Raw genomic sequence first — 56,723 nt, forward strand, 5'->3', positions numbered from 1 at the left:
AGAAGGTCAGGTGCACGCCTTCGGTACCGAGCAGGGCTTCGTACTGGGTCGTCAGGCAGGCATCGGTGCTGGTGAGAATGCGCTTGAAATCGTCGATCGACAGCGACTCGAGCTCGACCCGGATCGGGAAACGCCCCTGCAGTTCCGGAATCAGGTCCGACGGTTTTGCCAGGTGAAACGCGCCCGAGGCAATGAACAGGATGTGGTCGGTCTTGATCATGCCGTACTTGGTGTTGACCGTCGTGCCCTCGACCAGCGGCAGCAGGTCGCGCTGCACGCCCGCACGCGAAACGTCGGCGCCGCCGTGTTCGGAGCGCGTGGCGATCTTGTCGATTTCATCCAGGAAGACGATGCCGTTGTTCTCGACATTGTGGATCGCCTTCTGCTTCATCTCGTCTTCGTTGATCAGGCGTGCCGCTTCTTCCTCGGCCAGCACTTTCATCGCCTCCTTGATCTTCATCTTGCGCGATTTCTTGCGCGTGCCGCCGACACCGGCGAACATCGACTTGATCTGCTCCGTCATTTCTTCCATGCCGGGCGGGGCCATGATTTCCATTTGCGGCGCGGCATCGAGCACCTCGATCTCGACTTCGCGGTCGTCGAGCGAGCCTTCGCGCAGGCGCTTGCGGAAAGTCTGGCGCGTGCTGTCGCCCTCCTTGGCTTCGGCGGCGGCGCTCACATTGAAACCGAAGTCGCGCGCCGGCGGCACCAGGATGTCGATGATGCGGTCTTCGGCCGCGTCTTCGGCGCGCTGGCGCACCTTCTTCATTTCGCTGGCGCGGGTCTGCTTGATGCCGATGTCGATCAGGTCGCGGATGATGGTGTCGACGTCGCGGCCGACATAGCCCACTTCGGTGAACTTGGTCGCTTCGATCTTGATGAAGGGTGCATCCGCCAGCTTGGCCAGGCGGCGCGCGATCTCGGTCTTGCCGACGCCGGTCGGGCCGATCATGAGGATGTTCTTCGGGGTGATCTCGTGGCGCAGCGGCTCGTCGACCTGCTGGCGGCGCCAGCGGTTGCGCAGGGCGATGGCGACGGCGCGCTTGGCCTTGCCCTGGCCGACGACGTGCTTGTCCAGTTCCGAGACGATTTCAAGTGGAGTCATGTTCATGGTATGCGCGCCGGTCAGTCCAGCGATTCGATGATGTGGGACAGATTCGTGTAGATGCACAGTTCGCCGGCGATGGTCAGCGCTTTTTTCACGACCTCGGCCGGCGGCAAATCGGTGTTTTCCTGCAGGGCCTTGGCCGCGGACTGGGCGTAGATGCCGCCGGAACCGATCGCGCCGATGCCGTCTTCGGGCTCGAGCACGTCGCCGTTGCCGGTGATGATCAGGGTCGTTTCCCGGTCGGCCACCAGCAGCATGGCTTCGAGTTTGCGCAGCATGCGGTCGGTGCGCCAGTCCTTGGCCAGTTCGACCGAAGAACGCAGCAGGTTGCCCTGGTGCTTTTCCAGTTTCGCCTCAAAGCGGTCGAGCAAGGTAAACGCGTCGGCAGTGGCGCCGGCAAAGCCGCACAGGACCTTGCCCTGATACAGCTTGCGCACCTTGCGTGCCGAACCCTTCATGACGACGTTGCCCAGGGTGACCTGGCCATCGCCGCCCAATGCGACCTGGGAGCCGCGACGCACGCTCACAATGGTGGTGCCGTGAAATTGTTCCATATCTGCCTCATGATTAACTAGCCCTCCGCAAGTGGGGGTGTTGCACAAAATTGCAAGACAGGATGAGATGCGTGCCGTGAGGCCTAGTATTTGTGTGCGTACAGGCGCGCGCAGTCGTGATAATTCAGCAGGCGCAGCAAGGCCGCCACCAGGTGGTTCAGTTCGCGCAGCTCGATGGGACGCTCGTCCTGGGCCAGGCGGCGCAAATGCGAATGCAGGTCGCCGGCTTCCTTGAAACCAATGCGCACCAGGCGCGCGCAGTCGAGCACGATTGGCCCGGCCGGGTCGATCGCCGCATAGGATGCCAGGGCCGCGAGCAAGTTCCCCATGTCGCCGTCTACCACGGCAGGCAACATGAAACGCTGGTCCGCCGCCATGCCCGCGCTGGCGGCACTGCCACCACTGCCCTGCGGCAAGGCTTCGTACGAAGGCGGCGACACCTCGAAGGTCACGCAATAGTCCATCGCCGTTTCTTCGAAATCCTTTTCGCGCCCGAGCAGTTGCAGCAGTTCGAGCAGGAGCAGCCAGGGCGCCTCGCCGGTGCTGCGCTCGCCAATGGCCAGCATCGGGCGCAACACTGCCAGCAAGGCATCGGCGCCGGCCAGTACGACTTCGCGCCGCGCCGTGCGCAAGTGTTGCAGGGCGTCCAGCAGGGCGGCGCAGCCATCCAGCGTGGCACTCGTGACGCCCGCGACATCGATGCGTGCCGGCGAACCGGTGCCCGACTGCAGCGCTTGCAAGCGCAGGGCGGCCCCGGCGTCAAGGACCCCAGCCAGGCGCGCGGCCGGGGCGACGCCGGCATAGGCTGATTGCAGTGTGTCCGCCGGCAAGCGGTTGATGTAGGCGGGCGGCGAGGTTTCGAAGTGGCTTGCGTAGTCGATCGCGATGCTGTCGAAGTCGCGCTCGCGTCCTTCGGCCTGGTACAGGTCGAACAGCATCCACCAGGGTTGGCGTTCGCTGCGGCCGAGCTCGCGCAGGCTGTCCTGCAGCATCTGCTCGGCCAGCGCGCCCTGGCCGTTGGCGTACAGGATGGCGCTTTCCTCGACCACCGGGGCGGCCGCCGGCGCGGCGGCGGCATCGGGCTGGTCGGCCAGGGTGGCCAGTTCGGTGTCGCCAGGCTCGCCCGGTACCACGGCGGTGGCGGCGGGCGCACGCCGGGTGCTGCCCCAGCGCGCTTCGGCGTCGTCGAAGAAGTCGGTGGTCATGGCCAGTTCGATGGCATCGATCTTGGCCGCGGTGGCGCGCGCGATTTCGCGCTGGCGTTCGCGGTCGGCCTCGAGCGACAGGCGCGCCGGCTCCTCGGCGCGTGGGGGCGCTACCGGCGCCGTGGCCGGTTCAGGTTTTTTCTTGAGGAAGGAAAATATGCCCACGTCATCCTGTCGATCGTCTGGCGCAGCGGCGTCCGAAGCGCTCATCCGTGACGGTAGCATGGACGCGCGCGCGGCGCCCTGCGCACACGTGCGCCCGCGCAAAGCCTGTGCGGGCAAGCGCTAGTGTATCCCATGGGAAAGTTTTTGATCGCACGAATGGCGCGGAAGCCCATGTAAAAATGAAAAAAGCATGCGGCAGGCGCATGCTTTTTTCGGGGAGGCGGACCGGAAAATCAGTCGCCGTACAGCTTTTGCTTCAGTTCGCGGCGCTGCTGGGCTTCCAGCGACAGCGTGGCGGTCGGACGGGCGATCAGGCGCGGGATGCCGATCGGCTCGCCCGTTTCTTCGCACCAGCCGTAGTCGCCGCCGTCGATGGCGGCCAGCGATTGCTGCACTTTCTTGAGCAGCTTGCGCTCGCGGTCGCGGGTACGCAGTTCGAGGGCGTGTTCTTCCTCGATGGTGGCGCGGTCGGCCGGATCGGGAACCAGCACGGTTTCGCGCAGGTGCTCGGTGGTCTCGCCGGCGTTTTTCAGCAGCTCTTTCTCGAGCTGCTGCAGGCGGTCGCGGAAGAACGCGAGCTGGGCCGGGTTCATGTAGTCCTCTTCGCCCATCGCCCGAATTTCATCTTCCGTCAAGAGTCGGTCTTCGGCCTGAGCGGCATTCGGTTTCGTTGTTTTAGTCATGACTTCACTTACCTTCGATACGACAGAGGTTTTCATTTTATCAGCTAGCTCAGCCGTAGCACCCTGAACTCAAGGGTACACGCCCTTGCTGCTGCCATGACGGCCTGGTCGATCCGCCGTCTTCGCTGCCCGGCTTCGGCAGCGGTTAAACATCAGTACGTGATGCGTCCATGGGAACGGCAACCGGTACTGCTAAACCGGGATAGTTTATACCAAACATTGTTCCAATCCGCGGATAAATACGTCTTTTGGTAAATTTTTACCAATAAACACCATTTTGCTGGCGCGGGCTTCGTCCGGCTCCCACTTTGCTCCCAGGTCACTGCCCATGATTTGATGCACGCCCTGAAAAACGACCTTGCGCTCGGCGCCCGCCATCGCCAGCACGCCCTTGTAGCGCAGCATGCTCGGCCCGAAGACTTGCACCATGCTTCCCAGGAACTGGTCGAGCCGTTCCGGGTCGAAAGGACGCTCGCTCTTGAACACGAAGGCGGCGATGTCGTCGCTGTGGTGCGCATGATGGTGGTCGTGGCCGTGATTGCAGGCCTCGGTATGCACGTGCCCCTCATGCTCGTGGTGCGCGTGATCGTGCTCTTCGGCGCGCAGGAAGTCCGGGTCGAGTTCGAGCTTGTCGTTCAAGTTGAAACCACGCAGGTCGAGTACTTCGGCAATCGGCGCGCGGCCGAAGTCGGAGGTCGAGATCGGGGCCCGCGGGTTGATGCGTGTCAAGCGCATCTTCAGGGCTTCCAGGGCGTCGGGCGCGACCAGGTCCAGCTTCGAGAGCAAAATCTTGTCGGCAAAACCGACTTGGCGCTGGGCTTCCTCGTGGCGATCGAGCTGGTCCATCGCATGGTGCGCATCGACCACCGTCACCACGGCATCCAACATATAGTGAGCGCCTACTTCTTCGTCGACGAAGAAAGTCTGGGCCACCGGGCCCGGGTTGGCGAGACCGGTCGTTTCGATGACGACGCGGTCGAAGGCGATCTCGCCGGCTGCGCGTTTTTGCGCCAGGCTCGTCAGCGCCACGACCAGGTCGCCGCGGATGGTGCAGCAGATGCAGCCGTTGTTCATTTCGACGATCTGTTCGCCGCTGTCCTGGACCAGGATTTCGTTGTCGATGTTTTCTTCACCGAATTCATTCTCGATGACGGCAATGCGCAGGCCGTGCTCCTCGCGCAGGATGCGGTTGAGCAGGGTGGTCTTGCCGGCGCCAAGGAAGCCGGTGAGGATGGTGGTCGGAATGGGTGACATGGTTGTTCGCGGGTCGGGCCGGCTAGGGAAGGCAAGGAAGCCGAAGATTATGCCGTAATTTGCAATCTGCCACATCAACTGCACTGGTCTTTGCGCCAGCTCAGGCGAACACTTGTCTACTTCGCTTTCGCTCGCGGATGAGCTCGGTCATAAACCGCGGCAAGGTGCTGGAAATCGAGCGCGGTATATACCTGGGTCGAAGTGATGCTGGCGTGGCCGAGTAATTCCTGCACGGCGCGCAGGTCGCCGGACGATTGAAGCAGGTGCGAGGCGAACGAGTGGCGCAGCACGTGCGGGTGCACGTGCACCGGGGAGCCGGCCTGCAGCGCATGCGTTTTCAGGCGCTGCTGCACCACGCGCGGGGTGATGCGGCTGCCGCGGCTGGACAGGAACAGGGCGGGGCTGCCGTCCGCGGCCGGTGGGCGCACCGCCAGCCAGGCGGCCAGGGCCTCGCGCGCGGGGCCGCCCACCGGCACCCGGCGCATTTTGTTGCCCTTGCCGGTAACCACGACGTCGCCGGCCGCGGCATCGAACCAGCCGAGCGAGGTGGCGCCGTTGGCATTCGTATAAGCAAGGTCGAGTCCGGCCAGTTCCGAGACCCGCAGCCCGCTCGAGTACAGCAGCTCGAACATGGCGCGGTTGCAGAGTTCGGCCGGCTCGGGATGGCCATGGCGGTTCGCTTCGAGCAGCTGGACGGCGGCATCGACGGCGAGCGCCTTGGGCAGTGTTTTGGGACGGCGCGGCGCACGGACGCCTTCGACCGGATTCGCCGGCAGCGCCATCTGGCGCGACAGCCATTGATAAAAGCCGCGCCAGCCCGACAGTTTACGGGCAATCGAGCGCGGTTCCTGGCCGCCGGCGTGCAGGCGCGCGGCAAAACGGCGCATGTCGGCGTGGGTCAGGAGGGGCCAGTCTTCGTGCCCGGCCAGCTGGCGCAGCTCGGCCAGGTCGCGCCGGTAGGCGGCGATCGTGTGCTCGGACAACTGGCGCTGGGTGGCCAGTTCGCGCAGGTAACGCCCGGTCCAGTCCTCGCGCGCCGTGTCCATGGAATGGCCGCCGAAGTAATCAGGCGCGCAGCGGCGCCAGCGCGGCGCTGGCCGACTGGCCCAGCTGCACCAGGAAATCGGTGGCCAGCATCGGGCTGAAACGCTCGGCGTCGGGCGAACCCATCACCAGCAAGCCGAAGGTGACGCCATCGGCCGTCAGCGGCAACAGGACGGTCGAGCGCACTTCATCGGCTTGCTCGAGCCAGCGGACAGCCTCGAAATCCTTGTTCGGGCCGCAGTAGGGCGCGCGCAGGCTGGACGCGAACAGGCGCGCATCCTCGGCGACGTCGCCGGCGAACCAGGCCTGTGCATGGTCGGGGTGCACGTTCCACAAGCGCAGCGTTGCCTGCGGCACGCCGAAATGTGCCAGCAAGCCGTCGACCAGGTCGCGCGCCATGGTCGCGCCGCCGGTCGACTTCAGCAGCGCCAGGTGCCAGGCGTGGAAGCGCTGCAGGATCACGGTATTCTCGCCCGCCGTGCGCATCAGCTCGGCCATGCGCAGTTCGAGCGCGTTGTACTTGGCGCGCATGACTTCCATCTGGCGCTCCTGCAGCGACACGGCCTTTCCGGTCAGCGGGCTCGACAGTTTGACTTCGCCCAGCAGGCCGGCATGTTCTTCGAAAAAGCGCGGGTGCTCGGCCAGGTAGTTGGCGACAGTGGCGGAGTCCAGGGTGACAGTCATCGTTAGTCTTGCAAGAATTGGGGGGTGCGCAATTCTACCCCAGTGGGGGGAGGGGCGTAGCGACAAAAAGGGTGCATACGGGCACCCTTCCTGGGCGCGACAGGCGCCCTCATGGCTGAGCGGGCTGCCGTCAGAAGCGGTGACGGATGCCGATCTGGAAAGCGCGGCCGTTGTCCCCCGGCTGTTCCGTGAAGCCGCCTGGCGAACCTGCGGTGCCCGGCGTGTACTGGCCATCGTTCTGGTTGTTGATGAAGCCGGCGACGGTGTACAGGTCGGTACGCTTCGACAGGAAATAGTCGTAGCCGATGGCGAACAGGTCGGCATCGCTGTTCGATGGCAGTTGGTCGTTCTGGTGCGCATACGACGCCATCAGGCGGCCATTGCCGATCTTGTAGTGCAGGCCAAGCTGGTAGCTGTTCGCATCCTGCTTGGTGTTTTCGATGATGTTGGTCTCGAAGACAGTGCGCAATGCCGGGCGCAGAGGGACTGGCAGATTGGGCGCAATGAGCGCGTCCCAGGCGCCGAGGTAGGTCGGGATCAGTGCCGAATTCTTGTTGCGCTGGTCGTGGTAGCCGGCGAACAGCTTCCAGTTACCCAGTGTGTACGAACCGCCAACGGTCAGGGTGCGCAAGCTCGGACGGTCTTGCATGTCGTAGCCGTGGTTGTAGCCGAGGCCGACATCGAAACCTTTTGCCTTGTAGGTGATGGCGCCGCCGCGGAACTTCCGGTAGAGGCCGAAGTAACCCGAGTTGCGTGGACCGTACATGATCGAGCCGCCCAGTCCCGACGGCAGGGCAATGCGGTACTGGATTACTTCTTGCGAGCGGATGTCCGCGCCCAGGGCCGAGAAGCCGGCGGTGCCGCCAGTGATGCCGCCCCAGGTGCCGGCCGTGCCCACTTCAAACACGTCGGACAAGGCAAATACTTCGTAGCCCGGCGTATACATGCGGCCCAGCAGGATGGCGCCCACCGGCGTCACGAGGCCGACCATCGTGGTGCGGTCGAACAGGGCGCCTTCCCGGTTCACGGCGGGTGCGCCCGGCATTTGCAGGCCGGTTCGCACTTGTTGCAGGAGCGTCGGCCCCAGGGCTTCCATGCCGCGGGTCAGGTAGAGGCCGGTATTGTCGTTGATCAGGGTCGGCTGCTGGGTGCCGGTGTCGAGTTCGACACGTGCTTCGAGGTTGAAGATGGCTTTGAAGCCATTGCCGATTTCTTCGGAGCCCTTGAAGCCGATACGGGAACCGTCGGCGCCGCCACTGACGATCTTGGTGGGGCCGCCTTTTTGCCACATGACGCCGGCGTCGGCAATGCCATAGATCTGGACGCTGGTCTGGGCCGGGGCCGGGAGGGCGAAACACGCGCCGATCAGGCCGGCGATCACACATTTGTTCATTGCATCTCCACTGTTGGCTTTGGAAGCTTGCGTTTTGCATTGCCAAATATGCCATCGGCTCCCGGCACGGGATCCATGACAGCGCAAGCGGGACGGGGGTGCTGGCAAAAAAACGACAGTGGCGATGCAGGGCGGCTGGATGCTGGCCGATCCGGTCGAGGACAGGCGAAAAGACAGACGCAAAAAAGGCAGGTGCCGTTACCGGTACCTGCCTTTTTTATCAAGCCTGGCGGACTTGCGTCCGGTTCAACTTAGAACGAGTGGTTCACACCGATCGTGTAGAAGTTGACTTTGGCGTCAGGCGAAGCGACGCCGTCGGTCGTACGGAACGAACCCTGTGGGCCGTCCTTGCGCGACGCGTCGATGTACACGTAGGTGCGCTTCGACAGGCTGTACTCGTAACCCAGCGACATTTGCTTGGTCTTGATGTAGTCGTCCGGATCCTTCTGGCCATAGCCAGCGAGGAACTTGCCTGCGCCCATGGTGTAGTTGGCGCCGATGACCCATGCTTTGGTGCGGTCGTTGGAGACGCGGGTGTGGTCCTGCTCCTGACGCGATGCCAGTGCCATCAGTTTCAGTTCCGGCGTGACGTTGAACGAAGCGCCGAGCGACATGACCTTGCTTTCGATCGCATTGCGCTCGTAGCCGATCATCAGGGCGGCCGGGCCGTTGTTGTAGGTACCGGTGACCGAGAACGGGTTCGAGCTCGCTTCTGCGCCGGCAGGGTACTGCGGTGCCGCAGCGGTGCCACGGCCGATGATGGCTGGTGCGCCGTTGTTTTCTTTGGTGGCGATGGCGGTGTTCAGCTGGAAGCCGCTGATGACCGGGCTGTTGTACCAGAAGGCATTGGCCCAGCGGTTGTTCGAGGCGCCTGCTGGATCGAGCGGTGCCGAGGTGTAGCCGGCGACAGCCAGGTCGGTGTAGAAGCCAGCCTGGTGCGGCAGTGCGTGGAACGGCTCGAAGGCGCCGACGGTTTCCTGGTACGGGGTCAGGCCACGGCCGATACGGACCATACCGAAGTCACCTTGCAGGCCGACGCGGCTCTGGCCCTGGAACAGTGGACGCTGTGCGCCGCCTCGGCCATTCGTTTCATTCGTGCCGGTGTCGGGATCGTAACGGACTTCCAGCTGGAACAGTGCTTTCAGGCCGTTGCCCAGATCTTCAGTACCCTTGAAGCCCAGCGTGTTCGACGCACGCTTGCCGATGTTCAGACTCTGGCCCGAAAACTTTTGCGCGCCAGCATCGATGGTGCCGTAGATTTGAACGGCGGTCTGTGCATGGGCAACGCCGGCGAATGCGCCAACGAGTGCGACTGCCATCAGAGATTTTTTCATTTATTTGTTTCCTTGAAAGATGAATCGGAATCCAAAGAGCGTTGAGACTTTGTTTGCTGAACACTCGGACGAGTGAACCTTAAAGGCTTAACGCGTCTGGATTGCCGGATTGGTTAATTATGGCCGTTCGAATTGGTGGAAAGCCAATTTAACCAATCGTGCTGTTGTATTTTTGAAACGGCACAGCCACCCGGCCGCCCCAGCCTGGTGCTTGGTGCACTGCAAGATGGCTGAGTTCCGCATTGTTTTGGTGAGCTTGTTCGATATCAAGCATCGGGCTGTTCGGGACGATTCGCCCCCCTTGCTGGCTTAGACTTTCCTGGAACCGATGGGTGTGGGCGAGATCTGCGATCTTCTTGTATATTGGCAACTTTGCCTGCGACAGCCTTCCCGTCGTGGTCTTTCCGCCGATCCCCGCCTGTACCGCGCCTCCAATCAATTGACGAAGACGACCGATGGCTAATCGTGAAGAACTAGCGATCATTCGTGGCGCTCGCAGTGGCCGCGCCGACGCACAACTCGCACTGGGCAAGCGCTACCTGTTTGGCAGCGCCGGCCTGCCGTGCAGCCTGCCCACGGCGCTGCACTGGCTCGACCGCGCGGCTCGCCAGGGGTGCGCCGAGTCATGCGAGCTGATCGGCAGCCACATCCCGCTCGACCTGGCGCGTGCGCATCCGACACCACTGGCGCCCTGGTACGAACGCGCCTATGACGGCGGTAACGTGCGTGCCGGACTGGTCCTGGCCCAGTTGCTGCTCGAAGGCGAGCACACCGCGTCCGACACGCTGCGGACCAAGGCCGTGCACGCTCTTGAAGAAGCCGCGCGTGCCGGTTTCGCCGATGCGCAGTGGCTGCTGGCGCGCCGTCCCGACATCGCTGCCAGCGTCAATCCGGCCCCCGCCAACGCCGCTTTCGGGCAGCAATCTGCTGCAGTGCGCAAGAGCGCTGAAACGGCCGGCGAACGCCCGATTCAGGCGCCTGAGCGGCGTGCAGTCGCGCGTTCTGACGCTGCCGGGGGCGTGTCGGCCCCGGACCAACCCTGGCTGCGCCGGGCTGCCGATAACGGACTGGCCGAGGCACAATTCGCCATGCTCGAGCAGAGCTGGAGCGCCGGCGCCTGGCAGGACTTTCTCACGCGGGCCCTGCCGCTGGCGCGCACGCTCGTGGAAAACGGGGGCGGCAAACATACCCGGCGCCTCGAACCCGGCGAAGTCACCCTGTTGTCACGCACCGCACGCCTGCTCGCCGAAGGAAAAGGCGGCATCGCCGCCGGCGACGATGAAATCCACACCTTCTGGGAACTGGCGGCGGCCGAGCACGACCGCCACGCCCAGCTGGCCATCGGACTCTGGTATGCGCGCATGCAGGTCGGCGGCGCCCGGGTGCAGGGCGGCAGCGGGGCAGCCAACTTCAAGAAGGCGATCCGCTGGCTGCTCATGGCTGGCGAGCAGGGCCTGGCCGAAGCCTGGTTCGCGCTGTCGCGCATCTACCTGAAGCCAGAGTTCTCGCAACGTAATGTCGCCGATGCCCAGCGCTACCTCGAACGGGCCGCGGAAATGGGCTACGAAGTCGCGCAGCTCGAGTGTGGCAACAACGCCTGGCGTGCGCGCCGCGAAAACGAGAGCAACGATGTACGCGCCGTGTTCTGGCTGCAGCTGGCGGCGGCGCAGGGCAATGCCGAAGCCGGCGCCGCCATCCGCAAGATCGCGCCCCGTCCCGACGACGCGCCGCATACCGAAACCGGGGCGCTGCTTGCGTGCGCCGGCGACCTGGCCGCGCATCCGCTGCTGGCGGCCCGGCTCGAGCTGGCGGCGCTGTTCGGCCTGACGCGTGCCGAAACCCTGTTGCTCGACGTGGCCGGGGCAGACCAGGGGCATTGCCTGGTGATCGATATCCGGGCCAGCTATGGGCGCAGCAAGCGCCGCCTGGTCATGGTCGAGACGGTCCAGGAGCGCCAGGCGCTCGACCGCATCGTACGGCTGTTCGAAAATGTCGATTGCGGACCCGGTGGTCCGGAAGGCAATTACCGCCAGCGCCTGTACCGGCTGCGCACCCTGATGGCCGACGCGGCCATGGCGGGACGGATGCTCGACGAGACCGATGGCCGGCTCGCCCCTGCCGTGAAACCGGAGCGCGGCAATGCGTATGGCATGGCTGCCTGAACTGCCGGCCACGCAGCGGGCAGGCAGCCCGCACCCCGGCGCGCATCCTTTTACAGTGTGATGTCGCCTTCGAACACCGTCACGGCCGGGCCGCTCAGGTAAACCGGTTCGCCTTCGCCGGCCCAGGCAATCGACAGATCGCCGCCGCGTGCGGCTACCCGCACCGGCGAATCGATCAGCCCGCGCCGGATGCCGGCCACCACCGCCGCACAGGCGCCGGTGCCGCAGGCCAGGGTTTCGCCGGCGCCGCGTTCATATACCCGCAGTTTGATGTGGTGGCGGTCGAGGACCTGCATGAAGCCGGCGTTTACCCGCTTGGGGAAGCGAGGGTGGCGTTCGATCTGCGGACCGAGTTCCGCCACCGGGGCCATGTCGGCGTCCGGCACCGTCTGCACCGCATGCGGGTTGCCCATCGAGACAACCGACACCGGGATATCCAACGCCGCGCCCGCATGTTGCACGCTCAAGGGCCAGAGCAGGTCGCGTCCCTCGGGGATGCCGTCGAGCGACGTGTTGTCGAAGGGAACGGCAGCCGGCTCGAGTACCGGGGCGCCCATGTCGACCGTCACGCTGCCGTCATCCTCGAGGCGCGGCGCGATGATGCCCGCCATGGTCTGGACCCGGATGCTGCGTTCCTTGCTCAAACCCTGGTCGCTGACAAAACGGGCAAAGGCGCGCGCGCCATTGCCGCATTGCTCGACTTCGCCGCCATCGCTATTAAAAATGCGGTAGCGGAAATCGGCGCCCGCCACCGTCGGGCGTTCCACGATCAGGATCTGGTCGGCGCCGACGCCGAAACGGCGGTCGGCAAGGCGTTGCCATTGTTCGGTGCTGAAATCGATCTGCTGGTTGATCGCGTCGATCACGACGAAGTCGTTGCCGGCGCCCTGCATCTTGGTGAACTTGAGTTTCATGTCGGTTACTCGTACAGCGAAGGCTCGCCCTGCGGACGGGTCTTGAAACGCTTGTGGGTCCAGAAATATTCGGCGGGCGCTTCGCGCACCCGGTCTTCGATAAACGCGTTCATGCGGCGGGTGGCCTCGATCATATCGTCGCCCGGATAATTTTCCCAGGCAGGATAAAAGCGCACGCGCCAGCCCTGGTAGTTCGGCAGGAAGGTCGCCACCACGGGAATCACCTTGGCGCCGGTGGTGCCGGCGATCCGGCCGAGCGCCGTCAGCGTGGCCGCGGGAACGCCAAAAAAGGGCACGAACTCGGCATCCTTCTCGCCGAAGTCCATATCGGGCAGCATGAAATAGGGCAGGCCGTCGCGCAGCGCGCGCAGGATTGGCTTGATGCCCTCTTTGCGCGTCACCAGCCGCACCGGGCCGTAGCGTTCGCGACCGTGGCGCAGCAGCTTGTCGAAGGCGGCGTTCTTTTGCGGCACGTACATGCTGCACACCGGGATCACGCGCGCAGCGACGCCGGCCACGTCCAGGCATACAAAGTGCGGACACAGCAAAATCGTCGGCCCGGCTTCCATGGCCGCCTGCGGCACGCTGCCCTCGACCCGGATCAGGCTGCGCACGCGCGCTTCGGGCGCCCACCACAGGATCGAGCGCTCGAAAATGCTGCGCGAATAGCTGCGGAAGTGTTCACGCGCAAGCGCGCGGCGTTCGGCTTCCGACAATTCCGGCATGCACAGGCGCAGGTTGGTCAGGGCGATGTGGCGGCGTTTGGCCAGTACCAGGAACAGCAGGCTGCCGATGGCGGAGCCGAAACGGCCGAGCACGGGCAGTGGCAGCCAGTGCAGCAGCCACAGGAAGGCGATCACGGGCCTCATGCGACGGCCTCGGCCTGTGGCGCGGCCACCCCGTCGGGTTGTTTATAGCGGTTATAGCTCCAGAAATACTGGGCGGGACAGCGCGCGATCAGCGCTTCCATCGCGCGGTTGATGCTGGCGGCCTGCTCGGCGGGGCTGCCGGACAAATCGCCCTCGAAGGGCACGAAGCGCACGACATAGCCGCGGCCCTGCGGCAGGCGCTCGGCATACACCAGCAGGATGTCGGCACGCCCGAGCTGGGCCAGCTTGGCCGGCAGCGTCATTGTGTAGGCGGGACGTCCGAAGAAGGGCGCCCAGACGCCTTCGCCTTCTTGCGGCACCTGGTCTGGCAGCAAACCGATCGGCTGGCCGCTTTTCAGGGTCTTGGCCAGGATCCGCACGCCCGACAAATTGGCCGGGGCCAGGTGCAGGTTGTGGCGCGCCCGGGCGCCTTCGACCAGGGGTTTCAGCGCGCTTTTCTTGGGCGGACGGTACATCACGGTGAGCGCCGTGTGCAGCGCGATCTGTTGCGCGGTCATTTCGAAACAGCCGAGGTGTGGCGTCAGGAACACAATCCCGCGACCGGCGTCCAGCACGCGCTGGACCACTTCCCAGTTCTCGACCGTCGCGTGGCGGGCGACGCGTTCCGGCTTGCCGCACCAGACAAAGGCCAGCTCGACGATGGCTTTGCCGGCCTCGGCCACAGCGGCGCGGCGCTGGGCGCTGAAACCCGCCTGGGCCAGATTGGCGTCGAGACGGCGCCGATACGATGGAGATGACAAATAGACTAGCCAGCCCAGCAGGCTGCCGAGCACATGCAACATGCGTAATGGAAATACCGACAACACTTTGAATAAAATAACTAGCATGCGCTTGATCGGCATCGGGGTCGAAGCAGGCCCCTCCGCCAAAAATTTCTTAAAGGAGCGTAAAATACCACTTTATGCAGGATCCGCCGAGTTAATAGACAACTTGCGAAGCGGAATATAAATGTCGCTAAAGCGTCGCAGGCACAGCTTGCTGCGACAGTTTTTTGATCACAGTAACTGGAGCCTTCATGTCCAACGATTATCTCTTCACTTCCGAATCCGTGTCGGAAGGCCATCCCGACAAAGTCGCCGACCAGATCTCGGACGCGATTCTCGACGCCATCCTCGAGCAGGACCCGCGCGCGCGCGTTGCTGCTGAAACGCTGTGCAACACCGGTCTCGTGGTGCTTGCCGGCGAAATCACGACCCACGCCAACGTTGACTATATTGGTGTGGCACGCAACACCATCAAACGCATCGGTTACGACAATACCGACTTCGGCATCGACTACAAAGGCTGCGCGGTCATGGTCTGCTACGACAAGCAGTCGCCGGACATCGCCCAGGGCGTCGACGAAGGCGCCGGTCTCGATCTCGACCAGGGCGCGGGCGACCAGGGCCTGATGTTCGGCTATGCCTGCGACGAGACCGCCGAGCTGATGCCGGCCGCCATTCACTATGCGCACCGCCTGGTCGAGCGCCAGTCGCAGCTGCGCAAGGATGGCCGCCTGCCGTGGCTGCGTCCGGACGCAAAGAGCCAGGTCACGCTGCGCTATGTCAACGGCCGCCCGGTCTCGGTGGATACCGTCGTGCTCTCGACCCAGCACCATCCGGACGTCTCGCACTCGCAGATCGAAGAAGCCGTGATCGAAGAGATCATCAAGCCGACCCTGCCGCGCGAATGGCTGCAGAACACGAAATACCTGGTGAACCCGACCGGCCGCTTCGTCATCGGCGGTCCGCAGGGCGACTGCGGCCTGACCGGCCGCAAGATCATCGTCGACACCTACGGCGGCGCAGCCCCGCACGGCGGCGGCGCGTTTTCGGGCAAGGACCCTACCAAGGTCGACCGGTCGGCCGCCTACGCGGCGCGCTATGTCGCCAAGAACGTCGTCGCCGCCGGCCTGGCGCGCCAGTGCCAGGTGCAGGTCAGCTACGCCATCGGCGTCGCACGTCCGATCAACATCACGGTCTACACCGAGGGTACCGGCGTCATCCCTGACGACAAGATCGCCCAACTGGTGATGGAGCATTTCGACCTGCGTCCGAAAGGCATCGTCCAGATGCTCGACCTGCTGCGCCCGATCTATGCCAAGACGGCCGCCTACGGCCACTTCGGCCGCGAAGAGCCGGAATTTACCTGGGAGCGCACCGACAAGGCGGCGCTGCTGCGCGCGGAAGCCGGCCTGGCCTGATAAAGTAATTGCAGTACGAACGGTGCGGACGGCGTCCGCACCGGCTCTCCTGAACGTCTTGCCATGACCTAGCCCCGACTGACTTGTGCCATCGGCACGACGTTCTGCCCCATCCTCTCCAAATCTTCCCCAATTTGCCCAAAATGACGCCTGCTTACAGCGCAAATGCCGCTTGTAGCGCATAATCCGCGTTGCTCATTTTCAACTCAGCAAATAAGTTTCTCTTTCGTTAACTCGGATCGATTTCGCGCTGCAGGCCTGTTACCTGTCGTCTTCGATCCCAGCCTTCGTCACGAATACGTTTTCCTTCATTTAAGAAAGGGCGCCATGCCTCAGCCCATCCTCACCATCGCAGTTGCTTGCGAGATGGATGTCATTGCCTCACGCCAGCGCGCGCGCCAGATCGCCGCGCATTGCGGCTTCGGCGCGCACGACCAGGCGCGCATTGCGACCGCCGTGTCCGAGCTCGCGCGCAACGTGTTCAGCTATGCAGGCGAGGGCAAGGTCGGTTTTTCATTGTCGGGCACGACGGGGCGCTACCGGCTGGTCGTGGTGATCGAGGATGAAGGACCGGGCATCGAGAACCTCGATGCGCTGCTGGCGCAGGAAGAGCGTGCCCAGCGTCCGAGCGGCAGCGGCTTGCTGGCAGCACGCCGTTTCATGGACGAGTGCGATATCGACACGGGCAAGAGCGGCACCCGCATCGTGCTGAGCAAAACCTTGCCGCCCGGCGCACGCGCGAATTCGGCCGATGAGATCGCCCTGGCCGTGACCGGCGTATCCCTGCCGAGCAATGTGGCGTTGTCGGAAGCGCATCAGCAAAACCGCGAACTCACCGATGCGCTGGCGGCGCTCCAGGAGCGCCAGGACGAGCTGATGGCCGTGTCGCAGCGCCTGGAGCAGACCAATGAACGGGTCGAGGAACTCAATCGCCTGCTCAGCGAAAAGGCGGCTTCCCTGATGTCGGCCGACCGCCAGAAGAACGAATTCCTGTCGATGCTGAGCCATGAGCTGCGCGGCCCCTTGTCGGCGGCGGCCATGGCGGCGCACTTGCTGAAGAAAACGCCGGGCGCGCCGAGCCAGACCATCAACCTGAGCGACCTGATCGACCGCCAGGTCAGCCACATGAACCGCCTGGTCGAGGATTTGCTGGACGTGTCGCGCATCAGCCGCGGCCTGATTTCAATCGTCAAGGCCGAGGTCGACCTGCGCGACGTCGTCAATGCCGCGATCGAACAGATCATGCCGGCCGCCGAGCGCAAGGCCCAGCGCATCGACGTCATGCTGCCGCCCGGCCCGTGCAGGGTCGAAGGCGATGCCACGCGCCTGATCCAGGTCATCGGCAACCTGCTCGGCAATGCAATCCGCTACACGGGCGCGCGTGGGCACATCACCCTGACGCTGGACGTCCGCGATGGCGCCGCCGCACTGCAAGTGACAGACAACGGCCAGGGCATTGCTCCCGAACTCCTGCCCTACCTGTTCGATCTGTACGTGCAGGCCGAGACCTCGTCGGAACGCCAGAACGGCGGCCTTGGCCTGGGGCTCGCCCTCGTCAAAAGCCTGGTCGAACTGCATGGCGGCGTGGTGAAGGCCAGCAGCGCCGGCCTGGGGCAGGGCAGCAGTTTCGACATCCGCCTGCCGCTGGCGCAGGCCTGCGTGGCCGCGCCCGTCAGCGGCGCCACCGCCCTGGCTTGAGGCCGCGCAAGACCACACGCGCTAGCGCGCTACGCCGCCTGCCGGCTTGCCCTTGTTTCGTTGTGTAGACGCAAATGCTCCGTGGAACGCGGGGCGCCACCCCTGTCGCCTTCGCCCAGACGTGCTAAACTATCCCGTTCCGAGGAGCGTTGCGACGAAGAGATCCCTTTTCGCCAGGCTCGGATATCAACACTGCGCTCACGTTACTTTTTTCTAACTGAAAGGAGGGCGTGATGAGCGCCGTTTTGAAACCTACCCAAGACTTCCACATTGCCGACATCTCCCTGGCCGCCTGGGGTGAGAAGGAAATCCGCATCGCCGAAACCGAGATGCCGGGCCTGATGGCAATCCAGGACGAATTCGCCGCTGCGCAGCCTTTAAAAGGCGCGCGCATTACCGGCTCGCTGCACATGACGATCCAGACCGCCGTGCTGATCCGCACGCTGGAAGCCCTCGGCGCGCAAGTGCGCTGGGCATCGTGCAACATCTATTCGACCCAGGACCACGCTGCTGCCGCGATTGCCGCCGTCGGCACGCCGGTGTTCGCCGTCAAGGGCGAGACCCTGGACGAATACTGGGAATACACGCACCGCATCTTCGAGTGGCCGAACGACGCCGCCGGTAAAGCCGTGTACTCGAACATGATCCTCGACGACGGCGGCGACGCCACCCTGCTGCTGCACCTGGGCGCGCGCGCCGAGACCGACATCTCGGTGCTCGACAAGCCGGGTTCGGAAGAAGAGATCTGCCTGTTCAACGCCATCAAAGGCCGCCTGGCAGTCGATCCGCGCTGGTACTCCAAGCGCCTGCCGGAAATCCTCGGCGTGACCGAAGAAACCACCACCGGCGTGCACCGCCTGTACCAGATGCACCAGGAAGGCAAGCTGGCTTTCCCGGCGATTAACGTCAACGATTCGGTCACCAAGTCGAAGTTCGACAACCTGTACGGTTGCCGCGAGTCGCTGGTCGACGGCATCAAGCGCGCGACCGACGTCATGATCGCCGGTAAAGTGGCCGTGATTGCCGGTTACGGCGACGTGGGTAAAGGTTCGGCCCAGGCCATGCGCGCCCTGTCGGCGCAAGTGTGGGTCACCGAAATCGATCCGATCTGCGCCCTGCAGGCGGCGATGGAGGGCTACCGCGTCGTGACGATGGAATATGCGGCCGAACATGGCGACATTTTTGTCACCTGCACCGGCAACTATCACATCCTGACCGAATCCCACATGCTGCGCATGAAAGACCAGGCGATCGTCTGCAACATCGGTCACTTCGACAACGAAATCGATGTCGCCGCGCTCAAGAAATACGAGTGGGAAAACATCAAGCCGCAAGTCGACCACGTCATCTTCCCTGATGGCAAGCGCATCATCCTGCTGGCCGAAGGCCGCCTGGTGAACCTGGGCTGCGGCACCGGCCACCCTTCCTACGTGATGAGCTCGTCGTTCGCGAACCAGACCATCGCCCAGATCGAGCTGTTCGCCAACACCAGCCAGTACCCGGTCGGCGTCTACACGTTGCCGAAGCACCTGGACGAGAAGGTCGCACGCCTGCAGCTGAAAAAGCTCAACGCCCAGCTGACCGAGCTGACCGAGGAGCAGGCCGCCTACATCTCGGTGAAGAAGGAAGGTCCGTACAAGCCGGATCACTACCGCTATTAATCAACTGGCGACGTAGTTACCTACGGGCGCAGGCGCGTCCGTAGGCCTCACCTAACAAGAAATCGCTCCACGAAAACTGAACATGCGCTTGCTCCTGACCTGGCTGATCAATGCCGCCGCCTTGATGGCCCTGCCTTACCTCATGCATTCCGTGTCCGTCAGCAATGCCGGCACCGCCCTGATCGCCGCCCTCGTGCTGGGCCTGGTCAACACGCTGATCCGACCCTTGCTGGTGTTGCTGACCCTGCCTGTGACCCTGTTGTCGATGGGGCTGTTCATCCTGGTCATCAATGCCGTGCTGTTCTGGCTGGTGTCGCAGTGGGTGGAAGGGTTCGAGGTTGCGGGCTTCTGGTCAGCCTTCCTGGCAGCAATCCTGTACAGCGTCATCTCGTGGGCGCTTTCCACCTTGCTCCTCAAAGACGATGGAAACTCCTAATTTCAGCATCGAGTTTTTCCCGCCCAAGACACCCGAGGGTGCGGAAAAGCTGCGCGTCACGCGCCGCAAGCTGGCCGAACTGAACCCGACCTATTTTTCGGTCACGTTCGGCGCCGGCGGCTCCACCCAGCAGGGCACGCTCGACACCGTGCTCGACATCATGGGCGACGGCCACCTGGCCGCTCCCCACCTGTCGTGCATCGGCGCCACGCGCGAATCGATCCGCGCCATCCTCCGGCAATTCCAGGACAAAGGCATTCGCCGCCTGGTGGCGCTGCGCGGCGACTTGCCGAGCGGTTACGGCGGGGCGGGCGAACTGCGCTATGCCAATGAACTCGTCGAGTTCATTCGCGCCGAAACCGGCGACTGGTTTCACATCGAGGTCGCGGCCTATCCGGAAGTGCACCCGCAGGCGCGCTCGCCGCAAGACGATTTGCGCAATTTCGAGCGCAAGATCAAGGCCGGTGCCAATGCCGCGATCACCCAGTATTTCTACAACGCCGACGCTTATTTCCAGTTCGTCGACAATGCGCGCGCAATCGGCATCGACGTCCCGATCGTGGCCGGCATCATGCCGATCACGAACTACACGCAGCTGATGCGCTTCTCCGACATGTGCGGCGCCGAAATCCCGCGCTGGATCCGCCTGAAACTGGCCAGCTTCGGCGACGACAGCGCCTCGATCAAGGCCTTCGGTACCGACGTCGTCACCAGCCTGTGCGAACGCCTGCTGGCTGGCGGCGCGCCCGGCCTGCATTTCTACAGCATGAACCAGGCCGTCGCGACTACCGCCGTCTGGCAGCGCCTGGTCGCCTGAAGCGGCGAGCGCGCATGAAAAATCCCGGCAACGCGCAGGCGTGGCCGGGATTTTTTTTTCCACTTGAGGCGGCGGCTTATTCGACGTCCGTCGCTTCGGTCACGATGAGGTCGAGCGGCACGTCGTGGCTGTCGACCGCGAACACGGTCGCCTGGCAGGCATAGGCGATGCCGAGCGTGGCTGGACGAAGGCCGTCGGCCAGCGTGCGGTCATAGAACCCGCCGCCATAGCCGAGCCGGTAGCCCTGGGCGTTGAAGCCGAGGCAGGGCACCAGCAGCGCCGGCGGCCGCGGCACCGTGCGCAGCTCCTGCGGCACCGCCACCCCCATCGGATCGAGCACCATCGCTTCGCCCGGCGTCCAGGCGGCAAATTCGAGCGCGGCGTGGCGCCGCACCACCACCGGCAACGCCAGCATGGCGCCTTCGCTTGCCAACAGGGCATAGGTTTCGGCCAGGTCCGGCTCGCCAGTGAGGGGCCAGTAGACCGCCAGCAGGGACGGACGGGTGCGGCGCCACCAGGCGACTACCTGCTCGCCGATGCGGCGGTCGTGCTCCTGCTTGCCCGGGCCGTCCAGGCTGGCGCGCTGGGCTTTCAAATGGCGCCGCAGCGCCGCCTTGGCGGCCTTCGCTTCCGGACTCACATCGCCGAACGGCGGTGCTGCAGGCGCTGTTTGTTGTTTTGGCGCATCTTTTTGCGAGGCAATAAGAGCCCCGCCGCAGGCGTCCGAAATGGCCTCGGCCACGCTCGCGGCAGGGGTGTCGGAAAGCGGCAAAACGCCGCCTTCGCGCCCGTTTTCGCTAGGCTTGTCCTCTGGTCGCGCAATGGATGCGCATGGTATTCTTGATTTGCCGGTCATGGTTCGATGAAGGGTTTACACGCGTGTTTTTGCTTCCAAAGAATATCTTAGCCGGCGCCGTCTTGGCCGCAGCCAGTGCCTGGGCGCTGGCCGAAGCACCCGAGGCGACTGTGCCGCCGGTGCCTGGCGCCGCCACGGTACCCGCAGCACCGGGGCAGGCCCCCGTCAACGACGCCGCGCGCGCCGAAGACGACACCTTCCTGTTGCTGCGCGAAGCGGCGCGCCAGAACGACGGCGCACGCACCACCGCACTGGCCGCGCGCCTGCCCAACTACGTGCTGGCGCCGTATGTCGACTATTATCGTCTCAAACCGCGCCTGCGCGAGGCGGGCGCGGACGAAATCCGCGCCGTCCTGCAGCGCTACCAGGGAACGGCCGCGGCCGACCGCTTGCGCACCGACTGGCTGCTCGAACTCGGACGCGCCCGCGACTGGACCAATTTTGACCGCGAACTGGCGACAGCGGCGCGCAGCGACGATCTGCAAGTGCGCTGCTACGCTCTGCTGGCGCGCGCCGCGCGCGGCGAACGGGTCGTCGACGAGGCGCGGTCCCTGCTGGTCAATCCCCCCGCCTATGGCGAAGGCTGCGCCGCCCTTGTGGCGCAACTCGCGCAAGCGGGCCAGCTGACCCCCGAAGAATTGCTGGCGCAACTGCGCCTGGCCGGCGAAATGGGCGCCACCGGCCCCTCGCGCCGCATCGCGCTGTTACTGGGCGCCTCCGACACCCGTGCGGCGCAGGCGGTCGACGTGCCGGCCGTCGCCATGGCGCGCGGCATCGGCGCTACCCGTGTCGAGCACGAAATCTATCTGGTGGCACTGGGGCGCATGGCGCGCAGCAGCCTGAAGCTGGCGGTGATTGCACTCGACAAGAACAGCAGCAAGCTGATGCCTGACGAACGTGCGATCGGCTGGGCCAACGTGGCGCTGGCCGCCTCGATCGTGCTCGCGCCCGAAGCATCCGAATACTGGCGCCGTGCCGAAGGCGCGCCCATGAGCAATTTTCAGCGCGAATGGAAAGCCCGCATCGCCCTGCGCCGCGGCGACTGGCGGCTCGTTGCGGCCACCATCGACGCCATGCCTTCGCCGCTGCGCGACGAGTCGGGCTGGGTCTACTGGCTGGGACGGGCGTATGCGAACGGCGGCCGGCGCGAGGATGCCGACGCCCTGTATCGCCGCATCGCGACCCAGAACAATTTCTATGGCCAGCTGGCGATGGAAGAGCTGGGCCAGCTGGTGACGATTCCCCCGAGCGCGCTGCCGGTGACGCCCGACGAAGTGAATCAGGTGGCGCAACTGCCGGCAATGCGCCTGGCCATGAAGTTCTATGAACTGCGCCTGCGCGCCGAGGGCAACCGCGAATGGAACTGGGCCACGCGCGGGATGACCGAGCGCCAGCTGCTGGCGGCCGCCGAGTATGCGCGCCGCCACGACATGCTCGACCGCATGGTCGAAACCTCGCTGCGCACCCGTACCGAACACGATTACAACCAGCGCTTCCCGGCGCCGCACAACGAGATCCTGCAGCCGACCGCGAAAAACCTGTCGCTCGACACCGCCTGGGTCTATGGTTTGATCCGCCAGGAATCGCGCTTCATCACCGATGCCCGTTCCGGCGTCGGCGCTTCCGGCCTGATGCAGGTGATGCCGGCCACCGGCAAGTGGGTGGCGGCCAAGATCGGCCTGACCGACTTCGTGCACGGCATGCTGAACGACCTGCGCACGAATATCACGCTCGGCACCAACTACATGAACATGGTGTTGGAAAACAATGGCGGCTCGCAGATCCTGGCCACCGCCGCCTACAACGCCGGCCCGGCCCGTTCGCGCACCTGGCGCGGCTTGCTCGAGACGCCGATGGAAGGCGCGGTGTTCGTCGAGACGATTCCCTTCTCCGAGACCCGAACCTATGTGCGCAATGTGATGTCGAACGCTACCAACTACGCGGCCCTGTTCGAAAAGCGCCCGCAGTCGCTGAAAGCGCGTTTAGGTACGGTTACGCCACGCACCAGCGGCGCCGGACTGCCATAACAGGAACACTTAGCTCCTGACGAGGAACCCATGCGCGACCCGAATGTGGTGGTATTTGGCGGTTCCGGTTTCATCGGCAGCCACCTGGTCGCGCTGCTGGCGCAGGAAAGCATTCCCACGCTGGTGCCGACGCGCCATGCCGAGCGCGTCCGGCACCTGACGACCCTGCCCGGGGTCGACGTGGTCGAAGCCAATATCCACGATGACGCCACGTTGCGCCGCTTGCTGGCAGGGCGCACGGCGGCGATCAACCTGGTCGGCATCCTGCATGGCAGCCGCGCCGTTCCCTATGGCCACGAATTCCGGCGCGCCCACGTCGACCTGCCGCAGCGCATCGTCGACGCCTGCGTTGCCGCCGGCGTGCCGCGCTACCTGCACATGAGCGCGCTCGGCGCGAATGTCGACGGGCCCTCGATGTACAGCCGCTCGAAAGCCGACGGCGAACTGGCCGCGCGCAGCCACCCCGAGGTGGCGGCGACCATCTTCCGGCCCTCGGTCGTGTTCGGCCCGGGCGACCATTTCCTGACCATGTTCGCCAAGCTGCAGCGCCGCTTGCCGGTCGTGCCGCTGGCCTGCGCCTCGGCCGCCTTCCAGCCCATCTATGTGGGCGACGTCGCCACCGCCTACCTGCACGCGCTGCGCGACGCCCATGCCGCGCACCAGGTCTACCAGCTGGGCGGGCCGAACATTTATACGCTGGCCGAGCTGGTGAGACTAAGTGGGCGCTATGCCGGCTGCGAACGCCCCATCATCGAACTGCCCGCGGGCCTGGCGCGGATGCAGGCGCGTTTCTTCGAGCTGCTGCCGGGCGAACCGGTCCTCACGCGCGACAACCTCGACTCGATGACGGTCGATAACGTGCTGCCGCCGGCGGTCCAGGACTTGACAGCGGCGTCGTTGGGAATCAAGCTCACCCCGCTCGAAGCGGTCGCGCCGCATTACCTGGCGCCGGCCGAGCCGCTCGACCGGCTGCGCACCCGCGCCGGCCGCTAAGGAGGCAGCTTCGACCCACCTTCCCACGCACCTTCGACCAGGACCGCCATGCAGACTACCGAACTCGACCCGACCCTTTCGAATACGCTCGACAATGCGCGCAAGCCCGGCCTGACGCTTGTCATCGGCAACAAGAATATTTCGTCCTGGTCGATGCGGCCCTGGGTGGCGGCGGTCGCGTTCAACATTCCCTTCACCGAAGTGCGCTTGCTGCTCGACCAGCCCGACACCGCCGCCAAGATCGCCGCCTATTCGCACGCCGGCCGCGTACCCGTGCTGCTGGCCGGCGAAATGACGATCTGGGATAGCCTCGCCATCTGCGAATACCTGGCCGAGCAGTTCCCCGATAAGCACTTGTGGCCGCAGGACGTGGCGGCGCGCGCCCTGGCCCGGTCCATCACGGCCGAGATGCATTCGGGCTTCTCGTCGCTGCGCAACGACATGTCGATGAACATCCAGGCCAGGCTGCCGGGGCGCGGACGCACGCCGGGCGCGCAGGCCGACATCGGCCGCATCTGCGAGATCTGGGAAGAGTGTTTGTCCCGCTTCGGCCACCGCGGCTTCCTGTTCGGCGAATTTTCGATTGCCGACGCCTTCTATGCGCCGGTCGTGATGCGCTTCCGTACCTATGGCGTGGCGCTGGCGCCTGCGCTGCAGGGATACTGCGACCGCATGCTCGCGCACCCGGCGGTGGCGCGCTGGGTGGAAGAAGCGATGCTTGAAACGGATCTCACCCCGCTGCACGACGCCGACCTCCCGCGCGCATGACGATGAAGATCTATGTCGTCGGCGGCGCCGTGCGCGACGCCCTGCTCGGCTTGCCCGTGCAGGACCGCGACCACGTCGTCGTCGGCGCCACGCCCGAGGCCATGCTGGCGGCGGGCTTTCGCCCGGTCGGCAAGGATTTCCCGGTCTTCCTTCACCCTCAAACCCAGGAAGAGTACGCACTCGCGCGCACCGAGCGCAAGACCGCGCCCGGCTACCACGGCTTCGTGTTCCACACCGCGCCCGACGTCACGCTGGAAGACGATTTAATACGGCGCGATCTGACCATCAACGCCATGGCGCAGGGCGAGGACGGCAGCATCGTCGACCCGTATGGCGGCCGGCGCGACCTCGATGCGCGCATTTTCCGCCACGTGTCGGCGGCGTTTGCCGAAGACCCGGTGCGCATCCTGCGCCTGGCCCGGTTTGCGGCGCGCTTCCCGGAGTTTCGCGTCGCCGACGAAACCCTGGCGCTGATGAAGGCCATGGTGGACGAAGGTGAGGTCGATGCCCTCGTGGCCGAACGCGTCTGGCAGGAGCTCGCGCGCGGCCTGATGGAAGACCACCCCTCGCGCATGCTGGCGGTGCTGCGCGACTGCGGCGCGCTGGCGCGCATCATGCCTGAGCTCGACGCCTTGTGGGGCCTGCCGCGGCCGGGCGGGAAGCCTGCGCAAGTGGACACTGGTGTCCACATCGCGCAGGTGATCGATGTCGCCGCCGAACGGCGCCACCCGCTGACGGTGCGCTTCGCCGCGCTGATGCACGACCTGGGCCGGGACGGCGTCGCGCCGATTGCCGCCCTGTGCAAGCGTCTGAAAGTGCCGAACGACTGCCGCGACCTGGCGCTGATGACGGCGCGCGAGCAGGACACCGTTGCGCGTGCCCTCGCACTCGATGCCGAAGCCATGGTGAGCCTGTTCGAGCGCTGCGACGCCTTTCGCAAACCCGAGCGCTTCGCCGAGATGCTGCTGGCCGCCGAATGCGCCGCGCTGCACGCGCCTGCCTGGCCGCAGCGGCCCTACCTCGCGGGCGCGCTGGCGGCGGCACACGCCGTGAACGCCGGCGAGGTGGCGGCTGGCTGCGGCGAGGACAAGGCGCAGATTCCCCAGGCCGTGCACCGCGCGCGCGTGGCCGCCGTGTCCCACCGCTTGCTCATGCATGACGACTAGACGGCGCCACCCCTTCCTCCTATAGTCGCGTTACCCCAACCCGACAGGCCCGCCCATGCACCGGATCGACGTCAAACCCTTCTGGCAGGCTGTCCCCTTCGGCATCGCCGGCCTGACCCTGGCGTTCGTGATTGCCTCGTCGGCCGGGCGCGTCGCCGCGATGTTCGGCCCAAGCAGCTGGCGCGCGCTGTTCGCGGTGATCTGTATCGCGATGGCCGCCTTGCCCTGGCTGGTGCTGGGGCGCGAGGGACGGCGCCAGATCGGGCTGCGCCGGCCGCGCCATCCGGCCTGGGTGCCGCTCGGCCTGCTGCTTGGCGCCCTGGCCGCGAGCCTGTGCTACCTGATCGGCGTCACCCTCTACGGCGCCAGCGCCGATAACTGGTTCGTCAGCGTGGCGCGCAACTACCAGTTGCAGCCGACCGCCGGCTGGAGCCTGCTGCGCCTGCATCTGACCTTCACCATCGTCGCCTGCCTGTTCAGCCCCATCGGCGAGGAGATCTTCTTTCGCGGCTTCCTGCAAAAAGTGCTGGAAGACCGCCACGGCGCCACGCGCGCGACCGTGATGGAAGCGGGCCTGTTCGCGCTGGTGCACCTGTGCCACCACGGCGTCGTGCTGGGCGCCGCCGGCGTGGAGCTGCTGCCGGTGTCGGCCGCCCTGTGGGTGGCGCTGATGTTCCTGCTGTCGCTGCTGTTCGCCTGGCTGCGCCGCGCCGGCGATTCGATCCTGCCGGCGATCGCGGCCCACGCCGCCTTCAACGCCGCCATGAACGGCTGGATTTTCGCCAGGCTCTGGCCGTCCTGAGCGGCCTGTCCGGCCCGCCGGATGAGCTCGAATTGTTACAATACGTACCATGTGCGGCGCTAGGGCAGGCAGTTTTGCTATGCTCGGGGCATGAGCAGATTGTTACATCAGACGGACAGGGTGTTCGCGGTGCTGATGCACCGCGTCGAGGCAATGGGCCCGCGCCAGCGCCTGCGCTACGGGCTGAGCGCCGCGCTGGTCCTGGTCGCCCTGCTGGCCTTCCTGTACACCCGCACCACCGGCGTCGACGTCGACACCCAGAACCGCGTCATGTTCGACCTGCATGAGCTGCAGCAGGTCGACGCCGAATGGGATACCGACCTGCTGCGCGCCCACATCGGCAGCAACGTGGCCGACGCCCGCCTGGCTGCACCGCTGCCGCGGATTAACGAGCTCAGTGCGCGCCTTGCCGAAGCCTTGCCGATGACGCGCGGGCGCGGTGCGCGCCATGCGCACCAGGCGCTGCTGACCTCGCTGCAAATCAAGGCCGAGCTGGTAACCAAGTTCCGCACCCTGAACCCGCCGCTGCGCGCGGCCCTGCTGTCGCTGCCGCCGGCGCTGGCCGACCTGAAAACGGAACTGGGCGGGATCGAAGGCGCGCTGGCGCCGGGCCGGGTGGTGGTGCGGCTCGATTTGCTGCTCAACGACTTGTTGGCCGACACGCTGCGCTACAACCTGGCGCCCAGTCCCGCGCTGGCGCGCCGCATCGAAACCAGCCTGGCGCAAATCGAAGCCCAGAAGGAGCGCTTTTCGCTGGCCGTGAACGAACAGATCGACGCCCTGGCGCGCGACACCCGCACCATCCTGGTCAACCGCCCGCGCGAAAACGAGCTCGAGGCGCGCATCGCCGCCCTCGATACCGGCGAAGCGATGGCGCGCCTGGGCCGTGAACTCGACCGCTCCTTCCAGGCCGAAGTGATCGAGCGCCAGCGCTACCGCGGCTTCCTGTTCGCCTATTCGATCCTGCTGCTGGCCTTGTTGGCCTATGCCGGCTGGCGCCTGCGCCGCAGCTACCGCATCATCAACGACGTCAACCACCGCCTCTCGGCCGCCAACGACACCCTCGAACACCGCGTCGCCGAACGCACCGCGGAGCTCGAAGCGCAGTCGACCAAGCTGGCGCGCCTGGCCCAGCACGACAGCCTGACCGGCCTGGTCAACTACGGCCAGCTGACGCGCCTGCTCGAACTGGCGCTGGTGCGCGCGGCGCGGCGCGACAGCGTGGTGGTGACGATGTTCATCGACCTCGACGGCTTCAAGGCCGTGAACGACACCTGGGGCCATGCCACCGGCGACCTGGTGCTGCAGCTGGTCGCGCGCCGGGTGCAGAAGGTGCTGCGCGCCGAGGACATCCTGGCGCGCCTGGGCGGCGACGAATTCGTCGTCATGCTCGAGGGCGTCGGCTTGCCCGAAGGCGCGCTGCGCATCGCGCGCCTGGTGCTCGACCAGATCGAAGGCATCGTGGAAGCGGACGGCAACCCGGTCAAGATATCTGCCAGCATCGGCATCGGCAGCGCGCGCGGACGCGCCGGCGCGGAATGGGGCGCGGCGGCCCTGCTGGCCGACGCCGACAAGGCGATGTACGCGGCCAAGCAGGCCGGCAAGGGCACCTTCATCATCAGCCCGAATGCGCACTGGGTCCCGGATCCCACTCCCGGCGTACCCTGACCGGGCGAGTACAAGCGCGCACATCCGTTCGCGACGCGAAAACGCCAATGGCGCTACAATGGCGACAATGCTGCACTGCACAATAACGGACCGATCCCATGCCTGACAATTCGATAAGCAACTGGTTTGCCAGCCTGGCCGGCACCAGCGCGCGCCCGTCGGTGCTGGTCAAGGCCCTGACCCAGCGCGACCGCCGCCGCATGCTCCGGCATTTCCTGGCGCTGGACGCCGCCGACCGCCTGCTGCGCTTCGGCACGGTGCTGCCGGACGAGCAGGTCGAGGCCTATGTGGGCAAGATCGATTTTTCGCGCGACATCGTGTTCGGAGTGGTCAGCCGCGGCTTTCAGCTGGTCGGCGTCGGCCATCTCGCCTTTGCGCCGCCCGAACCGGGCCGTGCGGGCACGACGGCCAAGGAACGCGTGGCGGAATTTGGCGTGTCGGTGTCGAAATCGGCGCGCGGGCAGGGCGTCGGTTCGCGCCTGTTCGAACGTGCGGCGATCCACTGCCGCAATTCCGACATCGACACCCTGTACATGCAGTGCCTGTCGAGCAACCGAACGATGATGCACATCGCGAAAAAGGCAGGCATGGAGATCAAGCGCGAGTACGGCGAGGCCGATGCCTACCTGCACCTGCCGCCGCCGAGTCCCGGCAGCGTGATGCGGGAAGCGCTCGAGGAGCAGTTCGCGGTGATCGATTACACGGTGAAGGCGAATGCCCGCGCCGCAATGAAATGGTTCGCGCCGCGCAAACGTCCGTAAGGATCAGCGCCCCGCGTCCCCGATCGGCAGCGCCGTCGTCTCTTTGATCCGCTGCAGCGCAAAACTCGACTTCACGTCCAGCACCGACGGGTGGCGCAGCAAGGTCGCCATCATGAAGCGCGAGAAATGGTCCATGTCTTCCACGTGGACCCGCAGCAGGAAATCCATCTCCCCCGTCATCGCATAGCAGGCCACCACTTCCGGCCAGGCCGCCACCGCCTGCGCGAATTCAAAACGCGGCGAGGTCGCCGGCACGCGCGAATTGGCCGGCCCTTCGCTGTGCTTTTCCAGGCGCACGTTCACATAAGCCAGCAGGCCCAGGCCGATCTTGTCCGGATCGACCAGCGCCACATACTGGCGAATCACGCCGGCTTCTTCGAGGCGCTTGATGCGGCGCAGGCAGGGGGAGGGCGACAAATTCACGCGCTCGGCCACGTCCTGGTTCGACAGGCGGCCATCGGCCTGCAAGATCTCCAGGATCTTGCGGTCGGTCTTGTCCAATTCTATCTTTGACATAAATTTCCCTAGTACGGTCTACACCCGCAATTTTATTGCGCAACTGGCCCGGCGGGGGGAATTGATTGGTATTTAATGCCGGGGGCACAAGACTATACTGTCGCAGATTACGGAGGAGACAACTCCGTCGCCGCGCGAACAACAATAACAAGCGCGCACCCACCCAACGGAGACACCCCAATGAACGCACCCCTCGACCGCTCCCAGCTGCAGCCATCCCAGCCGGAGCACGAGATCACGCTCGACGACAAGTGGACGCTCGAGCGCGGCCGCGCCTTCATGACCGGCACCCAGGCCCTGATCCGCCTGCCGATGCTGCAGCGTGAACGCGACCTGAAAGCCGGCCTGAATACGGCGGGCTACATCACCGGCTACCGCGGCTCGCCCGTCACCGCCGTCGACATGACCGCGGTCAAGGCGAAAAAACACCTCGACGCCCATCACGTCAAATTCCACCCTGGCATGAACGAAGACCTGGCGGCGACCGCCGTCTGGGGCACCCAGCAGACGAATCTGTACAAGGACGCGAATTACGACGGCGTGTTTGCCATGTGGTACGGCAAGGGCCCGGGCGTCGACCGTTGCGGCGACGTGTTCAAGCACGCCAACAACGCCGGTTCGGCGAAAAACGGCGGCGTGCTGGTGCTGGCCGGCGACGACCACGCGGCCAAATCCTCGTCCACCGCGCACCAGTCGGACCACATCCTGACCCACTGCGGTATTCCTGTCCTGTACCCATCGTCGGTGCAGGAATACATCGATTTCGGTTTGCACGCCTGGGCCATGAGCCGCTACACGGGCCTGTGGGTGTCGATGAAATGCGTCACCGACATCATCGAGTCGGGCGCCGTGGTCGACCTCGATCCGGACCGCGTGCAAATCCAGCTGCCGACCGACTTCGAGCTGCCTGAAGGCGGTTTGAACATCCGCTGGCCGGATGCCGTGCTGGACCAGGAAGTCCGCATGAGCAATTACAAGTGGTACGCCGCGCTGGCGTACGCACGTGCGAACAAGCTCAACAAAATCATCTGGGACAGCCCGCAGCCGAAAATCGGCATCATCACCGCCGGTAAGAGCTATGTCGACACGCGCCAGGCCCTGGCCGACCTCGGCATCGACGAGCAGGCGGCGCGCGACATCGGTCTGCGCCTGTACAAGGTCGGCATGACCTGGCCGCTCGAGTCCGAAGGCGTGCACGAATTCGCGCGCGGCCTGGACGAAATCCTGGTGGTCGAAGAAAAGCGCCAGGTGATGGAATACGCGCTGAAAGAAGAACTGTACAACCTGCCCGACGGCGAGCGTCCGCGCGTGGTGGGTAAATTCGACGACACCGGCGAATGGCACAATAAAAACCGCACCGGCCACGGCGACTGGCTGCTGCCGGCGACCTACGAGCTGAACCCGGCGCAGATTGCACGGGCGATTGCTTCGCGCATCACGCACTACTGCGCCGGCCACCCGGTTGCCGAGCGCGTGAAAGAACGCATCGCCTTCCTGGAAAACAAAGAGCTGGTGCTGAAGAACATTCCAGCCAAGGCCAATCCGGAAACCGACCGCATCCCGTACTTCTGCTCGGGCTGCCCGCACAACAGCTCGACCAAGGTGCCGGAAGGCTCGCGCGCCATGGCCGGTATCGGCTGCCACTACATGGTGCTGTGGATGGACCGCGAAACGTCCACGTTTACGCACATGGGCGCTGAAGGCACGACCTGGATCGGCCAGTCGCCGTTCACCAGCGAAAAGCACGTGTTCGTGAACCTGGGCGACGGCACCTATTTCCACTCCGGCATCCTGGCGATCCGCGCCGCCGTGGCGGCCAAGGTGAACATCACCTACAAGATCCTCTACAACGACGCGGTCGCCATGACCGGCGGCCAGAACGTCGACGGTCCGCTCGATCCGGGCATGATCAGCCGCCAGATCGCGGCCGAAGGCGTGGGCCCGATCATGGTCGTCACCGACGAGCCGGAAAAATACCCGAGCGATTACGCCTGGGCGCCGGGCGTCACCGTGCACCACCGCTCCGAGCTGATGGACGTGCAAAAGCAGCTTCGCGAACTGCCGGGCGTGACCGCCGTGATCTACGACCAGACCTGTGCGTCCGAAAAGCGCCGCCGCCGGAAAAAAGGCGAATTCCCCGACCCTGCAAAACGCGCCGTCATCAACGAGGCCGTGTGCGAAGGCTGCGGCGACTGCTCGGTGCAGTCGAACTGCCTGTCGGTCGAGCCGCTGGAAACGGAACTGGGCCGCAAGCGCCAGATCAACCAGTCCTCCTGCAACAAGGATTTCTCCTGCGTCTCCGGCTTCTGCCCGAGCTTTGTCACCGTCGAAGGCGGCGGCCTCAAAAAGCCGAAGAAGGCGGCAGTTGCTACCGACAACGCGCCGCCGGTCCTGCCTGAACCGATCGTGCCACGCATCGATGCGCCGTTTGGCATCCTGGTCGCCGGCGTCGGCGGCACGGGCGTCGTCACCGTCGGCCAGATCCTGGCCGTGGCGGCCCACGTCGAAGGCAAGGGCGCGATCGTGCTCGACCAGAGCGGCCTGGCCCAGAAGGGCGGCCCGGTGATGTCGCACGTGCGCCTGGCGCAACACCAGTCGGACCTGCACTCGACCCGCGTCGGCACCGGCAGCGCCGACCTCGTGATCGGCTGCGACCAGATCGTCACCGCCAGCCGCGATGCACTCTCGCGCATGGGCGAAGGCCGTACCTGGGCCGCCGTCAACGGCACCGGTTCCACCACCGCGGCTTTTGTGAAAAATCCGGAATGGCAGTTCCCGGCCGAAGGTTCGCGCGCCGCGATCCAGCTGGCCTGCGGTACCGACAATGTCGACTTCGTCGACGCCGGCCAGATCGCGACCACGCTGATGGGCGACTCGATCGCCACCAACATGTTCATGCTCGGCTATGCTTTCCAGAAGGGCCGCGTGCCGCTGCTGGAGACCTCGCTGATGAAGGCAATCGAATTGAACGGCGTCTCGGTGCCCTTCAACAAGGCCGCCTTCAACTGGGGCCGCACCGCGGCCCACGACCTGGCCTCGGTCAAGAAGCTGACCACCCCGGCCAAGGTGGTCGAGTTCAAGCGCGCGCAGACCCTCGATGAGCTGGTCAACCGCCGCATCGAACTGCTGACGGCTTACCAGAACGCCGGTTACGCCGCCCAGTACAAGGCCTTTGTCGACCAGGTGCGCAGCGAGGAAGCGAAGCTGGGCAAAGGCACGCGCTTGACCGAAGCCGTAGCCCGCTACTTCTACAAGCTGATGGCTTATAAGGACGAGTACGAGGTGGCGCGCCTGCACACCGACCCGGCCTTCAAGGAAAAGATCGCCAACATGTTCGAAGGCGACTTCACCATCAAGTACCACCTGGCGCCGCCGCTGCTGGCCAAGCACGACAAGGAAGGCCGCGCGATCAAGCAGGAATATGGTCAGTGGATGCTGAAAGCCTTCGGTGTGATGGCGAAACTGAAAGGCCTGCGCGGTACGCCGTTCGACATCTTCGGCTACACCGCCGAGCGCAAGACCGAGCGCGCCCTGATTGGCCAGTACCGCGAAACGGTATCGAGCTTGCTGCCGAAGCTGTCGAACGAGAACCTGGCGCAAGCCGTGGCGATCGCCAGCATTCCGGAAGACATCCGCGGCTATGGCCACGTGAAGGAACGCCATCTGGCGGCGGCGAAAGCCAAGGAAGCCCAGCTCTTGTCGGCCTTCCAGAATCCGGCAGGACTCACGCACGCAGCCTGATTACGCTTCACCGATGGCCCTGCGCCAGGCCCGGCTCCCCGCCGGTCCTGGCGTTGTTGTTTTATGGCACCGGCAATCGTTTTTTCGGGAAAAGTTGCACGGGATTAATATCTCGACCTTTTCAAAGAAGCGGGCTTGTCTTACCCTTGGCTGACCATTTGTTACAAAACTATTTTCCCATGAAAACGTTCGCTCCCCGGCACGGCCGCCTGGCTTCCTCCATCCGCCTGCTCGGCAGCGCGCTCGCCGCCGCCTTGACGCTGGCCGCCTGCGGCGGTGGCGGCGGTGCGCCCGGCGCGCTCTCGAACCCGGGGCCGGTGGCCACCACCCCGAGCGTGGTGGCCGATCCAGCCCTTTCGACCCTGGGCGACGCCTTCGCTACTTACTGGAACCTGTGCGCCAAGCCGCGTACCGGCAACGACCCGGCTACCGGCCAGCCCTATCCCGACAAGCAGGGCACCCTGCGCGACGAGCTGACCTTCCTGCGCGCCTGGACCCACCAGAACTACCTTTGGTACAACGAAGTGCCGACCGACTTCCGGATGGCCGATTTCAGCAACCCGATCGACTACTTCGCCAAGCTCAAGACGCCGGCCCGGACCGCGTCGGGCACGCTGAAGGACCAGTTCCACTTCACCTACGACTCGGCAGAGTGGGACAAGCTCAACAGCGCGGGGATCGAACTGGGCTATGGCCTGACCTGGAGCAGCGGCGGCGCGACCGCACCGCGCAGCTGGCATATCGCCGTGGTCGAACCGGGCTCGCCGGCGGCCGTCGCCGGCCTGCGCCGCGGCGACCAGCTGACCGGAATCGACGGCGTCGACTTCGTCAACGCCAGCGATGCCGCATCGGTCAACAAGATCAATGACGCCATGTACCCGGACACGGTGGGCGAGTCGCACAGCTTTACCGTCAAGCGCGGCACCGCCTCGCTCACGGCGACGATGGCGGCGCGCGACGTGACGGCGCTGTCGGTGAAGGGCACGAAAGTCATCGACACCCCGACCGGCAAGGTCGGCTATCTGAGCTTCGAGAACCACAACGCGGTGGCCGAGCGCCAGCTGATCGACGCCTTCACGACGCTCAAGGCGGCCGCCGTCACCGACCTGGTGCTGGACATGCGCTACAACGGCGGCGGCCTGCTCGGCATCGCCTCGGAACTGGGCTACATGATTGCCGGACCGGCCTCGCAGGGCCAGGTGTTCGAGCGCCTGCAGTACAACAACAAGATCAAGGTCGATCCGAACGACACCATCCTGTTCGCGCAGTCGGCCTACGGCTATCCGGCCGGCGCCGGGACGGTGGCGCAGGGTACGACCCTGCCGCACCTCGACCTCCGGCGCGTCACCATCCTGACCACCGAAGGCACCTGCTCGGCAAGCGAGGCGGTGATCAATGCACTGCGCGGCATCGACGTGCAGGTCGACGTGATCGGCGCCCAGACCTGCGGCAAGCCGTATGGCTTCACGCCGGTACCGAACTGCGGCACCACCTACTTCTCGATCGAGTTCCAGGGCGTGAACGCCAAGGGCTTCGGCGACTACAGCGACGGCTTCGCGCCGACCTGCGCCGTCGCCGACGACCTCACGCGCGAAACGGGCGATCCGGCCGAAGCGCTGCTGGCAACCGCCCTGAGCTACCGCAGCACCGGCGTCTGCCCGCCCCAGGCCCGCACCTCGGCCCAGGCGATGGCGGTGACGGCGCGCACGGTCGTGCGGCCACGGGTGTCGCAGATCGCGATCCACACCAAAGCCAGATAAACACGCCGCGCCGTCCTTGACGCGAACAAGCGCCGCCTTCGGGTGGCGCTTTTTTTTAAGCTCGTCTGCAAGGGGCCAAACCCGACTATAATTTTCCGCTTTGCCGCCCTCTATCTACCTGCCGGAGCTTCATCGATGATTCGTTCTGCGTTACTGCTTGCCCTCTTCGCCGCAGCCCCATTCGCGCCTGCCGCGACTGCGTCCGCTCTTGATCTGACCACCGTCTCGGAGCGCTCGGGCTTCCAGGCCACCGGCCGCTACGACGAAGTCGTCAAGCTGTGCGCGGCTTTCGCGAAAGCCTATCCGAAGGAAGTGCGCTGCATCGAGTTCGGGCGCACGCCGGAAGACCGTCCGATGCTGGCGCTGGTCGCCACCCGGACAAACGCCTTTACGCCGCAGGCGGCCAGCAAGAAGGGCCTGCCCGTCACCTTGATCCAGGGCGGCATCCACGCCGGTGAAATCGACGGCAAGGATGCCGGCTTCCTGGCGCTGCGCGAAGTGCTGGACAACCGCCTGGCCAAAGGTGCGCTTGACAAGCAGGTGCTGATTTTCGTCCCGGTCTTCAACGTCGACGGCCACGAGCGCTTCCAGCAATGGAACCGCCCGAACCAGCGCGGTCCGGTGGAGATGGGCTGGCGCACGACGGCCCAGAATTTTAATTTGAACCGCGACTACGTGAAGGCCGATGCGCCCGAGATGCAGGCCATGCTCACGCTGGTGAACGCCTGGGATCCGCTGACCTATGTCGACCTGCACGTGACCAACGGCGCCAAGTTCCAGCACGACGTCTCGATCCAGGCCGAGCCCGTATATTCGGCCGATCCGGAACTGCGCAAGGCCGGCACGGCGCTGCGCGACAACGTGATCGCCGACCTCGCGAAACTCGGTTCGACCCCGCAGTCCTACTACATGTCCTTCGCCAAGACGGACGATCCGCAATCGGGCTTTATCGACGGCGTCTCCGACCCGCGCTTCTCCACCGGCTACTTCCCGCTGCGTAACCGCATGGCGGTGCTGGTCGAGACCCACGCCTGGAAGGACTACCCGACGCGTGTGCGGATCACCCACAACAGCGTGATCTCGGTGCTGGAGCAGGTGACGAAGCACGGCAAGGCGTGGCAGCTGGCAGCGGCCGCGGCGGACATGCGCGCCGCGCGCCTGGCCGGCACGCCGGTGGCGCTGAGCTACAAGACCCTGGAGACGTCGAAGATGGTCGACTTCAACGGCTATGAATACACGCGCACGCTCTCGGACGTGTCGGGCATCCTGATGACGCGCTACGACGAAACCAGGCCGCAAGTCTGGCGCGTGCCGCTGCGCGATAACGTCGTGGCCGATCTGGAAGTGGCGGCGCCGCGCGCCGGCTACATCGTGCCGGCCGCGCATGCGGCCCTGGTGGCGGCGAAACTGCGCCAGCACGGCATCAGCTTCCGCAAGCTCGACAAGCCGCTGGAGCGCTTCGAGACCGAGACCTTCCGCGCCTCCAAAGCGAGCTTCGGCGCCAAGTCGGTCGAAGCGCACCAGCGCCTGACTGTCGAAGGCGGCTGGAAGAGCGAGCCGCGCAGCGTCGGCAAGGGGGCCTTGTTCGTGCCGATCGCGCAGCCGAAAGCACGCCTGGTGATGGCGATCCTGGAGCCGCAGGCGCCGGACTCGCTGCTGGCCTGGGGCATGTTCAACAATGCCTTCGAGCCGAAGGAGTACATGGAAGAGTATGTGGCCGAAGACGTCGCGCGCGCGCAGATGGCGGCCGACCCGGCGGTGGCCGCCGAATTCAAGCGCCGCCTCGAGAGCGACCCGGCGTTTGCGAAAAACGCGCACGCCAGGCTCGAGTTCTTTGCGCGCCGCCACTCGTCGTGGGATGAGCGCTTGAATCTGTATCCGGTGCTGCGTACCAACGTCACGCCTTAAGCGCTTAAGCGCGCAGTTGTGCCGGCGCCTGCGCGCCGCTCGTTTCCAGCACGGTCTGGCGGAAGATCTCGACGAGCGGGCGCAGGTTGACCCGGTGCCACGCCACCCACAGCGGCGTGCGGCAGGCGAACCAGGGCAGGGCGTGCAGCACCACGCCACGCGGCGCCTGGTAGCGCAGGCTTTGCTGGACCATGCTCAATCCCAGTCCGGCCGCCACCAGGCCCAGCGCGGCCTGCGGTTCGGCCGCTTCCAGCGTGATGGCCGGCGTAAAGCCCGCGCGGGCGCAGGCGGCGATGAAATCGTCCTGCTTGAGCGGGTTGGTCCGGTTGACGACCTGGATCCAGTTCTCGCCGTCCAGGTCCGCGGGCGTGATCGACGCGGCGCCCGCCAGCCGGTGGCCCTCGGGCACGGCGAGCAGCATCGGATCGTCCAGTACCTGCAGGCAGGCCAGGTCGGGGTCGTCGACGGCGGGCGCTTCGCAGACGAAGGCGATGTCGAGGCTGCGCTGGCGCAGGCCCTCGAGCTGCTGCGCCGAGCCGTGGTTGTAGAGCGCGACGTGCACCTTCGGGCGCGTGGTCCGCAGCGCGCGCAAGGCGTCCGGCAGCACGCCGGCGTGGATCGCGTTTTCCAGGTAGCCGATGCACAGCCCACCCTCATCTCCCTTGCCCAGGCGGCGCGCCAGCGATTCGAGCCGGGCAGCGTGCGTCAGCAGCGCGCGCGCCTCGCTGAGAAAAGTGCGGCCATCGCTGGTGAGCCGGATGCGCTGCTGCACGCGCTCGAACAGGGTCAGCCCCAGCTTTTCTTCCAGCTGCGCGATCTGGCGGCTCAGGGGCGATTGCGAAATGAACAGCCGCTCCGCAGCGCGTCCCACGTGTTCTTCCTCGGCGACCGCGATGAAATAGTGAAGTTGGCGTAAATCGAGCATGTCAGACCTCTAGGGAATCAAGTTGCCCCTATTATGTCTTGGACAGACTTAATTAAGCAACCTAGACTGGTCCATTCCAACCATCACTGCAAAGGAATGCACCGTGAGCCTCAAAGACCAACTCTCCCGCGCCGGCGCCCTCGGCTTCGGCACCGCACCACTGGGCAACATGTTCCGCAACATTCCGGAAGAAGAAGCCGCCGCCACCGTGCACGCCGCCTGGGAGCAGGGCACCCGCTACTTCGACACCGCGCCCTTCTACGGCGCCGGCCTGTCCGAAATCCGGCTCGGCAAGGCCTTGCAGGCCTACCCGCGCGCCGACTATGTGCTCAGCACCAAGGTCGGCCGCCTGATCCTGGACGAGCACGAAAACGCCGCCGCGCGCGACCTGGGCGAAAAGGGCGGGCTGTTCGAATTCGGGCGCCCGAATAAAATCGTCAACGACTATTCGGCCGACGCCACCCTGCGCTCGATCGAGGACAGCTTGAAACGCCTCGGCACCGATTACCTCGATATCGTCTGGGTGCACGACGTGGCCCAGGATTTTTATGGCGACGAATGGCTGGCCCAGTTCGAAACGGCGCGCACCGGCGCCTTCCGGGTCCTGACCCGGCTGCGCGAGGAAGGCGTCATCAAGGCCTGGGGCCTGGGCGTGAACAAGGTCGAGCCGCTTGAAATCACGCTCGACCTGACCGAAGCCCAACCCGACGGTTTCCTGCTGGCCGGCCGCTACACGCTGCTCGACCATGAACGCGCACTGCAGCGCCTGATGCCGGCCGCTGCCGCGCGCAATGTCGATATCGTCGTCGGCGGCCCGTACAGCTCGGGCGTACTGGCCGGGGGCAGCCACTTCGAATACCAGCAGGCCTCGCCCGAGATTGTCGCCAAGGTGGCGCGCATGCGCGCTATCGCCGAACGCCACGGCGTGCCCTTGAAAGCGGCCGCGCTGCAGTTCGTGCTGGCCAATCCTGCCGTGCGCGCGGTGATTCCGGGCGCCAGCAAGCCTGAGCGTATCGCCGAGGATTATGCCGCACTCAATACCGTCATTCCCGCCGCCTTCTGGCATGAGATGCGCGAGCAGCAGCTCGTGGCCGGCGCCGCACCGCTACCGATCGACCTTTGAACCCATTCACGAGCACGGAGAAAGACATGGCTGAAGCATCCGCACACATCACCCTCGCCGCCACCCCGGAACAGGTATGGCAACTCATCGGCGGCTTCGATTCGCTGCCCGACTGGCTGCCCTATATCCCGTCCAGCGAACTATCCGAGGGCGGGCGTGTGCGCACCCTCGCCAACCCCAGCGGCGAGGCGATCGTCGAGCGCCTGCTGGCCTTCGACGAGGACGCGCGCTCCTACACCTATGCGATCCTGCAGGCGCCATTCCCGGTGACGGGTTACCGTTCCACCTTGCGCGTGCGCGACGTGGACGGCGGGGCGCGTGTCGAATGGTCGGGCCGCTTCACGCCGCGCGGCGTGAGCGATGAGGAAGCGTCGCAGCTGTTCGGCGGCATCTACCGCGACGGCCTGGCGGCGCTGGCGCTGGCGTTTCAGGAAAGCTGAGGCGCAGGCCCGTCCTGCAGCAGCGCGCGCGCCGCATCGGCGTAGCGCGCGCTGACCGGGACCGCGGTGCCGTCGCGCAGATGCAGGGTGTAGCTGCCGTCTCCCCCCACGCGCAGGCTGCTGGCATGCCCGCTGCGCACGATCGCGCCGCGGTGCACGCGCACGAATTGCGCGGGATCCAGGTGCGCTTCCAGGCGGCTCAGGGGAACCCGGTGCAGCAGTGCGTGCGCGGCCGTGTGCAGGGCCACGTAATTGCCCTGCGCTTCGATCCAGACGATGTCGGCCACCCGCACCTGGTCGATGCGGCCGACCGAGCGCACGCTGATGTGTTCCAGGTAAGCCGGTCCGTCGGCATAGGCATGCAGCGCGCGGCCGTAGGCTTCGCGCTGGCGCCCGGCCAGCAGCAGGGCGGCGCGCTCGACGGCCTGCGCCAGGCGCGCGTCGTCCAGCGGTTTCAACAGGTAGTCGAGCGCGTGCACTTCGAAGGCCTCGATCGCGTGCACGCTGTGCGCCGTCACGAACACGACCAGTGGCGGTTCAATCATGCGTCCCAGTTCGCGCGCCAGCAGCAGGCCCGATTCGCGCGGCATCTGGATGTCGAGGAAGAGCAGGTCGATGCGGTGCGCCGACAGCGCCGTGCGCGCCTGCGCGGCGCTGTCGGCCTCGAAGGCAAGCTGCCAGCCGGCGTGCGCCCCCATCGCCAGGCGCAGGTTGTTGCGGCCGGGCTCTTCGTCGTCGACGATGGCGTAGCGGATCTCCATGGGCGTCAATCGCGCAGCGCCAGCGGCAGGCTGATCTCGGCCAGGAAGTGCCTGCCCTGGCGTTCGGTGCGCAGCGAGGCGCGCGGGTCGGCCAAGGCCAGGCGCGAGCGCGTATTGGCCAGGCCAAGGCCGGTGCCGGGATTCGGCGAGGCGTATTCGCTCACCGGATTCATCACGCGGATCAGGAGCGCGTCGGCAGTGCGCTGGAACGAGAGCCGGATGTCGCCGGCGCCGTCGTGGCAATCGAGGTCGTGGCGCAGCGCGTTCTCGATCAGGGGCTGCAGCAGCAGCGGCGGGCATTCGTCCTGGCGCACTTCATCGTCGTCGCCCTCGATCCGGATCTGCAGGCGCTCGCCGTAGCGCAGGCGCTGCAGGGCGACATAGTCGCGCACGAAACCGAGTTCCTCGTCGATGGTCGCCTGTTCGCGCTGGGTGGCCGACAAGGCGTAGCGCAGCAGGTCCGACAGGCGCCCGATGCCGGCCAGCGCGTCGGGCTTGTCGCCGCCACGCACCAGGGCGCTGATGGCGTTCAGGGCATTGAAAATGAAATGCGGCTCCAACTGGGCGCGCAGGGCCAGCATGCGCTGCTGTTCCAGCGCCAGGTGCAGGTTCAGGTTTTCCGCCTGCGCCCTGGCGAAGGCTTCGCTGCGGGCGCGCGCTTCGCGGTGGTTGCCGATGGCGACCATGGCGATGAAGGTGCCGATGGTCCACGCCGTCTCGGTGAACCAGGTCATCTTGCCCATCCTCGACAGTTCGGCCCATGCCGTGCTCCAGGTGAGCGCCTCGCCGCGCAGCAGGATATCGGCGCAGCCGACATAGAACCATTCCAGCGGCAGGAAGGGCAGCACCACGCAGGCAAACACGCGCAGCGTCGTGCGCCGGTCGGCGAACAGGGAAGGATGCCGTGCCAGGGCCAGGCTCAAGCCGCTGCTGAGCGCCATCACCGGCGCGTGGCCGACCCACCATTCGCGCAGGATCAGGAGATACGCGGCCTCGTGGCCGCGTTGCCCCCGATCGGTGTAGACGCCGAGCGCGCCAACGGCGCACAGGACGGTCCAGAAGGCGACGTGGTTGAGGATCGTGCGGGCGCTTCTGCGTTGTTGTTCGGTCATGGTGCGCCGAGTATAGCAGCGCTCCTCGCCGTCAAAACGGGGCGATGGCGGTGCTCGTCACACGCGCGCGGCGCTTCGTCACACGGCGCCCGCATGGGGGCGGGGCGGCTCCTAGAATCGCCCACTTTCTCTCTCTGTCTTCTTCCGCCATGTCACGACTGCCCTTGCTGCTGCTGTTTTCATTGACGTATGCCGCCGCGCAGGAGACGCCGGCCCCTGCGCGCGTCGAAGTCAAGGGCGCCGCGGCACAGGGGGAGGCGGCGGCGTCCCGGCGCGTGGTCGGGCGCGCCGAGATCGCCGCCTATGGCGACGCCAACCTGGCCGACGTGCTCAAGCGCCAGGGCGGCGTCTCCGTCGTCGGCAATGAGGTGCGCATGCGCGGGCTCGGCGCCGGCTACACGCAGATCCTGGTCGACGGCGAGAGCGTCGCGCAAGGCTTTACGGTCGATTCGATCGCGCCCGAACTGGTCGAACGCATCGAGATCGCGCGCAGCCCGACGGCCGAGCGCAGCGCCCAGGCGCTGGCCGGCAGCATCAACATCGTGCTGAGAAAGCGCAGCGGCGGCGCGCGGCGCGAAGACAAGGTGTCAAACGGCTACCAGCGCGGCCAGTGGAGCCCGTCGGCCTCGACCCAGGCCAGCGGCAAGCGCGGCGCGCTGGCCTGGGCTGCGGGCGCCACGTTCGACCGCAGCGTGCGCATCGACAGCATCCGCACCGACGAGACAGTCGACCGCCTTGATGCCGGGATCGCGGCGCGGCGCTTCCAGGAATCGGGACTGGCGCGCATCGACCGCGTCAACCTCGGACCGCGCCTGAACTGGACGTTCGAGAATGGCGACACCCTGGGCTGGAACACGCTCGCCGGCCACACGCGCGCACGCGGCACCACGCTCGAGGACGAGGAGACGCTGCGCGGCGAAGCGACGGCCTATCCCACGACCTCCGCCAGGCTGGTCTCGCAGACCAGCACCCTGCGCAGCGACCTGGCCTGGGCCCACCGCTTTGGCGGCGCCGGCAAGCTGACGGTGAAAGGCGTGTTCGATGGCAGCCGGCGCCGCGGCGATTACCTGTTCCTCGGCACCCGCGCGGACGGCGCGCCGGGCCTGGCGCGCGCCGTGCTGTCGGGCGCCGACGAGCGAACGGCCGGCGTGAACGGCAAATACCTGGCGCCCCTGGGCACGGCGCACAGCCTGGGCCTGGGCTGGGACGCCAGCCGCACCACGCGCGGCGAGCAGCGCAACCAGTTCGATACGCTCGATACCGCCTCGGCCCGGCGCCTGCAGGACTACACGGCGCGCGTCGAGCGCCTGGCCTTCTTCGCCCAGGACGAGTGGACCATCTCCGAGGCCTTCGAGGGCTATGCGGGATTGCGCTGGGAGGGCCTGCGCACCGGCACCGATGGCGCCGGCCTGGCACGCGTGGCCGGCACCAGCAGCGTCGCCAGCCCGATCCTGCAGCTGCTGTGGAAGCTGCCCGCCAAACACCAGCTGCGCCTGGCGCTGGCGCGTACCTACAAGGCGCCGCCCACCAGGGACTTGGTCCCGCGCCGCTATACCATCAACAACAACAACGGCCCGGCCAATCCGGACGGCGAGGGCAACCCGGCCGTGCGTCCGGAACTGAGCTGGGGTCTCGACCTCGCCTGGGAGCGCCCGATCGGCAAGGAGGGTACTGCCACGGTCTCAGGCTATGCCAAGCGCATAAGCGACGTGACGACGCAGCAGCTGTACCGCGACGGCGCCAACTGGGTATCGCGCCCGGTCAACAATGGCGAGGCGCGCCTGGCCGGCGTCGAGCTCGACCTGAAGTCGCCCCTCAAACTGGGCGACATGGCCTTCGCGCTGCGCTTCAGCGCCGCGCGCAACTGGTCGCGCGTGCTGGCCGTGCCCGGCCCCGACAACACGCTCGCCCAGCAAGTGCCGTTTACGTTCAATGCCGGCATCGACTACCGCAGCGCGGGCGGCTGGGACGCCGGCGCCAGTTTCAATGTGCGCGGCGGCGCAAGCAGCCGCACGAACGATGGCGTCACCACCTCGCTCGGCCGGGTGGCGCAGCTGGATCTGTACTGGACGCGCAAGCTCGATACACAGTGGCGCATGCGCGTGAGCGTGGCCAATGCCCTGGGCCGCGGCCAGCAGACCGGCAGCGCCTGGCGCGGCGCCGACGGCAGCGCTGTTTACCGGGTGTTGACCTGGGAAGGCATGGCCAGCCTGCGCATCGGCCTCGAGCGAACGCTGTAAAGCGCGTTAGGGCGCCGCGCCGGTCGCCGGCAGGGAGGTGAACAGGACGGTGGTCACGGCCGCCGCGCTGCCATGTTGACCGGGAAGGAGCTGGTACACGCGGTCGTATTCGTTGTCGGCGATGTCCGGCCCGGGCTGGCCGCCGAACAGGCGCACCAGTTCCGACAAGGTGTTCGAGTGGCCGACCACCAGCACCGGGCCGCTCAGGGTTTTCACTTTCTCGACCAGGAGCTTGGGCGTGCCCGGGTCGTAGAGCTGGATCGCCAAGCCGCTGCCCTGCGCTAGCGGCTGCGCGGTCTGGCGCGTGCGGTTCGTTGGCGTGCTGAAGACGTGCGCGATGCCGGTTTTTCCCAGCATGGTGGCGATGTTCTGCGCGCGCTGCCGGCCTTGCGCAGTCAGCTCGGGGTCCTTGCCTTCGAGCGCCTTTTCACCATGGCGGACGAGATAGACCATGCTGGGAGCGGCGAAGGTGGTGGTGGGCAGGATCATGGAGAGAGAAAGCGCGAAGACGGTCAGCAGGCGTGGCAGCAGGGGCATGGGAGGTCCTTTTTTAGATTGCACCGATTGTAATACTGCTACCGGAAAATGCCGGCCGGCCGTGTTTTGAATCTACAATCACGGCATGAAGAGCCACGCGCACACCGCATCGAACATCCTGCCCGGGCCGGCGTCGCTGGCCGCGCGGCGGCCCTTCCTCACGGCCTTTGCCCTGTCGCTCGGCGCCGCCGTCTCGTTGGGGTTGACGCGCTTTTCCTATGCGCTCCTGCTGCCGCCCATGCGCGCCGACCTCGACTGGTCCTACTTTCTGTCCGGCGCCATGAATACCGGGAACGCCCTGGGCTATTTTCTTGGCGCCCTGGTCACCCCCGCCCTGATGCGGCATTACGGCGCGCAAACGGCCCTGGTCGGCGGTGCCCTGCTCGCCAGCCTGTTCATGCTGCTCTCCGGCTTCGTGGTCGATGTCGAGGTGCTGATCGGCCAGCGTGTCCTGGCCGGCATCGCCAGCGCCTTCATTTTCATTTCCGGAGGCCTGCTGGCGGCCCGGCTTGGCCTGCTGCATCCGCAGCACGCTGGCCTGCTGCTCGGGATCTATTATGGCGGCACAGGCCTGGGCATCGTCGCCTCTTCCCTGGTGGTGCCCTTGGCGATGAGCGCCGCCGCTGCCCGCGGCGCCCCACACGCCTGGCAATGGGCCTGGATCGCGCTCGCCGCGCTGTGCCTGCTGGCGACGCTGGCAATGACCGCGCCTGCGCGACAAGTCGACGGCGCACCGTCGCAGGCGAGCGGGCAGGGTACATTCCGGCTCGCACCCTTCGGATTCGCTTTGGCGGGCTACCTGATGTTCGGGGTGGGCTATATCGGCTACATGACCTTCGTCATCGCTCTGCTCAAGGAGCAGGGCATGGATGGCGCCACCATCACGCTGTTTTATTCCATGCTCGGACTGGCCGTAATGGCCTCGTCGCGCATCTGGGCGCGCATGCTCGACCGCTTCAAGGGCGGGCAGGCGATGGCGATCCTGAATGCTTTGCTCGGGGTTGCGACGATCCTGCCGGCGCTGACGGCTCTGCCTGTCCTGATGTTCGTCTCGGGACTGCTGTTCGGCGGGATTTTTCTGTCGGTGGTGGCCTCGACCACCGCCCTGGTACGCCACAACTTGCCGCAGCACGCATGGTCGGCAGGCATCAGTGCGTTTACCACCGTGTTCGCGCTGGGCCAGATCATCGGCCCCTCGACCATCGGCTGGATCGCCGATGGTCCCGGCGGCCTGCAGCGCGGGCTGGTGTTTTCGGCGCTGGCGCTGTTCATTGGGGCACTGCTGGCTTCGCGCCAGCGCGCCCTTTAACCCGATTACCCTGCGGAGCCACCGATGATCGTCCTGCAGACCGAACGCCTGCGCCTGCGCCACATGGCGCCGGGAGATGCCGCATTCATCCTCGACCTGCTCAACGACCCCGCCTTCCACCGTTTCATCGGCGACCGCGGCGTGCGCACGGTGGAGGCTGCGCGCGATTACATCCTGACCGCATCCGGCGCCGCCCCTGCGCGTCCCGGCCTTGGCTTCCACGTGGTCGAACGCAAGGCCGATGACTGCCCGGTCGGCATCTGCGGCCTGGCCAAACGCGATTTCCTCGACGACGTCGATATCGGCTACGCCTTCCTGCCCCAGCATGGCGGCCAGGGTTACGCGCTCGAAGCGGCCCAGGGCGTGCTCGCGCATGCGCGCACACTTGCATTGAATCGCCTCGTCGCCACCGTCCATCCCGAGAACAGCGCCTCGATCCGCCTGCTCGAAAAATTGGGTTTGCGCTTCGAGCGCACGATCCAGGTACCGGACAGCGAGCGTGCGCTGCACCTCTTCGCGATGGAACTCGGCTAAGCCACGCGGCCAGTCAAAAAAAAACGGCAGCGTCAACACGCTGCCGTTTTTAATGAAAGCCGCCGCTTTACAGCTGGGTCAGCGAAATCGTATTCGCCACCGGCGTCGAGCACGGCTCCTCGTCGAACGCGATGTCGCCCAGCGGATTCGCCACGCCATCCGTCTTCAAATCCATGAAGCCGAACAGGTCGCGGTCCTGCAGGTGCGAGGGCACGACCGTCGACAGCGACGAATAGATATTGTCGACGCGTCCCGGATGGGTCTTTTCCCAGCCGCGCAGCATGGCCTTGATCTGCTTCCTCTGCAGGTTTTCCTGCGAGCCGCACAAGTCGCACGGAATGATCGGGAAGCCCTTTACCTCTGCATAGCGCTCGGTGTCGGCTTCCTTCACATAGGCCAGCGGGCGGATCACCATGTGCTTGCCGTCGTCCGACACCAGTTTCGCCGGCATCCCTTTCAGCTTACCGCCGAAGAACATGTTCAGGAAGAAGGTCTCGAGGATGTCGTCGCGGTGGTGGCCGAGGGCGATCTTGTTGCAGCCGAGTTCGTCGGCGACGCGGTACAGGATGCCGCGGCGCAGGCGCGAGCACAGCGAGCAGGTGGTCTTGCCTTCCGGGATCAGGCGCTTGACGATGCTGTAGGTGTCCTGGTTTTCGATGTGGTACGCGACGCCGAGTTTATCCAGGTAGGCCGGCAGGATGTCGGCCGGGAAGTTCGGCTGCTTCTGGTCCAGGTTCACGGCGACGATGTCGAAGTGGATCGGCGCGCGCTCGCGCAGCGTCATCAGGATGTCGAGCAGGGCGTAGCTGTCCTTGCCGCCGGACAGGCAGACCATCACCTTGTCGCCGTCTTCGATCATATTAAAATCGCCAATCGCCTGGCCGACCTGGCGGCACAGGCGTTTATGCAGCTTGTTGTTCTCGTAGAGAATCTTTTCGCGTTTCTTCGCGTCGAGAGCGGCCTGCTCGTCAGCGGAAATCATCACTGCAGCATTCATGCTTCTTCCTTAATTTGAAACACTTCCACGCCGACGCCTTCGCAGTCGGGGTAGACGTCTGGTTTCATGGTCGAGACGCGCGCGGCGCGCACGCGCGGGTGGGCCAGCATGGCGCGCACGACGTCGTCGCACAGGGTCTCTTGCAGGTGCACGTGACCCTGCGCCATGCGCCGCGAAATCGTCTCGCGCATGAAGTCGTAGTCGACGACCTCGTCGAGCTGGTCGGCGGTTGGCGTCGATTCGGCCAGCGGGATGTACAGGTCGACATTGATCAGCACGCGCTGCTCGCCCTTTTTCTCGAAGTCGTGGACGCCGATGTTGATCATCACTTCGTAATTGCGCAGGAACAGCCGGCGGCAATCGCGCAAGCTCGGGTGGGTCAGGGCGGACAGCATAGGAACCTTAATAAGTTATTTTATTTCGTCAGAAACATTACATCGCGCGCCAGCGGCACCAGGTGCTGGCCGCCGTCGACCACCAGCGTCGTGCCGGTGAGCGCACGGGCGGACGCCGCATACACGACGGCGTCGGCAATATCCTGCGGCGTCGAGGAGCGTCCCAGCGGCGTCACGGTATGGGCCTGCGCAAACCCTGCTTCGCTCTGCTCGCCCGACACCAGCGTGATGCCAGGCGCCACGCCGACAATGCGGACCGTCGGCGCCAGCGCCTGGGCCAGCATCTTGGTGGCGGCGTCCAGCGCCGCTTTCGACAGCGTGTACGACAAAAAATCCGGGTTGAGATTGTACAGTTTCTGATCGAGCAGGTTGATGACCACGGCCTGGCTGTCCTGCGGCGTCGCCGCGTGCAGGGCCTGCGCCAGCAAGAGGGGCGCAGCCAGGTTGGTGCTCATGTGCGCGGCCAGCAAGCCTGGAGAAAACGTGGTGGCGCTGTCGTATTCGAACAACGAAGCGTTGTTCACAACGCAAGTTACCCGCCCCAATGCTTCAGCCGCGCGGCCGGGCAGCGCGCGCACCGCCGCTTCATCGCCCAGGTCGCAGGCGAGCAGGGCGGCGCGCCGGCCCAGCGCCCGGATCGCGTCCGCCGTCTCGTTGGCTTCGCGCTCGGAATGGCGGTAGTGCACGGCGATGTCCCAGCCGGCGGCGGCCAGGCCCAGCGCGATCGCGCGGCCGAGGCGGCGTCCGGCGCCGGTGACGAGCGCGACCTTGGTCGGGCCGTCGGCGGGAGGCGTGATGTGCGTCATAGTCTGCGGTTGAGTGAAATTGTTGATCCCTGCCGATCTGGCTACAATGCCGGGATGTCCTTACCCCTTCCCGACAGCGACGCGCTGGCCGCGTCCCACGCCTTGCAACAGGAAATTGCCTCCGCTATCGAAAAAGCGGGCGGTGCGATTCCCTTTTCGCGTTTCATGGAGCTGGCGCTGTATGCGCCGCGGCTCGGCTATTACAGCGGCGGCGCGGCCAAGCTGGGAGCAAGCGGCGATTTTACGACCGCGCCCGAGCTCACACCCCTGTTCGGACAAGCGCTGGCGTGCGCGGCAGCCGCTATTATCGCCCAAAGCGCGCCCAACATCATCGAATTCGGCGCCGGCACCGGCAAGCTGGCGCGCGACGTGCTCACCTTTCTCGCCGAAGAGGGCGTGACGGTTGACCGCTATACCATCATCGAACTGTCGGGCGAATTGCGCGCGCGCCAGCAGGAAGCGTTAAAAGATTTCCCGCAGGTAGAGTGGCGCGACGGTTTTCCCGACGCGTTTACTGGCGTGGTGCTGGCCAACGAAGTACTCGACGCCATGCCGGTCGAGCTGGTGCTGAAAACGGCCGATGGCTGGCGCCGCCAGATGGTGACGGTCGAGGACGGGCGCTTCGCCTATGTGCAGGCCGAACTGGATGCCGGCTTGACGGCGCAGCTGGTGCGCCAGATTCCGGACTTCGACGCGCTGCCGGAAGGCTATCTCACGGAGTTGCACCCGGTCGCCTGCGGTTTCATGGGTTCGCTGGCGAGCATGTTCGCGGGCAACAAGGGTGCGGCCATCCTGCTCGACTACGGTTTCCCGGCCCACGAATACTATATGGACCAGCGCAGCGGCGGTACCTTGATGTGCCACTATCGCCACCATTCGCATCCGGAGCCCTTCTTCCTGCCGGGGCTGCAGGACATCACGTCCCACGTCGATTTCACGGCAATGGCCCTGGCGGCCCAGGATGCCGGGCTGCCGGTGCTGGGCTACCTGAACCAGTCCGGCTTCCTGCTTGGCTGCGGCATCGGCGACCTGCTGCTGCGCACGGATCCCAACGATGCTGTCCGTTATTTGCCACAGTCGAAAGCCGTTCATAAACTGGTGTCGCCGAGCGAAATGGGAGAATTGTTCAAGGTGCTGATCGTCGGTAACGCGGTCGCGCTGCCGGATGACATCGTGCGGGCCGATCGCAGTCGCCGCCTCTAGCCTCACTAACTTGCGCTGGGGATACAAACCCGGCTATGCTGTACCGCTTGGGTAGCCCGACCAGCCCGACCAGAACCCGCACACCATGGCCAAGATTCACACCCATTACGACAACCTGAAGGTGGCGCGCGGCGCGCCGCAGGAAGTCGTGCGTGCGGCGTACAAGGCGCTCAGCCAGAAATACCATCCCGATAAGAATCAGGGCGACGAAAAGGCCGCCCGTATCATGGCGATCGTCAACACCGCCTACAACATCCTGTCCGACCCGGTTCGCCGCAAGGAACACGACGAGTGGATCTCGGCCGAGGAATGGGAAGTCGAGTGGCTCGAGAGCAGCGGCGAAGAGGGCGCCCGTCCCCGCGGCGACAACTGGGAAACCCCACCGCCGCCGCCGCGCAACCGGCGCCGCCTGCTGCGCGAACCGCGCTGGTGGCTGGGCATGCTGGGCGGTGTGGCGCTGGGCGCCGTCTGCGCGCTGGTCGTGGTGCAACAGCCGCGTCTGCTGCCGTCCGCGCTGGCGATTAATAAACAACCGGAAACCGTTGCGCCCGTCACTTCCGTGCCGGCGCCCGATCCGGACGCCTGGGCCATGCCGACCGGCGCGAAGACGCCCCCGGCCGTGGTCAAGGCGCTGGCCGTGACCCAATTGATGGTGCCGGCGCGCCAGCCCGAATGCGATACCGACCTGGCCACGCCGGCCGCGCCCAACGGCGAGCCCTGGCCCGAACAATCCGGCTATATTTCCGGCTACCCGATGGGCAACAGCGGGCGCGAGATGACGGTCGTGGTCGACAACAGCGCCAATGCGTCCCCGGTCTTCGTGAAAATCTTCGACCTCGAGCGCCGCTCGAACGTGCGCCACGCCTATGTGCTCGCCAACGGCACGCTGACCATCGACGGCCTGGCCGCCGGCAAGTACGAGGTGCGCTACCAGAACGTGGTCAGCAATGCGGCGCGCGCCGAGTGCGCTACTCGCACAGCCCGCCGCGCCGACGCCGGTTTTTAGCGCGTCTGACACAGGTCCCATGGCTGCGTTGCATTGTCTCGCCGTACTAACGTACTGTCTTCGCCAATGCGCCTTGCCCTGGAACCTGTGTCAGACGCGCTATTGAAGGCCCAATTCTCTCCAACTGTTGCTTTTTCCCACCTGCAATGCGGTTTTACGCAATGCGGGCACCGTTTTTGCTGATTTGTTCCCGTGACGTAATATACTCATCCGGCAGCGGCCAGCGTAGCCGCGACTTGCGCCGGCCTGAACGGAAACAGCCATGAACGAATTAGACGGCCTCACAGCCCTGCTCATCGAGCCCCATTCGGGCATGCGGGCGAATATCCACAGCATGCTCAACATGTGCGGCCTGACCCGCATCGAACACGCCAGCAGCGCCAACCAGGCCGTCAAACAACTGACTCTGCGCAGCTTCGACCTGGTGCTGTGCGAATACGACCTCGAAGGCGGCCAGGACGGCCAGCAACTGCTCGAGGATCTGCGTCACCATAAACTCGTCTCGCTGGCGACCATGTTCTTCATGGTCACCGCCGAGGGCGATTACGGCAAGGTCGTCAGCGCCGCCGAACTGGCCCCCACCGACTACATCCTCAAACCGTTTACGGCCGACCGCCTGCTCGAGCGCATCGCCAAGGCCCTGGAAAAGCGCAACGTCTTCCTGCCGGTCTACCGCCTGATGGAAGCGGGCGCCCAGCACGAGGCGATCGAAGCCTGCGTCGAAGGGGAAGCCGCGCATCCGCGCTATACGGTCGATTTTTTACGCCTGCGCGCCGAACTGCACCTGTTCCTGGGCGAGGCCAGCCTGGCCGAGCCGATCTACCGCCAGCTGGCCGAGAGCCGTGCCATCGCCTGGGCCAGGCTCGGCCTGGCCAAGACCCTCTACCTGCGCGAGCAGTACGAGGAAGCCGGCAGCCTGCTCACCGAACTGGTGCAGACGAACACGAATTTCGTCGATGCCTACGACTGGCTGGCGCGCACCCACACGGCGATGGGCGAACTGGACAAATCGCAGGAGGTGCTGGGGCGGGCGGTGGCGGTGTCCCCGCATGCCGTGCGCCGCCTGCGCACCCTGGGCGAAGTCGCCTTCGAGGCCGGCGACGACGACACCGCCGAAAAGGTGCTGAAGCAGGTCGTGGCGAAAGCCAAGTATTCGGAGTTTCGCGATCCCGAAGACCACGTGAAACTGGTGCGCACCCTGGTGCGCAAGGGCGACCCGGTGGCGGCCGCCTCGGTCATTCGCGACCTCGACCGCTCGATGGGCGGCAAGAGCCATGCCGATGCCTGCAGCGCGATCTCGTCGGCGCTGCTGCACGAATTCACGGGCAACGAAGAGCGCCTGCTCGAATCGCTGAACGCCGCGGTGGCCTGCAGCCAGGACCTCCCGGCCATGTCGGCCGATTTAAAACTGGAACTGGCGCGCAACTGCCTGGCGCACGACATGGCCGAGGGCGCCGCGGGCCTGGTGCGCGACGTGATGAGGAATGCCGCCGACGCCGGCGCGATGGACCGCGCCATGAGCGTCATGGCCCAGGCCGGACACGCCGAGCTGGGCGCGACGCTGGCCCAGGAAACGCGCCAGCACGTGGTCGACCTGGTGGCCGGCGGTGCCGAGCGCGCGCGCAGCGGCGACTACCAGGGCGCCGTCACCCTGATGCAGGAAGCGGCCCAGCGCATGCCGGGCAATCCGCAAGTGGCCTTCAACGCCGCGCTGGCGCTGCTGCGCTGCCTGGAGCACACTGGCTGGGACGACAAGCTGGGCCAGCAGGCCCTGGCCCAGATGGCCGCGGTGCGCCGGTTAGACGCGCGCAACCCGAAGCTCGCGGCCCTGACCGCGCTGCACCAGAGCGTCCTCAAGAAATACAAGAAGAACACCAAATAATCGGGCGCTAGCGCCAGGAAAGCCGGGTAATCCCAGATGTCAGAAGAAATCCAGCCGCCGGACGAAGGCGCTACCCGCCGCGTGCGCGCCGCCTTGATGCAAAAAGTGAACGGCGACGAAGAGATGTTCGCCCTCGGCGGCTCGATCGCGCGCGTGATCGAACTGGCCGACGCCGACGAGAAGGGCCCGCACGACCTGGCCTATTTCGTCTTGTCCGACGTCGCGCTGACCCAGCGCATCCTGCGCCTGTCGAACACGATCCGCTACCGCACCGCCTCCGGCACTGTGGTGACGACCGTCTCGCGCGCGATCGCGCTGCTCGGCTTCGACAACGTCAAGACCACCGCGCTGGCGATGCTGCTGGTCGACACGCTCGATAATGGCGCCCACGCCGGCAGCGTGCGGGTGGAACTGGAAGCGTCCCTGTGCGCCAGCCTGGTCGGGCGCGAGATGGCGCGCCTGTCCTTCTACCAGGGCGCCGAGGAAGCGGCGATCGGGGCCCTGTTCAAGAACCTGGGCGCCTTGCTGGTGGCCTCGCACCAGCACGAACGCTACCGCGAAATCAATCAATTGACGGCCGGCGCAAAACACACGCTGGCGCAAGCGTCGCAGATGATCCTCGGCTGCAGCTACGACACCCTGTCGGCGGCCGTGCTGTCCGAGTGGAAGATTCCTGACGTGATTGTGCGCGCCCAGGCTGCGCTCCCGCCGGGCACCCTGAAAACGGCCGGCAGCCGCGCCGAATGGATGCGCCAGGTGGCCGCCTTCAGCCAGGACGTGGCGCGCCTGCTGGCGAAAAGCGGCGACCCGGCCGCCACGCCCGAAGCGCGGGCCATGCTGGCGCGCTACGGCGCCGCCTTCGAGCTCGACGCGGCCGGCCTGGAACGCCTGTTCACCAACGTGGCCGAAGGCATGCAGGGCCTGTTGGAAAGCATGAATTTGCAGCCCCTGCCGAAGTCCGAGCCGGAAGCGGGGGATGGCTTGCCCGACGTGTTGATGCTGGCCACCCTCGACGCCGGCGCCGATGAAGAAGGCGCCTGGCCCAGCGGCAAGCCGAAGAACGCGCGCGAGCTGCTGCTGGCCGGGGTCCAGGATGTAACCCAATTGCGCGCCGGCGGCACGGTGCGCGTCAACGACGTCATCCTGGCCGTGCTGGAAACCCTGTACCGCGCACTGGGCTTTCGCTTCGCCACCGTCTGCCTGAAAGATGCACGCCAGGGCCAGTACCGCGCGCGGGTGTCCTTCGGCCCCGACCAGGCCAGGCTGCAGGCCGGGTTCGCGTTCCCGGCGGCGGCCCAGGGCGGTCGCGACTTGTTCCTGCTGGCGATGGAGAACGATGCCGACCTGATGATTTCCGATGCGGCCAGCCCGAAGATCCGCGAGCTGCTGCCCGCCTGGCACCGCACTCTGCTGCCGGACGCGAAGAGTTTTATCGTGCTGCCCCTCAGGGTGGGCAAGGCCCAGCTTGGCTTCTTCTATGCCGACCGTGCCAGCACCGCACCCGAAGGCGTGCCGCCTGACGAAACGGCCATGATCCGCGCCCTCAAGCGTCAGGTACTAGCTGCACTTGAAGCCGGATGAATTCGCGGAATTCGCCGGCCGGCATCGGCCGCGCAAACAGAAAGCCCTGCGCTTCGTCGCCATGCTTGTCGCGTAAAAAGCCCCACTGGGCCTGGGTTTCCACGCCTTCTGCCACCACTGTCAGGCCGAGCGAATGGGCCAGGCCGATGGTGGCGGCGACGATCACCGCGTCGTTCGGATTGTGCTCGATGTCCTTCACAAAACCACGGTCGATCTTGATGCGGTCGATGGCGAACAGTTTCAGGTAGGCGAGCGAGGAATAGCCGGTACCGAAATCGTCGATGGCCAGTTTGAAGCCGCGCATGCGCAGCTGGCGCAGCAGCAGGCGCGTCGCTTCCGGGTCGCGCATCGCGACCGTTTCGGTAATTTCAAGTTCCATCAGCGAGGGATTGATCCCGTACTGCGCCACCAGTTCGTCCAGGCGCCCCAGCAGCGTGCCGCCCGAGAACTGGCGCGCCGACAGGTTCACCGCCAGGCGCAGCTCGTCCAGCCCTTCGCGCTGCCATTGCGCCAGCAGCTTCATGGTCTGCCCCAGCACCCAGTCGCCGAGCGGCACGATCATCCCGCTTTCCTCGGCCACCGGAATGAAGCGGCTCGGCTCGACGTTGCCCAGTTCCAGGTCGTTCCAGCGCAGCAGCACTTCGGCGCCGATCACGCGCCCGGTGTCGAGTTCCACCTGCGCCTGCAGGTAGAGCTCGAACCCTTCGGCGTGGAGCGCGCCCCACATCCGGTTTTCCAGCAGCAGGTGTTCGTGGGTGGCGGCATTCATCTCGGGCGAGAAGAACTGGAAATTGCCGCGTCCTTCGCGCTTGGCCGCGTACATGGCCATGTCGGCATGGCGGATCAGGGTGGCGGCGTCTTCGCCGTCGTCCGGGAACAGCGCCACGCCGACGCTGCAGCCGCTGTGCGCGGTCGAGCCATTCAGCTGATACGGCTGCGACAAGGATTCGACCACGCGCACCGCCACCGTGGTGACGCTGTCGGGCGTGAGCGGGCCGGCCAGCACGATGATGAATTCGTCGCCGCCCAGGCGCGCCAGGGTATCGACCTCGCGCAGCAAATCCTTCATGCGCTCGGCCGCGCCTACCAGCAGCTTGTCGCCGGCGGCGTGGCCGAGCGAATCGTTGATCTTTTTAAAATGGTCGAGGTCGATGAACAGGACCGCGGCCGGCTCGTTGTGGCGCCGCGCCAGGGCCAGCTGCTGCTCGAGTCGCACGTTGAGCGCAAAGCGGTTCTCCAGCCCCGTCAGGGCGTCGTGGTGGGCCAGCCGGTAGATGCGCTCCTGCGAGCGCTGCTGCTCGGTCAGGTCGCGCAGGATGCAGACGAAAAACGCTTCCCGCCCCATGAGCACGGGCGCGACCGAAATCGACAGCGGCACCGCTTTGCCGCGCGCGTCGCGCCCCTCGAGCACGCAATCCTCGGGAGGCGCCGTGGCCAGGCGCGCCAGTTCGGCGCCGGCGTCGCCGCCCGTGCCCGTGGCCGCTTTCGGCACCAGCGCACCGAAGGACAAGCCGAGCAAATGCTGCGGCTGGTAGCCGAACAGGCGCGCGGTGGCCGCGTTGGCCGACACCAGGATGCCGGAGGCATCGGCCGTGATGATGGCGTCGGCGGCGTTGTCGAGGATCGCCTCCAGGCGTGCTTCGCGGTCGCGCAGGCGCGCCGTGCGGTCGGCCACCTGCTCCTCGATGACGGCGCGCTCGCCGCTGATGAGCAGCATCAGCGCGCCCAGCATGCCCGTCAGCAGCAGGCCAGCCGAGAGCACGCTCCAGCTGGCAGCGCCCGTTTCGGACTCGACGTACTCGTTCGTGGGCCGGAAACTGAGCTGGTAGCTGCGCCCGGCAAAGGACAGGCCGACCCGGTAATCGTCGCGCTGGGGCTGGCCGAGCGAACCGGCCAGGGGCAGCGCCGCGCCGTCGGTGACGTCGACCATGGCGGCCCTGAAGCCGTCGAAGCCGGAGCGGGCGGTCGCCTGCTCCAGCAGGCGCTCGGCATTGAGCACGAAGATCAGCACGCCGGCCGGCGGCCCCGGGCCTTCGCCCACCGCGCGCAGCAGGCTGATGCCCAGTTCGGGCGCGGACAGCAGCGTGAACGGTTCCGAGGCGACCGGGGCGCGCGAGGCCATGGCCTTGGCCGCCACGGCGGCGCGTCCGGGGGCGGCCAGGAAGTCGACGCCGCGGATCATGTTGTTGGTGGCCGGCCAGATGTAAAGCACGGGCAGGTAGCGCTCGCGCTGGCTGGCCGGCACCAGGCGCCGCAGCTCGTCCATGTCGACGATGCCGGCGAACGAGGGCTCGACCGTGCGCCGCACCCAGCTCTCGAAACCGGCGCGCTCGCTATCGAGCACCGGCACCGCCCAGTTCACGCCCTGGATTTCCGGGCGGCCGTCGGCATAGCCGCTGGCGATGCGCAGGAACTTGTCGCGCGCCAGGATGTGCTCGGTGTCGGCCAGGGTGCGGGCGAAGGTGCCGACGAAACGCACGTGTTCGTTGAATTCGGCCTGCAGCATGTCGGCCGTCTGCTGCGCCTTCAAGCGGTAGGGCTGCAGGTGCTGCTCGTGCTCCCAGCCCAGGGCCAGGCGGTAGATGGTGACCACCGCGGCGCTGGCCAGGAGCAGCGGCAGGGCGACCAGGGGCGCGCGCCGCCGCCACAGCCGGCGCGGCGCGCCGCAGATGATCCAGCACAGGGGCGCGGCCAGCAGCACGCCGAGCGTGTCGCCGGCCCA

General features: G+C 65.8%; 48 protein-coding genes and 1 riboswitch (2 of these 49 cut by a window edge). Of the genes, 25 read left to right on the forward strand and 23 right to left on the reverse strand.

Annotation, left to right across the window (positions count from 1 at the left end):
• From hslU to NMB41_RS01135, 10 genes are all read right to left on the reverse strand, one after another.
• Nucleotides 1–1,111 carry the 5' portion of an ATP-dependent protease ATPase subunit HslU gene (hslU, locus tag NMB41_RS01090; protein WP_494380656.1) on the reverse strand. It extends 227 nt beyond the left edge of the window, so only the first 1,111 of its 1,338 coding nucleotides appear in the window; the start codon lies at nt 1,109–1,111; the stop codon falls past the left edge of the window.
• 14 nt (nt 1,112–1,125) lie between these two features.
• Complete coding sequence (hslV, locus tag NMB41_RS01095) at nt 1,126–1,662, reverse strand: ATP-dependent protease subunit HslV (protein ID WP_494380657.1); 537 nt, start codon at nt 1,660–1,662, stop codon at nt 1,126–1,128.
• Between the two features lie 83 nt (nt 1,663–1,745).
• Nucleotides 1,746–3,032 (reverse strand): STAS domain-containing protein, encoded by a 1,287-nt coding sequence (locus tag NMB41_RS01100; RefSeq protein WP_494380658.1) that lies wholly within the window; start codon nt 3,030–3,032, stop codon nt 1,746–1,748.
• 233 nt (nt 3,033–3,265) lie between these two features.
• The gene (gene dksA / locus NMB41_RS01105; RefSeq protein WP_494380659.1) at nt 3,266–3,715 is read right to left on the reverse strand and encodes an RNA polymerase-binding protein DksA; all 450 of its coding nucleotides are present in this window, start codon (nt 3,713–3,715) and stop codon (nt 3,266–3,268) included.
• A gap of 207 nt (nt 3,716–3,922) precedes the next feature.
• Nucleotides 3,923–4,969, reverse strand: coding sequence for a CobW family GTP-binding protein (locus NMB41_RS01110; RefSeq protein ID WP_494380660.1), 1,047 nt, complete (start codon nt 4,967–4,969; stop codon nt 3,923–3,925).
• 116 nt (nt 4,970–5,085) lie between these two features.
• The gene (xerC, locus tag NMB41_RS01115) at nt 5,086–6,015 is read right to left on the reverse strand and encodes a tyrosine recombinase XerC (RefSeq protein WP_494380661.1); all 930 of its coding nucleotides are present in this window, start codon (nt 6,013–6,015) and stop codon (nt 5,086–5,088) included.
• A 19-nt stretch (nt 6,016–6,034) separates the two neighbouring features.
• On the reverse strand, nt 6,035–6,697 hold the full coding sequence (locus NMB41_RS01120) for a DUF484 family protein (RefSeq protein ID WP_494380662.1): 663 nt from the start codon (nt 6,695–6,697) through the stop codon (nt 6,035–6,037).
• A 130-nt stretch (nt 6,698–6,827) separates the two neighbouring features.
• Complete coding sequence (locus tag NMB41_RS01125; protein ID WP_494380663.1) at nt 6,828–8,090, reverse strand: porin; 1,263 nt, start codon at nt 8,088–8,090, stop codon at nt 6,828–6,830.
• 251 nt (nt 8,091–8,341) lie between these two features.
• Entirely contained in the window at nt 8,342–9,424 is a 1,083-nt protein-coding gene (locus NMB41_RS01130) for a porin (RefSeq protein ID WP_494380664.1), read from the reverse strand.
• A gap of 148 nt (nt 9,425–9,572) precedes the next feature.
• Complete coding sequence (locus NMB41_RS01135; RefSeq protein ID WP_494380665.1) at nt 9,573–9,908, reverse strand: hypothetical protein; 336 nt, start codon at nt 9,906–9,908, stop codon at nt 9,573–9,575.
• On the opposite strand from NMB41_RS01135, the gene NMB41_RS01140 reads away from it, so the two are divergent.
• On the forward strand, nt 9,880–11,586 hold the full coding sequence (locus tag NMB41_RS01140) for a tetratricopeptide repeat protein (RefSeq protein WP_494380666.1): 1,707 nt from the start codon (nt 9,880–9,882) through the stop codon (nt 11,584–11,586). The genes NMB41_RS01135 and NMB41_RS01140 overlap by 29 nt on opposite strands.
• Nucleotides 11,587–11,636: 50 nt before the next feature.
• On the opposite strand, the gene dapF is transcribed toward NMB41_RS01140, so the two are convergent.
• Genes dapF through NMB41_RS01155 form a run of 3 tightly spaced genes read right to left on the reverse strand, consistent with a single transcriptional unit; the run spans nt 11,637 to nt 14,217 of the window.
• Nucleotides 11,637–12,500 (reverse strand): diaminopimelate epimerase, encoded by an 864-nt coding sequence (gene dapF / locus NMB41_RS01145; protein WP_494380667.1) that lies wholly within the window; start codon nt 12,498–12,500, stop codon nt 11,637–11,639.
• 5 nt (nt 12,501–12,505) lie between these two features.
• Nucleotides 12,506–13,369 carry an LpxL/LpxP family acyltransferase gene (locus NMB41_RS01150; protein ID WP_494380668.1) on the reverse strand — a complete coding sequence of 288 codons (864 nt, stop codon included), beginning with the start codon at nt 13,367–13,369 and terminating at the stop codon, nt 12,506–12,508.
• Nucleotides 13,366–14,217: a lysophospholipid acyltransferase family protein gene (locus tag NMB41_RS01155; protein ID WP_494380669.1), complete on the reverse strand. Its 852-nt coding sequence runs from the start codon at nt 14,215–14,217 to the stop codon at nt 13,366–13,368. The genes NMB41_RS01150 and NMB41_RS01155 overlap by 4 nt, the downstream gene beginning before the upstream one ends.
• 188 nt (nt 14,218–14,405) lie before the next feature.
• On the opposite strand from NMB41_RS01155, the gene metK reads away from it, so the two are divergent.
• From metK to metF, 5 genes are all read left to right on the forward strand, one after another.
• On the forward strand, nt 14,406–15,572 hold the full coding sequence (metK, locus tag NMB41_RS01160; protein WP_494380670.1) for a methionine adenosyltransferase: 1,167 nt from the start codon (nt 14,406–14,408) through the stop codon (nt 15,570–15,572).
• A 327-nt stretch (nt 15,573–15,899) separates the two neighbouring features.
• A complete protein-coding gene (locus tag NMB41_RS01165) occupies nt 15,900–17,270 on the forward strand; it encodes an ATP-binding protein (protein WP_494380671.1) in 1,371 nt (456 codons plus the stop codon).
• Nucleotides 17,271–17,405: 135 nt separating this feature from the next.
• Nucleotides 17,406–17,477, forward strand: a riboswitch (S-adenosyl-L-homocysteine riboswitch).
• Nucleotides 17,478–17,503: 26 nt separating this feature from the next.
• Nucleotides 17,504–18,931 carry an adenosylhomocysteinase gene (ahcY, locus tag NMB41_RS01170; protein WP_494380672.1) on the forward strand — a complete coding sequence of 476 codons (1,428 nt, stop codon included), beginning with the start codon at nt 17,504–17,506 and terminating at the stop codon, nt 18,929–18,931.
• A gap of 82 nt (nt 18,932–19,013) precedes the next feature.
• The gene (locus NMB41_RS01175; protein ID WP_494380673.1) at nt 19,014–19,367 is read left to right on the forward strand and encodes a phage holin family protein; all 354 of its coding nucleotides are present in this window, start codon (nt 19,014–19,016) and stop codon (nt 19,365–19,367) included.
• Nucleotides 19,354–20,184, forward strand: a complete 831-nt coding sequence (gene metF / locus NMB41_RS01180) for a methylenetetrahydrofolate reductase [NAD(P)H] (protein WP_494380674.1) — start codon at nt 19,354–19,356, stop codon at nt 20,182–20,184. Before NMB41_RS01175 ends, metF begins: the two co-directional genes overlap by 14 nt.
• Before the next feature lie 76 nt (nt 20,185–20,260).
• On the opposite strand, the gene NMB41_RS01185 is transcribed toward metF, so the two are convergent.
• Nucleotides 20,261–20,956 (reverse strand): 5-formyltetrahydrofolate cyclo-ligase, encoded by a 696-nt coding sequence (locus tag NMB41_RS01185; protein ID WP_494380675.1) that lies wholly within the window; start codon nt 20,954–20,956, stop codon nt 20,261–20,263.
• A gap of 59 nt (nt 20,957–21,015) precedes the next feature.
• On the opposite strand from NMB41_RS01185, the gene NMB41_RS01190 reads away from it, so the two are divergent.
• From NMB41_RS01190 to NMB41_RS01220, 7 genes are all read left to right on the forward strand, one after another.
• Nucleotides 21,016–23,067: a lytic transglycosylase domain-containing protein gene (locus tag NMB41_RS01190; RefSeq protein WP_494380676.1), complete on the forward strand. Its 2,052-nt coding sequence runs from the start codon at nt 21,016–21,018 to the stop codon at nt 23,065–23,067.
• 30 nt (nt 23,068–23,097) lie between these two features.
• Nucleotides 23,098–24,060: a complex I NDUFA9 subunit family protein gene (locus tag NMB41_RS01195; RefSeq protein ID WP_494380677.1), complete on the forward strand. Its 963-nt coding sequence runs from the start codon at nt 23,098–23,100 to the stop codon at nt 24,058–24,060.
• Nucleotides 24,061–24,108: 48 nt separating this feature from the next.
• Nucleotides 24,109–24,828 (forward strand): glutathione S-transferase family protein, encoded by a 720-nt coding sequence (locus NMB41_RS01200; RefSeq protein ID WP_494380678.1) that lies wholly within the window; start codon nt 24,109–24,111, stop codon nt 24,826–24,828.
• 2 nt (nt 24,829–24,830) lie between these two features.
• Nucleotides 24,831–25,994, forward strand: a complete 1,164-nt coding sequence (locus NMB41_RS01205) for a multifunctional CCA addition/repair protein (RefSeq protein WP_494382912.1) — start codon at nt 24,831–24,833, stop codon at nt 25,992–25,994.
• A gap of 55 nt (nt 25,995–26,049) precedes the next feature.
• On the forward strand, nt 26,050–26,796 hold the full coding sequence (locus tag NMB41_RS01210; RefSeq protein WP_494380679.1) for a CPBP family intramembrane glutamic endopeptidase: 747 nt from the start codon (nt 26,050–26,052) through the stop codon (nt 26,794–26,796).
• A 90-nt stretch (nt 26,797–26,886) separates the two neighbouring features.
• A complete protein-coding gene (locus NMB41_RS01215; protein ID WP_494380680.1) occupies nt 26,887–28,464 on the forward strand; it encodes a DAHL domain-containing protein in 1,578 nt (525 codons plus the stop codon).
• A gap of 98 nt (nt 28,465–28,562) precedes the next feature.
• Nucleotides 28,563–29,225, forward strand: a complete 663-nt coding sequence (locus NMB41_RS01220; RefSeq protein WP_494380681.1) for a GNAT family N-acetyltransferase — start codon at nt 28,563–28,565, stop codon at nt 29,223–29,225.
• Between the two features lie 3 nt (nt 29,226–29,228).
• Here the strand turns inward: NMB41_RS01220 and NMB41_RS01225 are convergent, their stop codons facing one another.
• Nucleotides 29,229–29,741, reverse strand: a complete 513-nt coding sequence (locus NMB41_RS01225) for an Lrp/AsnC family transcriptional regulator (protein ID WP_056342738.1) — start codon at nt 29,739–29,741, stop codon at nt 29,229–29,231.
• Nucleotides 29,742–29,921: 180 nt separating this feature from the next.
• Here NMB41_RS01225 and NMB41_RS01230 point away from each other — a divergent pair, with 180 nt between their 5' ends.
• The 3 genes from NMB41_RS01230 to NMB41_RS01240 all read left to right on the forward strand — a co-directional run bounded on the left by NMB41_RS01230 (nt 29,922) and on the right by NMB41_RS01240 (nt 37,150).
• Complete coding sequence (locus tag NMB41_RS01230; RefSeq protein WP_494380682.1) at nt 29,922–33,482, forward strand: indolepyruvate ferredoxin oxidoreductase family protein; 3,561 nt, start codon at nt 29,922–29,924, stop codon at nt 33,480–33,482.
• Nucleotides 33,483–33,661: 179 nt separating this feature from the next.
• Complete coding sequence (locus tag NMB41_RS01235) at nt 33,662–35,242, forward strand: S41 family peptidase (protein ID WP_494380683.1); 1,581 nt, start codon at nt 33,662–33,664, stop codon at nt 35,240–35,242.
• 135 nt (nt 35,243–35,377) lie between these two features.
• Complete coding sequence (locus tag NMB41_RS01240) at nt 35,378–37,150, forward strand: M14 family metallopeptidase (RefSeq protein ID WP_494380684.1); 1,773 nt, start codon at nt 35,378–35,380, stop codon at nt 37,148–37,150.
• A gap of 4 nt (nt 37,151–37,154) precedes the next feature.
• Here NMB41_RS01240 and NMB41_RS01245 read toward each other — a convergent pair whose 3' ends face one another.
• Nucleotides 37,155–38,075 (reverse strand): LysR substrate-binding domain-containing protein, encoded by a 921-nt coding sequence (locus NMB41_RS01245; protein WP_494380685.1) that lies wholly within the window; start codon nt 38,073–38,075, stop codon nt 37,155–37,157.
• A gap of 103 nt (nt 38,076–38,178) precedes the next feature.
• Here NMB41_RS01245 and NMB41_RS01250 point away from each other — a divergent pair, with 103 nt between their 5' ends.
• Together NMB41_RS01250 and NMB41_RS01255 are read left to right on the forward strand one after the other, a co-directional pair.
• Nucleotides 38,179–39,198: an aldo/keto reductase gene (locus NMB41_RS01250; RefSeq protein ID WP_494380686.1), complete on the forward strand. Its 1,020-nt coding sequence runs from the start codon at nt 38,179–38,181 to the stop codon at nt 39,196–39,198.
• Nucleotides 39,199–39,224: 26 nt separating this feature from the next.
• Nucleotides 39,225–39,638: an SRPBCC family protein gene (locus NMB41_RS01255; protein ID WP_494380687.1), complete on the forward strand. Its 414-nt coding sequence runs from the start codon at nt 39,225–39,227 to the stop codon at nt 39,636–39,638.
• On the opposite strand, the gene NMB41_RS01260 is transcribed toward NMB41_RS01255, so the two are convergent.
• Together NMB41_RS01260 and NMB41_RS01265 are read right to left on the reverse strand one after the other, a co-directional pair.
• Nucleotides 39,626–40,399 (reverse strand): LytR/AlgR family response regulator transcription factor, encoded by a 774-nt coding sequence (locus NMB41_RS01260; protein WP_494380688.1) that lies wholly within the window; start codon nt 40,397–40,399, stop codon nt 39,626–39,628. The two genes, NMB41_RS01255 and NMB41_RS01260, sit on opposite strands and share 13 nt — an antisense overlap.
• A 5-nt stretch (nt 40,400–40,404) precedes the next feature.
• Complete coding sequence (locus NMB41_RS01265) at nt 40,405–41,511, reverse strand: sensor histidine kinase (RefSeq protein WP_494380689.1); 1,107 nt, start codon at nt 41,509–41,511, stop codon at nt 40,405–40,407.
• A 149-nt stretch (nt 41,512–41,660) separates the two neighbouring features.
• Here NMB41_RS01265 and NMB41_RS01270 point away from each other — a divergent pair, with 149 nt between their 5' ends.
• A complete protein-coding gene (locus tag NMB41_RS01270) occupies nt 41,661–43,751 on the forward strand; it encodes a TonB-dependent receptor plug domain-containing protein (RefSeq protein WP_494380690.1) in 2,091 nt (696 codons plus the stop codon).
• 6 nt (nt 43,752–43,757) lie between these two features.
• Here NMB41_RS01270 and NMB41_RS01275 read toward each other — a convergent pair whose 3' ends face one another.
• Entirely contained in the window at nt 43,758–44,288 is a 531-nt protein-coding gene (locus NMB41_RS01275) for a SixA phosphatase family protein (RefSeq protein WP_494380691.1), read from the reverse strand.
• Nucleotides 44,289–44,373: 85 nt separating this feature from the next.
• Between NMB41_RS01275 and NMB41_RS01280 the strand changes: the two genes are divergently transcribed.
• The gene (locus NMB41_RS01280; RefSeq protein ID WP_494380692.1) at nt 44,374–45,597 is read left to right on the forward strand and encodes a YbfB/YjiJ family MFS transporter; all 1,224 of its coding nucleotides are present in this window, start codon (nt 44,374–44,376) and stop codon (nt 45,595–45,597) included.
• A gap of 24 nt (nt 45,598–45,621) precedes the next feature.
• Entirely contained in the window at nt 45,622–46,131 is a 510-nt protein-coding gene (locus NMB41_RS01285; RefSeq protein WP_494380693.1) for a GNAT family N-acetyltransferase, read from the forward strand.
• Between the two features lie 67 nt (nt 46,132–46,198).
• Here the strand turns inward: NMB41_RS01285 and ttcA are convergent, their stop codons facing one another.
• Genes ttcA through NMB41_RS01300 form a run of 3 tightly spaced genes read right to left on the reverse strand, consistent with a single transcriptional unit; the run spans nt 46,199 to nt 48,329 of the window.
• Entirely contained in the window at nt 46,199–47,128 is a 930-nt protein-coding gene (ttcA, locus tag NMB41_RS01290) for a tRNA 2-thiocytidine(32) synthetase TtcA (protein WP_494380694.1), read from the reverse strand.
• Complete coding sequence (locus NMB41_RS01295; protein WP_494380695.1) at nt 47,125–47,523, reverse strand: dihydroneopterin aldolase; 399 nt, start codon at nt 47,521–47,523, stop codon at nt 47,125–47,127. The genes ttcA and NMB41_RS01295 overlap by 4 nt, the downstream gene beginning before the upstream one ends.
• A gap of 20 nt (nt 47,524–47,543) precedes the next feature.
• Entirely contained in the window at nt 47,544–48,329 is a 786-nt protein-coding gene (locus NMB41_RS01300) for an SDR family oxidoreductase (protein WP_494380696.1), read from the reverse strand.
• Nucleotides 48,330–48,383: 54 nt separating this feature from the next.
• On the opposite strand from NMB41_RS01300, the gene NMB41_RS01305 reads away from it, so the two are divergent.
• The 4 genes from NMB41_RS01305 to NMB41_RS01320 all read left to right on the forward strand — a co-directional run bounded on the left by NMB41_RS01305 (nt 48,384) and on the right by NMB41_RS01320 (nt 54,001).
• Nucleotides 48,384–49,532: a class I SAM-dependent methyltransferase gene (locus tag NMB41_RS01305; RefSeq protein WP_494380697.1), complete on the forward strand. Its 1,149-nt coding sequence runs from the start codon at nt 48,384–48,386 to the stop codon at nt 49,530–49,532.
• Nucleotides 49,533–49,617: 85 nt separating this feature from the next.
• Complete coding sequence (locus tag NMB41_RS01310) at nt 49,618–50,538, forward strand: J domain-containing protein (protein ID WP_494380698.1); 921 nt, start codon at nt 49,618–49,620, stop codon at nt 50,536–50,538.
• 262 nt (nt 50,539–50,800) lie between these two features.
• Entirely contained in the window at nt 50,801–52,420 is a 1,620-nt protein-coding gene (locus NMB41_RS01315) for a response regulator (protein ID WP_494380699.1), read from the forward strand.
• A 36-nt stretch (nt 52,421–52,456) separates the two neighbouring features.
• Nucleotides 52,457–54,001 carry an HDOD domain-containing protein gene (locus NMB41_RS01320; RefSeq protein WP_494380700.1) on the forward strand — a complete coding sequence of 515 codons (1,545 nt, stop codon included), beginning with the start codon at nt 52,457–52,459 and terminating at the stop codon, nt 53,999–54,001.
• Here NMB41_RS01320 and NMB41_RS01325 read toward each other — a convergent pair.
• Nucleotides 53,964–56,723 carry the 3' portion of a bifunctional diguanylate cyclase/phosphodiesterase gene (locus NMB41_RS01325; protein WP_494380701.1) on the reverse strand. Its footprint extends 504 nt past the window's final position, so only the last 2,760 of its 3,264 coding nucleotides appear in the window; the start codon falls outside the window, past its right edge; it ends in the stop codon at nt 53,964–53,966. The genes NMB41_RS01320 and NMB41_RS01325 overlap by 38 nt on opposite strands.

The organism is Massilia sp. FBCC-B171 (genome assembly GCF_059134155.1).

What these genes read in the sequence shown, in the direction of transcription:
- NMB41_RS01310 (WP_494380698.1), top strand. Translation starts at nt 49,618, where the DNA reads ATGGCCAAGATTCACACCCATTACGACAACCTGAAGGTGGCGCGCGGC.
- NMB41_RS01225 (WP_056342738.1), bottom strand. Translation starts at nt 29,741, where the DNA reads ATGTCAAAGATAGAATTGGACAAGACCGACCGCAAGATCCTGGAGATC.
- metK (WP_494380670.1), top strand. Translation starts at nt 14,406, where the DNA reads ATGTCCAACGATTATCTCTTCACTTCCGAATCCGTGTCGGAAGGCCAT.
- NMB41_RS01175 (WP_494380673.1), top strand. Translation starts at nt 19,014, where the DNA reads ATGCGCTTGCTCCTGACCTGGCTGATCAATGCCGCCGCCTTGATGGCC.
- NMB41_RS01255 (WP_494380687.1), top strand. Translation starts at nt 39,225, where the DNA reads ATGGCTGAAGCATCCGCACACATCACCCTCGCCGCCACCCCGGAACAG.
- NMB41_RS01235 (WP_494380683.1), top strand. Translation starts at nt 33,662, where the DNA reads ATGAAAACGTTCGCTCCCCGGCACGGCCGCCTGGCTTCCTCCATCCGC.
- NMB41_RS01240 (WP_494380684.1), top strand. Translation starts at nt 35,378, where the DNA reads ATGATTCGTTCTGCGTTACTGCTTGCCCTCTTCGCCGCAGCCCCATTC.
- ahcY (WP_494380672.1), top strand. Translation starts at nt 17,504, where the DNA reads ATGAGCGCCGTTTTGAAACCTACCCAAGACTTCCACATTGCCGACATC.
- NMB41_RS01270 (WP_494380690.1), top strand. Translation starts at nt 41,661, where the DNA reads ATGTCACGACTGCCCTTGCTGCTGCTGTTTTCATTGACGTATGCCGCC.
- NMB41_RS01110 (WP_494380660.1), bottom strand. Translation starts at nt 4,969, where the DNA reads ATGTCACCCATTCCGACCACCATCCTCACCGGCTTCCTTGGCGCCGGC.
- NMB41_RS01275 (WP_494380691.1), bottom strand. Translation starts at nt 44,288, where the DNA reads ATGCCCCTGCTGCCACGCCTGCTGACCGTCTTCGCGCTTTCTCTCTCC.
- NMB41_RS01320 (WP_494380700.1), top strand. Translation starts at nt 52,457, where the DNA reads ATGTCAGAAGAAATCCAGCCGCCGGACGAAGGCGCTACCCGCCGCGTG.
- NMB41_RS01260 (WP_494380688.1), bottom strand. Translation starts at nt 40,399, where the DNA reads ATGGAGATCCGCTACGCCATCGTCGACGACGAAGAGCCCGGCCGCAAC.
- NMB41_RS01130 (WP_494380664.1), bottom strand. Translation starts at nt 9,424, where the DNA reads ATGAAAAAATCTCTGATGGCAGTCGCACTCGTTGGCGCATTCGCCGGC.
- NMB41_RS01150 (WP_494380668.1), bottom strand. Translation starts at nt 13,369, where the DNA reads ATGAGGCCCGTGATCGCCTTCCTGTGGCTGCTGCACTGGCTGCCACTG.
- NMB41_RS01300 (WP_494380696.1), bottom strand. Translation starts at nt 48,329, where the DNA reads ATGACGCACATCACGCCTCCCGCCGACGGCCCGACCAAGGTCGCGCTC.
- NMB41_RS01155 (WP_494380669.1), bottom strand. Translation starts at nt 14,217, where the DNA reads ATGCTAGTTATTTTATTCAAAGTGTTGTCGGTATTTCCATTACGCATG.
- NMB41_RS01295 (WP_494380695.1), bottom strand. Translation starts at nt 47,523, where the DNA reads ATGCTGTCCGCCCTGACCCACCCGAGCTTGCGCGATTGCCGCCGGCTG.
- NMB41_RS01245 (WP_494380685.1), bottom strand. Translation starts at nt 38,075, where the DNA reads ATGCTCGATTTACGCCAACTTCACTATTTCATCGCGGTCGCCGAGGAA.
- NMB41_RS01220 (WP_494380681.1), top strand. Translation starts at nt 28,563, where the DNA reads ATGCCTGACAATTCGATAAGCAACTGGTTTGCCAGCCTGGCCGGCACC.
- NMB41_RS01200 (WP_494380678.1), top strand. Translation starts at nt 24,109, where the DNA reads ATGCAGACTACCGAACTCGACCCGACCCTTTCGAATACGCTCGACAAT.
- NMB41_RS01205 (WP_494382912.1), top strand. Translation starts at nt 24,831, where the DNA reads ATGAAGATCTATGTCGTCGGCGGCGCCGTGCGCGACGCCCTGCTCGGC.
- dksA (WP_494380659.1), bottom strand. Translation starts at nt 3,715, where the DNA reads ATGACTAAAACAACGAAACCGAATGCCGCTCAGGCCGAAGACCGACTC.
- NMB41_RS01165 (WP_494380671.1), top strand. Translation starts at nt 15,900, where the DNA reads ATGCCTCAGCCCATCCTCACCATCGCAGTTGCTTGCGAGATGGATGTC.
- NMB41_RS01305 (WP_494380697.1), top strand. Translation starts at nt 48,384, where the DNA reads ATGTCCTTACCCCTTCCCGACAGCGACGCGCTGGCCGCGTCCCACGCC.
- NMB41_RS01190 (WP_494380676.1), top strand. Translation starts at nt 21,016, where the DNA reads ATGGTATTCTTGATTTGCCGGTCATGGTTCGATGAAGGGTTTACACGC.
- xerC (WP_494380661.1), bottom strand. Translation starts at nt 6,015, where the DNA reads ATGGACACGGCGCGCGAGGACTGGACCGGGCGTTACCTGCGCGAACTG.
- NMB41_RS01265 (WP_494380689.1), bottom strand. Translation starts at nt 41,511, where the DNA reads ATGACCGAACAACAACGCAGAAGCGCCCGCACGATCCTCAACCACGTC.
- NMB41_RS01315 (WP_494380699.1), top strand. Translation starts at nt 50,801, where the DNA reads ATGAACGAATTAGACGGCCTCACAGCCCTGCTCATCGAGCCCCATTCG.
- hslV (WP_494380657.1), bottom strand. Translation starts at nt 1,662, where the DNA reads ATGGAACAATTTCACGGCACCACCATTGTGAGCGTGCGTCGCGGCTCC.
- NMB41_RS01195 (WP_494380677.1), top strand. Translation starts at nt 23,098, where the DNA reads ATGCGCGACCCGAATGTGGTGGTATTTGGCGGTTCCGGTTTCATCGGC.
- NMB41_RS01285 (WP_494380693.1), top strand. Translation starts at nt 45,622, where the DNA reads ATGATCGTCCTGCAGACCGAACGCCTGCGCCTGCGCCACATGGCGCCG.
- metF (WP_494380674.1), top strand. Translation starts at nt 19,354, where the DNA reads ATGGAAACTCCTAATTTCAGCATCGAGTTTTTCCCGCCCAAGACACCC.
- NMB41_RS01135 (WP_494380665.1), bottom strand. Translation starts at nt 9,908, where the DNA reads ATGATCGCTAGTTCTTCACGATTAGCCATCGGTCGTCTTCGTCAATTG.
- NMB41_RS01210 (WP_494380679.1), top strand. Translation starts at nt 26,050, where the DNA reads ATGCACCGGATCGACGTCAAACCCTTCTGGCAGGCTGTCCCCTTCGGC.
- NMB41_RS01125 (WP_494380663.1), bottom strand. Translation starts at nt 8,090, where the DNA reads ATGAACAAATGTGTGATCGCCGGCCTGATCGGCGCGTGTTTCGCCCTC.
- NMB41_RS01280 (WP_494380692.1), top strand. Translation starts at nt 44,374, where the DNA reads ATGAAGAGCCACGCGCACACCGCATCGAACATCCTGCCCGGGCCGGCG.
- NMB41_RS01140 (WP_494380666.1), top strand. Translation starts at nt 9,880, where the DNA reads ATGGCTAATCGTGAAGAACTAGCGATCATTCGTGGCGCTCGCAGTGGC.
- NMB41_RS01120 (WP_494380662.1), bottom strand. Translation starts at nt 6,697, where the DNA reads ATGACTGTCACCCTGGACTCCGCCACTGTCGCCAACTACCTGGCCGAG.
- NMB41_RS01230 (WP_494380682.1), top strand. Translation starts at nt 29,922, where the DNA reads ATGAACGCACCCCTCGACCGCTCCCAGCTGCAGCCATCCCAGCCGGAG.
- dapF (WP_494380667.1), bottom strand. Translation starts at nt 12,500, where the DNA reads ATGAAACTCAAGTTCACCAAGATGCAGGGCGCCGGCAACGACTTCGTC.
- ttcA (WP_494380694.1), bottom strand. Translation starts at nt 47,128, where the DNA reads ATGAATGCTGCAGTGATGATTTCCGCTGACGAGCAGGCCGCTCTCGAC.
- NMB41_RS01215 (WP_494380680.1), top strand. Translation starts at nt 26,887, where the DNA reads ATGAGCAGATTGTTACATCAGACGGACAGGGTGTTCGCGGTGCTGATG.